The sequence below is a fragment of the Asanoa siamensis genome (genome assembly GCF_016862555.1).
GTDB lineage: Bacteria > Actinomycetota > Actinomycetes > Mycobacteriales > Micromonosporaceae > Asanoa > Asanoa siamensis.
The window spans coordinates 1-55,195 of the sequence record NZ_BONE01000052.1 but is presented as its reverse complement, the minus strand read 5'-3'; the positions used below and the strand labels follow the sequence as shown (position 1 = coordinate 55,195).

General features: G+C 71.9%; 56 protein-coding genes (1 of these 56 cut by a window edge). 34 read left to right on the top strand and 22 right to left on the bottom strand.

What is annotated here, in order from left to right; translation table 11 throughout:
- Both Asi02nite_RS27840 and Asi02nite_RS27835 read left to right on the top strand, forming a co-directional pair.
- Positions 1-9, top strand: the 3' end of a protein-coding gene (locus Asi02nite_RS27840; RefSeq protein WP_203716882.1) for a tRNA (adenine-N1)-methyltransferase. It extends 945 nt beyond the left edge of the window; 9 of the gene's 954 nt are visible here — the last part of the coding sequence; the start codon falls outside the window, past its left edge; its stop codon occupies positions 7-9.
- Positions 6-581, top strand: a complete 576-nt coding sequence (locus tag Asi02nite_RS27835; protein WP_203716881.1) for a hypothetical protein — start codon at positions 6-8, stop codon at positions 579-581. The genes Asi02nite_RS27840 and Asi02nite_RS27835 overlap by 4 nt, the downstream gene beginning before the upstream one ends.
- Positions 582-595: 14 nt before the next feature.
- On the opposite strand, the gene Asi02nite_RS27830 is transcribed toward Asi02nite_RS27835, so the two are convergent.
- Positions 596-895, bottom strand: a complete 300-nt coding sequence (locus Asi02nite_RS27830; RefSeq protein ID WP_203716880.1) for a ferredoxin — start codon at positions 893-895, stop codon at positions 596-598.
- A gap of 192 nt (positions 896-1,087) precedes the next feature.
- Here Asi02nite_RS27830 and arc point away from each other — a divergent pair, with 192 nt between their 5' ends.
- The 7 genes from arc (at position 1,088) to prcA (ending at position 8,461) form a co-directional block, all read left to right on the top strand.
- Positions 1,088-2,869 carry a proteasome ATPase gene (gene arc, locus Asi02nite_RS27825; RefSeq protein ID WP_203716879.1) on the top strand — a complete coding sequence of 594 codons (1,782 nt, stop codon included), beginning with the start codon at positions 1,088-1,090 and terminating at the stop codon, positions 2,867-2,869.
- 107 nt (positions 2,870-2,976) lie between these two features.
- A complete protein-coding gene (locus tag Asi02nite_RS27820; RefSeq protein WP_203716878.1) occupies positions 2,977-3,756 on the top strand; it encodes a hypothetical protein in 780 nt (259 codons plus the stop codon).
- A gap of 219 nt (positions 3,757-3,975) precedes the next feature.
- Positions 3,976-4,551 (top strand): hypothetical protein, encoded by a 576-nt coding sequence (locus Asi02nite_RS27815; protein ID WP_203716877.1) that lies wholly within the window; start codon positions 3,976-3,978, stop codon positions 4,549-4,551.
- 107 nt (positions 4,552-4,658) lie between these two features.
- Positions 4,659-6,176, top strand: coding sequence for a depupylase/deamidase Dop (gene dop, locus Asi02nite_RS27810; RefSeq protein ID WP_373312337.1), 1,518 nt, complete (start codon positions 4,659-4,661; stop codon positions 6,174-6,176).
- 163 nt (positions 6,177-6,339) lie between these two features.
- On the top strand, positions 6,340-6,555 hold the full coding sequence (locus Asi02nite_RS27805; protein ID WP_203716876.1) for a ubiquitin-like protein Pup: 216 nt from the start codon (positions 6,340-6,342) through the stop codon (positions 6,553-6,555).
- A gap of 156 nt (positions 6,556-6,711) precedes the next feature.
- The gene (gene prcB / locus Asi02nite_RS27800) at positions 6,712-7,554 is read left to right on the top strand and encodes a proteasome subunit beta (RefSeq protein WP_203716875.1); all 843 of its coding nucleotides are present in this window, start codon (positions 6,712-6,714) and stop codon (positions 7,552-7,554) included.
- 49 nt (positions 7,555-7,603) lie between these two features.
- The gene (gene prcA / locus Asi02nite_RS27795) at positions 7,604-8,461 is read left to right on the top strand and encodes a proteasome subunit alpha (RefSeq protein WP_203716874.1); all 858 of its coding nucleotides are present in this window, start codon (positions 7,604-7,606) and stop codon (positions 8,459-8,461) included.
- 251 nt (positions 8,462-8,712) lie between these two features.
- Here prcA and Asi02nite_RS27790 read toward each other — a convergent pair whose 3' ends face one another.
- Both Asi02nite_RS27790 and Asi02nite_RS27785 read right to left on the bottom strand, forming a co-directional pair.
- Positions 8,713-8,895 carry a hypothetical protein gene (locus Asi02nite_RS27790; RefSeq protein ID WP_203716873.1) on the bottom strand — a complete coding sequence of 61 codons (183 nt, stop codon included), beginning with the start codon at positions 8,893-8,895 and terminating at the stop codon, positions 8,713-8,715.
- A gap of 5 nt (positions 8,896-8,900) precedes the next feature.
- On the bottom strand, positions 8,901-9,344 hold the full coding sequence (locus tag Asi02nite_RS27785) for a VOC family protein (RefSeq protein ID WP_203716872.1): 444 nt from the start codon (positions 9,342-9,344) through the stop codon (positions 8,901-8,903).
- A 103-nt stretch (positions 9,345-9,447) separates the two neighbouring features.
- Here Asi02nite_RS27785 and Asi02nite_RS27780 point away from each other — a divergent pair, with 103 nt between their 5' ends.
- Positions 9,448-10,026 (top strand): redoxin domain-containing protein, encoded by a 579-nt coding sequence (locus tag Asi02nite_RS27780; protein WP_203716871.1) that lies wholly within the window; start codon positions 9,448-9,450, stop codon positions 10,024-10,026.
- On the opposite strand, the gene Asi02nite_RS27775 is transcribed toward Asi02nite_RS27780, so the two are convergent.
- Genes Asi02nite_RS27775 through rfbB form a run of 3 tightly spaced genes read right to left on the bottom strand, consistent with a single transcriptional unit; the run spans position 10,023 to position 12,503 of the window.
- Complete coding sequence (locus tag Asi02nite_RS27775; protein WP_239127163.1) at positions 10,023-10,676, bottom strand: GNAT family N-acetyltransferase; 654 nt, start codon at positions 10,674-10,676, stop codon at positions 10,023-10,025. The two genes, Asi02nite_RS27780 and Asi02nite_RS27775, sit on opposite strands and share 4 nt — an antisense overlap.
- Positions 10,657-11,520: a dTDP-4-dehydrorhamnose reductase gene (rfbD, locus tag Asi02nite_RS27770; protein WP_203716869.1), complete on the bottom strand. Its 864-nt coding sequence runs from the start codon at positions 11,518-11,520 to the stop codon at positions 10,657-10,659. Before rfbD ends, Asi02nite_RS27775 begins: the two co-directional genes overlap by 20 nt.
- Positions 11,517-12,503, bottom strand: coding sequence for a dTDP-glucose 4,6-dehydratase (gene rfbB / locus Asi02nite_RS27765; RefSeq protein ID WP_203716868.1), 987 nt, complete (start codon positions 12,501-12,503; stop codon positions 11,517-11,519). Before rfbB ends, rfbD begins: the two co-directional genes overlap by 4 nt.
- Before the next feature lie 84 nt (positions 12,504-12,587).
- On the opposite strand from rfbB, the gene rfbA reads away from it, so the two are divergent.
- The 4 genes from rfbA to Asi02nite_RS27745 all read left to right on the top strand — a co-directional run bounded on the left by rfbA (position 12,588) and on the right by Asi02nite_RS27745 (position 15,817).
- Positions 12,588-13,466 carry a glucose-1-phosphate thymidylyltransferase RfbA gene (rfbA, locus tag Asi02nite_RS27760; protein ID WP_203716867.1) on the top strand — a complete coding sequence of 293 codons (879 nt, stop codon included), beginning with the start codon at positions 12,588-12,590 and terminating at the stop codon, positions 13,464-13,466.
- The gene (gene rfbC / locus Asi02nite_RS27755; RefSeq protein ID WP_203716866.1) at positions 13,463-14,053 is read left to right on the top strand and encodes a dTDP-4-dehydrorhamnose 3,5-epimerase; all 591 of its coding nucleotides are present in this window, start codon (positions 13,463-13,465) and stop codon (positions 14,051-14,053) included. Before rfbA ends, rfbC begins: the two co-directional genes overlap by 4 nt.
- Positions 14,054-14,165: 112 nt before the next feature.
- Complete coding sequence (gene pafA / locus Asi02nite_RS27750; protein ID WP_203716865.1) at positions 14,166-15,524, top strand: Pup--protein ligase; 1,359 nt, start codon at positions 14,166-14,168, stop codon at positions 15,522-15,524.
- A 26-nt stretch (positions 15,525-15,550) separates the two neighbouring features.
- The gene (locus tag Asi02nite_RS27745) at positions 15,551-15,817 is read left to right on the top strand and encodes a hypothetical protein (protein ID WP_373312336.1); all 267 of its coding nucleotides are present in this window, start codon (positions 15,551-15,553) and stop codon (positions 15,815-15,817) included.
- Here the strand turns inward: Asi02nite_RS27745 and Asi02nite_RS27740 are convergent.
- Both Asi02nite_RS27740 and Asi02nite_RS27735 read right to left on the bottom strand, forming a co-directional pair.
- Positions 15,764-16,888, bottom strand: coding sequence for a DUF3866 family protein (locus tag Asi02nite_RS27740; protein ID WP_203716864.1), 1,125 nt, complete (start codon positions 16,886-16,888; stop codon positions 15,764-15,766). The genes Asi02nite_RS27745 and Asi02nite_RS27740 overlap by 54 nt on opposite strands.
- 11 nt (positions 16,889-16,899) lie before the next feature.
- Positions 16,900-17,943 (bottom strand): cation diffusion facilitator family transporter, encoded by a 1,044-nt coding sequence (locus Asi02nite_RS27735; RefSeq protein ID WP_239127160.1) that lies wholly within the window; start codon positions 17,941-17,943, stop codon positions 16,900-16,902.
- A gap of 65 nt (positions 17,944-18,008) precedes the next feature.
- On the opposite strand from Asi02nite_RS27735, the gene Asi02nite_RS27730 reads away from it, so the two are divergent.
- The 6 genes from Asi02nite_RS27730 to Asi02nite_RS27705 all read left to right on the top strand — a co-directional run bounded on the left by Asi02nite_RS27730 (position 18,009) and on the right by Asi02nite_RS27705 (position 22,587).
- Positions 18,009-18,998, top strand: coding sequence for a helix-turn-helix transcriptional regulator (locus Asi02nite_RS27730; RefSeq protein WP_203716863.1), 990 nt, complete (start codon positions 18,009-18,011; stop codon positions 18,996-18,998).
- Entirely contained in the window at positions 18,995-19,978 is a 984-nt protein-coding gene (locus Asi02nite_RS27725) for a helix-turn-helix transcriptional regulator (protein WP_203716862.1), read from the top strand. The genes Asi02nite_RS27730 and Asi02nite_RS27725 overlap by 4 nt, the downstream gene beginning before the upstream one ends.
- A gap of 10 nt (positions 19,979-19,988) precedes the next feature.
- A complete protein-coding gene (locus Asi02nite_RS27720; RefSeq protein WP_203716861.1) occupies positions 19,989-20,240 on the top strand; it encodes a hypothetical protein in 252 nt (83 codons plus the stop codon).
- Positions 20,241-20,392: 152 nt separating this feature from the next.
- Positions 20,393-20,677, top strand: a complete 285-nt coding sequence (gene tatA / locus Asi02nite_RS27715; RefSeq protein ID WP_203716860.1) for a Sec-independent protein translocase subunit TatA — start codon at positions 20,393-20,395, stop codon at positions 20,675-20,677.
- A 21-nt stretch (positions 20,678-20,698) separates the two neighbouring features.
- Positions 20,699-21,631 carry a twin-arginine translocase subunit TatC gene (gene tatC / locus Asi02nite_RS27710; RefSeq protein WP_203716859.1) on the top strand — a complete coding sequence of 311 codons (933 nt, stop codon included), beginning with the start codon at positions 20,699-20,701 and terminating at the stop codon, positions 21,629-21,631.
- Between the two features lie 41 nt (positions 21,632-21,672).
- Positions 21,673-22,587: a diacylglycerol kinase gene (locus Asi02nite_RS27705; protein ID WP_203716858.1), complete on the top strand. Its 915-nt coding sequence runs from the start codon at positions 21,673-21,675 to the stop codon at positions 22,585-22,587.
- Between the two features lie 3 nt (positions 22,588-22,590).
- Here the strand turns inward: Asi02nite_RS27705 and Asi02nite_RS27700 are convergent, their stop codons facing one another.
- Positions 22,591-23,343 (bottom strand): HAD family hydrolase, encoded by a 753-nt coding sequence (locus tag Asi02nite_RS27700; protein ID WP_203716888.1) that lies wholly within the window; start codon positions 23,341-23,343, stop codon positions 22,591-22,593.
- Between the two features lie 91 nt (positions 23,344-23,434).
- Between Asi02nite_RS27700 and Asi02nite_RS27695 the strand changes: the two genes are divergently transcribed.
- A complete protein-coding gene (locus Asi02nite_RS27695) occupies positions 23,435-26,209 on the top strand; it encodes a DEAD/DEAH box helicase (RefSeq protein ID WP_203716857.1) in 2,775 nt (924 codons plus the stop codon).
- Between the two features lie 29 nt (positions 26,210-26,238).
- Here the strand turns inward: Asi02nite_RS27695 and Asi02nite_RS27690 are convergent, their stop codons facing one another.
- From Asi02nite_RS27690 to Asi02nite_RS27670, 5 genes are read right to left on the bottom strand one after another with little or no spacing between them, the layout of a single operon-like run.
- Positions 26,239-27,168: a 5'-3' exonuclease gene (locus Asi02nite_RS27690; RefSeq protein WP_203716856.1), complete on the bottom strand. Its 930-nt coding sequence runs from the start codon at positions 27,166-27,168 to the stop codon at positions 26,239-26,241.
- Positions 27,169-27,170: 2 nt separating this feature from the next.
- The gene (locus Asi02nite_RS27685; protein ID WP_203716855.1) at positions 27,171-28,412 is read right to left on the bottom strand and encodes an MFS transporter; all 1,242 of its coding nucleotides are present in this window, start codon (positions 28,410-28,412) and stop codon (positions 27,171-27,173) included.
- A gap of 12 nt (positions 28,413-28,424) precedes the next feature.
- The gene (locus tag Asi02nite_RS27680) at positions 28,425-29,111 is read right to left on the bottom strand and encodes a phosphatase PAP2 family protein (protein ID WP_203716854.1); all 687 of its coding nucleotides are present in this window, start codon (positions 29,109-29,111) and stop codon (positions 28,425-28,427) included.
- A gap of 11 nt (positions 29,112-29,122) precedes the next feature.
- Positions 29,123-30,124: a TolB family protein gene (locus Asi02nite_RS27675; protein WP_203716887.1), complete on the bottom strand. Its 1,002-nt coding sequence runs from the start codon at positions 30,122-30,124 to the stop codon at positions 29,123-29,125.
- A gap of 5 nt (positions 30,125-30,129) precedes the next feature.
- Positions 30,130-31,380, bottom strand: a complete 1,251-nt coding sequence (locus Asi02nite_RS27670; protein ID WP_239127158.1) for an MFS transporter — start codon at positions 31,378-31,380, stop codon at positions 30,130-30,132.
- A gap of 110 nt (positions 31,381-31,490) precedes the next feature.
- Between Asi02nite_RS27670 and Asi02nite_RS27665 the strand changes: the two genes are divergently transcribed.
- The 5 genes from Asi02nite_RS27665 (at position 31,491) to Asi02nite_RS27645 (ending at position 38,469) form a co-directional block, all read left to right on the top strand.
- The gene (locus tag Asi02nite_RS27665) at positions 31,491-32,861 is read left to right on the top strand and encodes a CBM96 family carbohydrate-binding protein (protein WP_203716853.1); all 1,371 of its coding nucleotides are present in this window, start codon (positions 31,491-31,493) and stop codon (positions 32,859-32,861) included.
- Positions 32,862-32,915: 54 nt separating this feature from the next.
- Positions 32,916-33,428 carry a 2Fe-2S iron-sulfur cluster-binding protein gene (locus tag Asi02nite_RS27660; protein ID WP_203716852.1) on the top strand — a complete coding sequence of 171 codons (513 nt, stop codon included), beginning with the start codon at positions 32,916-32,918 and terminating at the stop codon, positions 33,426-33,428.
- A 2-nt stretch (positions 33,429-33,430) separates the two neighbouring features.
- Positions 33,431-34,414 (top strand): FAD binding domain-containing protein, encoded by a 984-nt coding sequence (locus Asi02nite_RS27655; protein ID WP_203716851.1) that lies wholly within the window; start codon positions 33,431-33,433, stop codon positions 34,412-34,414.
- Positions 34,411-36,507 (top strand): xanthine dehydrogenase family protein molybdopterin-binding subunit, encoded by a 2,097-nt coding sequence (locus Asi02nite_RS27650; protein ID WP_203716850.1) that lies wholly within the window; start codon positions 34,411-34,413, stop codon positions 36,505-36,507. Before Asi02nite_RS27655 ends, Asi02nite_RS27650 begins: the two co-directional genes overlap by 4 nt.
- A 72-nt stretch (positions 36,508-36,579) precedes the next feature.
- Positions 36,580-38,469 (top strand): primary-amine oxidase, encoded by a 1,890-nt coding sequence (locus tag Asi02nite_RS27645; protein WP_203716849.1) that lies wholly within the window; start codon positions 36,580-36,582, stop codon positions 38,467-38,469.
- A gap of 65 nt (positions 38,470-38,534) precedes the next feature.
- Here the strand turns inward: Asi02nite_RS27645 and Asi02nite_RS27640 are convergent, their stop codons facing one another.
- Entirely contained in the window at positions 38,535-39,179 is a 645-nt protein-coding gene (locus tag Asi02nite_RS27640; RefSeq protein WP_203716848.1) for a GOLPH3/VPS74 family protein, read from the bottom strand.
- Positions 39,180-39,394: 215 nt separating this feature from the next.
- On the opposite strand from Asi02nite_RS27640, the gene Asi02nite_RS27635 reads away from it, so the two are divergent.
- Complete coding sequence (locus tag Asi02nite_RS27635; protein WP_203716847.1) at positions 39,395-40,888, top strand: APC family permease; 1,494 nt, start codon at positions 39,395-39,397, stop codon at positions 40,886-40,888.
- A 100-nt stretch (positions 40,889-40,988) separates the two neighbouring features.
- Positions 40,989-41,966: an aldo/keto reductase gene (locus tag Asi02nite_RS27630; protein ID WP_203716846.1), complete on the top strand. Its 978-nt coding sequence runs from the start codon at positions 40,989-40,991 to the stop codon at positions 41,964-41,966.
- Here the strand turns inward: Asi02nite_RS27630 and Asi02nite_RS27625 are convergent.
- Positions 41,963-42,970: a beta family protein gene (locus Asi02nite_RS27625; protein WP_203716845.1), complete on the bottom strand. Its 1,008-nt coding sequence runs from the start codon at positions 42,968-42,970 to the stop codon at positions 41,963-41,965. The genes Asi02nite_RS27630 and Asi02nite_RS27625 overlap by 4 nt on opposite strands.
- A 103-nt stretch (positions 42,971-43,073) precedes the next feature.
- Between Asi02nite_RS27625 and Asi02nite_RS27620 the strand changes: the two genes are divergently transcribed.
- From Asi02nite_RS27620 to nhaA, 3 genes are all read left to right on the top strand, one after another.
- Positions 43,074-43,259, top strand: a complete 186-nt coding sequence (locus Asi02nite_RS27620) for a hypothetical protein (RefSeq protein ID WP_203716844.1) — start codon at positions 43,074-43,076, stop codon at positions 43,257-43,259.
- Between the two features lie 264 nt (positions 43,260-43,523).
- The gene (locus Asi02nite_RS27615) at positions 43,524-44,030 is read left to right on the top strand and encodes a DsbA family protein (RefSeq protein ID WP_203716843.1); all 507 of its coding nucleotides are present in this window, start codon (positions 43,524-43,526) and stop codon (positions 44,028-44,030) included.
- Positions 44,031-45,422, top strand: a complete 1,392-nt coding sequence (gene nhaA, locus Asi02nite_RS27610) for a Na+/H+ antiporter NhaA (RefSeq protein ID WP_203716842.1) — start codon at positions 44,031-44,033, stop codon at positions 45,420-45,422. It abuts the gene before it with no gap.
- Between the two features lie 3 nt (positions 45,423-45,425).
- On the opposite strand, the gene Asi02nite_RS27605 is transcribed toward nhaA, so the two are convergent.
- From Asi02nite_RS27605 to Asi02nite_RS27595, 3 genes are all read right to left on the bottom strand, one after another.
- On the bottom strand, positions 45,426-47,462 hold the full coding sequence (locus Asi02nite_RS27605; RefSeq protein ID WP_203716841.1) for a PAS domain-containing protein: 2,037 nt from the start codon (positions 47,460-47,462) through the stop codon (positions 45,426-45,428).
- 93 nt (positions 47,463-47,555) lie between these two features.
- Positions 47,556-48,878 (bottom strand): DUF1254 domain-containing protein, encoded by a 1,323-nt coding sequence (locus Asi02nite_RS27600; RefSeq protein WP_203716840.1) that lies wholly within the window; start codon positions 48,876-48,878, stop codon positions 47,556-47,558.
- Between the two features lie 40 nt (positions 48,879-48,918).
- Entirely contained in the window at positions 48,919-49,647 is a 729-nt protein-coding gene (locus tag Asi02nite_RS27595) for a zf-HC2 domain-containing protein (RefSeq protein WP_373312335.1), read from the bottom strand.
- Between the two features lie 97 nt (positions 49,648-49,744).
- Between Asi02nite_RS27595 and Asi02nite_RS27590 the strand changes: the two genes are divergently transcribed.
- Positions 49,745-50,347 (top strand): sigma-70 family RNA polymerase sigma factor, encoded by a 603-nt coding sequence (locus Asi02nite_RS27590; RefSeq protein ID WP_203716839.1) that lies wholly within the window; start codon positions 49,745-49,747, stop codon positions 50,345-50,347.
- Between the two features lie 131 nt (positions 50,348-50,478).
- On the opposite strand, the gene Asi02nite_RS27585 is transcribed toward Asi02nite_RS27590, so the two are convergent.
- The 3 genes from Asi02nite_RS27585 to Asi02nite_RS27575 all read right to left on the bottom strand — a co-directional run bounded on the left by Asi02nite_RS27585 (position 50,479) and on the right by Asi02nite_RS27575 (position 52,991).
- Positions 50,479-51,306: an NADPH-dependent F420 reductase gene (locus Asi02nite_RS27585; RefSeq protein ID WP_203716838.1), complete on the bottom strand. Its 828-nt coding sequence runs from the start codon at positions 51,304-51,306 to the stop codon at positions 50,479-50,481.
- The gene (locus Asi02nite_RS27580) at positions 51,303-52,298 is read right to left on the bottom strand and encodes an LLM class flavin-dependent oxidoreductase (protein ID WP_203716837.1); all 996 of its coding nucleotides are present in this window, start codon (positions 52,296-52,298) and stop codon (positions 51,303-51,305) included. Before Asi02nite_RS27580 ends, Asi02nite_RS27585 begins: the two co-directional genes overlap by 4 nt.
- 78 nt (positions 52,299-52,376) lie before the next feature.
- On the bottom strand, positions 52,377-52,991 hold the full coding sequence (locus tag Asi02nite_RS27575) for an HAD family hydrolase (protein WP_203716836.1): 615 nt from the start codon (positions 52,989-52,991) through the stop codon (positions 52,377-52,379).
- Positions 52,992-53,265: 274 nt separating this feature from the next.
- Here Asi02nite_RS27575 and Asi02nite_RS27570 point away from each other — a divergent pair, with 274 nt between their 5' ends.
- Positions 53,266-54,432 carry an acyltransferase family protein gene (locus Asi02nite_RS27570; protein ID WP_203716835.1) on the top strand — a complete coding sequence of 389 codons (1,167 nt, stop codon included), beginning with the start codon at positions 53,266-53,268 and terminating at the stop codon, positions 54,430-54,432.
- Complete coding sequence (locus Asi02nite_RS27565) at positions 54,432-54,824, top strand: NUDIX hydrolase (RefSeq protein ID WP_203716834.1); 393 nt, start codon at positions 54,432-54,434, stop codon at positions 54,822-54,824. Before Asi02nite_RS27570 ends, Asi02nite_RS27565 begins: the two co-directional genes overlap by 1 nt.
- The last annotated feature ends 371 nt before the right edge of the window (positions 54,825-55,195 follow it).

Genomic DNA, 55,195 nt, shown 5'->3' with positions numbered 1-55,195 from the left:
CCGAGATGAGCCGGCCCTCGTTCGGCGGCGGCAACGACCTGCCCGCCGTCTTCCCGGACTGGTCGCCCTATCCCGACCTGGACTCCGCCGCCCGGGCCTACCTGCGCGACCCCGACGTCGCGCTGGAGGCCCTGGGCGGTGTCCTGAACGGCGCCACGGTCGTCTGCTTCACGCTGGAGCGCTTCGTCAACGAGGTCAACGGCGTGTGGCAGGAGGTCGTGGTCTGCGACGGCAGCCGGCTGATCCTCTGGCACGGCGAGGACGTCCCACCCACTGACGGGCCGGCCGGCTCGATGACGTCCTCGTTGCGGGTGGTGCCGCTGTCGACGGTCACCGAGGTCGGCTGCCGCCGGCGGCTGTCCCGGTCGCCGAGCGGGCAGGCGCGGACCGACTCGATCGACGTGTACCTGCTGCTCAGCTCCATGGACGAGGCCGGCGCCGCCGAGGAGGGCACCCACGTGCCGCGGCACGACGCGCTGCGCTTCGGCAAGACGCTCGACGACGGGGGAGCGGGGCAGATCGCCCGCCTCGAGGACTTCGCCCGGCTCGTCGCGTCCCTGGTCGGCCGTCCCACTTTGTGAGACGGCGGCCCGATTTATTCGACGGGCGCGGCCGGCCCGGCGACCTCTTCGTCGGAGTCGCCGCGCATCACGTGGATGCACTCGCCGGGGCAGTCCTTGGCCGAGTCCAGCACGTCCAGCCGCAGGTGTTCGGGCACGTCAACCCGGACACCGGGGGACACCTGGAGCTCTCCCGACGCGTCCTTGACGTACGCCAGGCCGTCGATGTCGAACTCGAAGACGTCCGGCGCGTACTGGACGCACAGCCCGTCGCCCGTGCACAGGTCCTGGTCCACCCAGACGCGTAACTGATCAGTCTCGGTCCGAGTCGTCACTGGGCCTCCCACGAGCTACGTTCGTACGTTCATGACCGTACCCGACGAAGCTTTTCCGACCCGTTCGTGAGTGACCAACGCCAAACCGGACGAGATCAAGAGTCGGTGACGAGGGTGTTGCCTGGGTCTAAATCGTCGTCGGACCGGTTAGTGTTATGACAGAACGTTTTTAGCCCCCCGGGGAGGTGGGACGTGGCACGCAGCGACGACGCGGATGCGCGCGCCGCACGGTGGGAGAAGGAGACCCACGATCTCTCCACCCAGGTCGCGTTCCTTCAAGAGGAACTCGCTCTGGTGCGGCGCAGGCTCACGGAGAGCCCCCGACACGTCCGTCAGCTCGAGGAGCGGCTCGCGGCAACGCAGGCGCAGCTGGCCCGAGTGTCCGAAAACAACGAGCGGCTCGTCACGACCCTCAAAGAGGCTCGGGCCCAGATCGTCACACTCAAGGAAGAGATCGACCGCCTGGCACAGCCGCCGAGCGGTTATGGCGTCTTCCTGACCCGCCACGACGACGGCACGGTGGACGTGTTCACCGGCGGTCGCAAGTTGCGCGTGGCCGTGTCTCCCTCGATCGACACCGAAGAGCTCAAGCGCGGCCAGGAGGTCCTGCTCAACGACGCGCTCAACGTGGTCGACGCGTTCGGCTACGAGCGGGTCGGTGAGGTCGTGATGCTCAAGGAGGTGCTCGACAACCCCACCGGTGGGCCGGGCGACCGCGCACTGGTGATCTCGCACGCCGACGAGGAGCGCATCGTGCACCTCGCCGAGGCCCTGATCGGATCGGCGCTGCGCAGCGGCGACTCGCTGATGATCGAGCCCCGGTCGGCGTACGCCTACGAGCGGATCCCCAAGAGCGAGGTCGAGGAGCTCGTCCTCGAGGAGGTCCCCGACGTCGGCTACGAGGACATCGGTGGCCTGCACACCCAGATCGAGGCGATCCGGGACGCGGTGGAGCTGCCGTTCCTGCACGCCGACCTGTTCCGCGAGCACCAGCTGCGGCCGCCGAAGGGCATCCTGCTCTACGGTCCGCCCGGCTGCGGCAAGACCCTGATCGCCAAGGCGGTCGCCAACTCGTTGGCGAAGAAGATCGCCGAGCGGCGTGGCGAGGAGAAGCACACCAGCTACTTCCTCAACATCAAGGGTCCGGAGCTGCTGAACAAATACGTCGGTGAGACCGAGCGGCACATCCGCCTGGTCTTCCAGCGGGCCCGTGAGAAGGCCAGCGAGGGCACGCCCGTCATCGTGTTCTTCGACGAGATGGACTCGGTGTTCCGCACCCGCGGCTCCGGCGTCTCGTCCGACGTCGAGAACACGATCGTCCCGCAGCTGCTGTCGGAGATCGACGGCGTCGAGGGGCTCGAGAACGTCATCGTGATCGGCGCGTCCAACCGCGAGGACATGATCGACCCCGCGATCCTGCGGCCGGGCCGGCTCGACGTGAAGATCAAGATCGAGCGTCCGGACGCCGAGGCGGCCAAGGACATCTTCAGCAAATACATTCTGGCCGGCCTGCCGCTGCACGGCGACGACCTGACCGAGCACGGCGGCGACGCCAACGCCACGGTCGAGGCGATGATCGAGGCGGTCGTGCTCCGGATGTACTCGGAGTCCGAGGAGAACAGGTTCCTCGAGGTCACCTATGCCAACGGTGACAAGGAGGTCCTCTACTTCAAGGACTTCAACTCCGGCGCGATGATCCAGAACATCGTCGACCGGGGCAAGAAGATGGCGATCAAGGAGTTCCTCGCCTCGGGCCGCAAGGGCATGCGCCTGCAGCACCTGCTCGACGCCTGCGTCGACGAGTTCCGCGAGAACGAGGACCTGCCCAACACGACCAACCCCGACGACTGGGCCCGCATCTCCGGCAAGAAGGGCGAGCGGATCGTCTACATCCGCACGCTCGTCTCCGGCGGCAAGGGCACGGAGGCCGGCCGCTCCATCGAGACGGCCAGCAACACCGGTCAGTACCTGTAACAAGATCCATAGATCAGGGGTGGGGCCGGTCGGCCCCACCCCTGATCGCTATGTACCTCTGACCGGCCGGGGCAGCGCGTAAAGATCAACATCGGTAGGGTGTCCGGGTGCGTCGATCCCTTCCTGTTCTCGCCCTGGCGGCCGCCCTGTTCCTCGCCGGCTGCGACACGCCGTCCAACGACCCGGCCGCATCCCCGTCGACGGCGGCCTCGCCGTCGCCGACCGCCGACTCCCGCGACTCCGTGACCGTGGTCAAGGAGTCGTTCGCCCGCGCCTTCGAGGCGAAGACGTTCGCCATGACCGCCACGATCTCGGCGGGCCCGCAGCAGAGCGTCGACATGACCGCGTCGGCCGACCTCGCAGCCGAGAGCATGCGGCTCACGATGGGCGGCCCGGTGGACATGGAGATGGTCAAGCTGGGCAAGGAGCTGTTCATCAAGGCACCGGACCTCGGCTCCAAGCCCTGGGTGCGGCTCGACGTCGACAAGCTCAACTCGACCAGCTCCCTGCGCCAGTCGCTGGACCTGACGCAGCACTCCGGCATCCTCGGCGGGGTCGTCACGGCCGAGAAGCGGGACTCCGCGGCGGGCACGGTCACCTACGAGGGCACCGCCGACCTCAAGAAGGCCGTCGAGGCCGCGCCCGACGGCGCGAAGGCCCAGATGGAGCCGGTGAGCCGGTTGGCCAAGAACGCCACGGCGGTGCCCTACAAGGCGACGATCGACGACCAGGGCCGGCTGACGGAGCTCTCCTACACGGTCGAGCTCGCGCAGGGCGAGATGCTCTCCGAGATCAAGCTGGCCGACCTGGGCAAGCCGGTGACGATCGCCAAGCCCCCGGCGGCCGACGTGGCGGACGCGACGGAGGAGCAGTACGCCTTCTTCTGAGCCACGACCGCCCAACCGCACGGAGCGCTGTGACCGCCATGCTTCGATCCATGTCCGTCCTCGTCCTCGTGGGCTCCCTGTTCGTCGCCGGCTGCGGCGCGTCGGCGGCCGGCCCGCCCGCCCCCGACGGCCTCGCCCTCGCCGACCGCCGACACCCGCGCGTTCGTCGAGGCGGTCAAGGGCTCGTTCCAGCGCAACCACGACGCCGGGACGTTCACGATGACCGTCCGGACCTCGGGTGAACGGCAGCAGTTGACCGTCGACCTCACCGCCTCCGTCGACCTCACCGCCAAGACCGTGCGGGTCGCGATGAAGCAACCGGTGGAGATGGAGGTCGTGCAGGTGGGCAGGGACATGTTCGCCCACATGACCTACCTCAAGGACGAGCCCCTGGTGCGTCTCCAGGTGTCGAAGCTGCGGCCCACGAGCACCCTGCGCGACGCGACGGACGTGGCGCGGCACGTCGGCATCCTCGGTGGGGTGGTGACGGCCGAGCAGCGCGACGCCGGCCGCTACGCGGGTGTCGCCGACCTCGGCCTGGCCGCGCAGAACGCCAGTGGCACGGCGCGGTCCCAGTTGGCGGCGCTGGGCCGGGTGGCCAGGAACGCCTCCGCCATGCCGTACGAGGCGACACTGGACGCCCAGGGCCGGCTGACGGCGCTCTCGTACACGGCAGAGACCGCGACCGGGGCGCTGCGCACCGAGATCGAGCTGACCGGTCTGGGCGAGCCCGTCCGGATCAAGCGGCCGGCGCGCGCCGAGGACGCGACAGACTGGTACTACGAGCGGTTCTGAGCGGCTCTGACCGCCGAACCGGACAAGTTCGCACGCGGCCCGGGGGCCGTCAGGGGTCCGGTCGGACTACGCTTTGACGTCATGGGGCAGCGGAACGAGGTGGCGACGTGACGGTACGGCGAATCATGGGCACCGAAGTCGAATACGGGATCTCGGTGCCGGGCCAGGCCGGAGCCAACCCGATGGTGACGTCGTCGCAGGTCGTCAATGCCTACGGGGCCCGCCCCGAGCTGACCCGCGGTGGCCGGGCGCGCTGGGACTACGAGGAGGAGTCGCCCCTGCGGGACGCCCGCGGCTTCACCTACTCGGGTGCCGCCTACGACCCCGCCGAGGCGCTCGCCGACGAAGATCTCGGGCTGGCCAACGTCATCCTGACCAACGGCGCCCGGTTGTACGTCGACCACGCGCACCCCGAATACTCCACGCCCGAGGTGACCAACCCGATGGACCTCGTCCGTTGGGACAAGGCCGGCGAGCGGGTCATGGCCGAGGCGTCCCGGCGGGCGGCGACGATCCCCGGCACCCACCCGATCCACCTCTACAAGCACAACACCGACAACAAGGGCGCGAGCTACGGCGCCCACGAGAACTACCTGATGAAGCGGCAGACCCCGTTCGCCGACATCGTCGCCTACCTGACCCCGTTCTTCGTGACGCGCCAGGTCTTCACGGGCGCCGGCCGGGTCGGCATCGGCCAGGACGGCTCGCAGCCCGGCTACCAGCTCACCCAGCGCGCCGACTTCTTCGAGGTCGAGGTCGGCCTGGAGACGACGCTGAAGCGGCCGATCATCAACACCCGTGACGAGCCGCACTCCGACGCCGACAAATACCGTCGCCTGCACGTGATCATCGGCGACGCCAACCTGTCGGAGATCTCGACGTTCCTCAAGGTGGGCACCACCTCGCTCGTGCTCACGATGATCGAGGAGAAGGTGCTCACCCCCGACCTCGGCATCGCCGACCCGGTGGCCGAGCTCAAGTCGGTGAGTCACGACACGACGCTGACGCACCGCATGCGGCTGCGCGACGGGCGCCGGCTCACCGCGCTCGACCTGCAGTGGGCCTACTTCGAGCGGGCCAAGGCGTTCGTCGACGACCGCTACGGCACCGACGTCGACGCCGACACCGCGCAGGTGCTCGAGCACTGGGAGCGCATCCTCGACAAGCTCGGGCGCGACCCGATGTCCGCACAGGACGAGCTCGACTGGGTGGCCAAGCTGCGGCTGCTCGAGGGCTACCGCGACCGCGAGAACCTGGCCTGGGCCTCGCCCAAGCTGCAGCTCATCGACCTGCAGTACAGCGACGTCCGCCCCGAGAAGGGCCTCTACCACCGGCTGGTGGCGCGCGGCGCGATGAAGACGCTGCTGACCGACGAGGAGACGCGTACGGCCATGGTGGAGCCGCCCGAGGACACCCGGGCCTACTTCCGCGGCCGGTGCCTCGCGCAGTATCCGTCCGAGGTGGTCGCCGCGTCCTGGGATTCCGTGATCTTCGACGTCGGGCGCGAGTCGCTGGTGCGGGTGCCCATGATGGAGCCGGAGCGCGGCACGAAGAAGCACGTGGGTGCCCTCTTCGACCGCTGCCCGAGCGCCAAGGACCTGCTCGAGGCGATCACCGGCGGCTGATCGCGGCCTGTCGGGCGCGCCGCCGTGCGTACCCCATCGGGGTCTGCCATTGTCCCGCAAGCGTCCGCCGTGCGCGAAACATCGCGCGCGGCGGGCCGGATTGTCGCATCGGCGAGGTAGGTTTTTCGCAGGCACATCTGAGGCCTGTTGAGGGAGGGCACGCATGGCAACTCGGGACAGCGGCGGCCAGTCGCAGTCGGGCAAGGCCCGCCGCGACCAAGAGGTTGAGGACGTCACCACCGAGGCCAACCCCGAGGTGGCCGAACGGCAGCAGGAGATCACCGAAGACGTCGACGACCTGCTTGACGAGATCGACTCGGTGTTGGAAGAGAACGCCGAGGAGTTCGTGAGGGGGTACGTCCAAAAGGGCGGCCAGTAGGCTTTGGTCCGGTTTGGTGCGGCGCGGCGGGTCTGTCCCGCGGCGCCGTACCCGTTGCGGAAGAGGGCCGTGTGGGCGCGCATCGTCGCGAACGCGCCGGTCCCAAGATAGTCTGCTCCAGCGCCGAGACCGGCGCCTACATCTGAAAGGGACCACGTGGCAGCGGGATTCGATCCTTCCGGGCGCCTACCCGACGCGTTCACGAGCTCGGGCACCTCGTCGTTCACGCAGTTCCTGAGCCAGGTGGCCCCGGAGCTCCTGCCCGGCCGCCGGCCCCTTCCGCCCGGAACGGCGGCTGACATGGCACCGCACGCGACCACGATCGTGGCGATCACCGCCGTCGGCGGTGTGGTGATGGCGGGCGACCGCCGGGCGACGATGGGCAACCTGATCGCCAGCCGCGACATCGAGAAGGTCCACCCGGCCGACGAATACTCGCTGGTCGGCATCGCCGGCACCGCCGGCGTCGGCATCGAGCTGATGCGGCTGTTCCAGGTTGAGCTCGAGCACTACGAGAAGATCGAGGGCGCGATGCTCTCGCTCGACGGCAAGGCCAACCGGCTGGCCGCGATGATCCGGGGCAACCTCGGCGCCGCGCTGCAGGGCCTGGCCGTCGTGCCGCTGTTCGCGGGCTACGACCTGTCGGCGACCGACCCCGCCCGGGCCGGCCGCATCTTCAGCTACGACGTCACCGGCGGTCCCTACGAGGAGCGCGCCGGCTACGACTCGATCGGCTCGGGCTCGCTGTTCGCCAACGCCGCGCTCAAGAAGCGGTTCCGCCCCGGCCAGTCCATCGAGGACGCCGCCCGGCTGGCCGTCGAGGCCCTCTACGACGCGGCCGACGACGACACCGCCACCGGCGGGCCCGACCTGACCCGCCGGATCTTCCCGGTCGTGATGACGGCGACCGCCGAGGGCACGCACCGGTTGACCGACGAGGAGACCGCGGCGATCGCCAACGCCGTCGTGTCGGCCCGCATGGAGAATCCGGGCGGCTGAGATGGCAGTTCCGTTGTTGTCCGACCTCGAGCGCTAGGGAGCCGCCGCCGTGGCGATGCAGTTCTACACCAACATCGACCAGATCATGCGGGACCGCTCGGAGCTGGCCCGCAAGGGCATCTCCCGCGGCCGCAGCGCGGTGACCCTGACCTACACCGGCGGCATCCTGTTCGTCGCGGAAAATCTGTCGAGCTCGTTGCACAAGATCAGCGAGATCTACGACCGCATCGGCTTCGCGGCGGTCGGCCGCTACAACGAGTTCGAGAACCTGCGCCGGGCGGGTGTTCGCAAGGCCGACCTCGACGGCCTGAGCTACGACCGCCGCGACGTGACGGGCCTCGCGCTGGCCAACGCCTATGCGCAGACGCTGGGGGCCATCTTCAGCGACCAGCAGAAGCCGTTCGAGGTCGAGATCTGCGTGGCCGAGGTCGGCGCGACGCCGGCCGACGACCAGATCTACCGCCTGGCCTACGACGGCTCGGTCAACGACGAGCCCGGCTTCATGGCGATGGGCGGGTCCGCCGAGGCGATCGCGAGCGTGCTCAAGGGCGCGCACAAGAGCGACATGTCGCTGTCCGACGCGGTCAAGCTGGCGGTCAAGGCCCTGAGCAGCGTGGGCGGCGACGGGGGAGCGGCCCGCACGATCGCCGCGAACCAGCTCGAGGTGGCGATCCTGGACCGCGGCCGGCGCGGTCGTACGTTCCGCCGCCTGACCGGCTCGGTCCTGACCAACCTGCTCAACGGCGACGCGGCCGCCGCCGCACCGTCGGGGTCGGCGTCGGACAAGGCCAACGGCGGCGAGTCCGCTGACGACAAGGCCGCGGAGGGCACCGAGGGCGGCGCCAAGCCCCCGGCGCCGGGCCCGGACAAGCCGACCTCCTCGGCCGGCTCCGCCGACCTGGAGTAGCCCGGACCACACGTCGAAAGGCGCCCTGACCCCAATGCACGGGGACAGGGCGCCTTTCGTGTAGAGCGTCATCCTAGGACGCTTTAGACGGTGTGACCGGTTCGCCGGGACACGCCCGGGATCGTCAGCGCCGGCCATCGGCCGGGCCGGCCGCGCTCGGCGTGGCCGCGAGGGCGCTTTCGCCGGCCATGCCCGCAAGCCGTGCCGCATGGGGTGGGGGCGCCTTCGTCGGCCGTGCCGGGCCGGCTTGGTCAGGCGGGCAGGGTTGCCATGTGGCGGCCGGCTGCCGCCGCGGCGTCCGCCGGCGAGTGGCCGGTCGAGCGGGCCACGATGTAGGCCGCGTACCAGTCCGACCAGTGGTGGGCGGGCGCGGTCGCCTCGTACGCCCCGTGGTGTTCCTCCGCCTCGCGGAGCAGCGCCGTCAGCGCATCCATCGCCGTCACCGCCCCGGGATTCGGGTCGTGATCTCCTGCAGCGTCCACTGGTTGCCGTCCGGGTCCGTGAACGACGCGAACGACGCGTAGCTGCGGCGCTCCGGGTCGGGGCCGTCGACGCGGGCGGCAGTGCCCGCATGGTGGAACACCCCGCCCGCGTCGTGGAAGACCGCGCTGACGTCGACACCGCGCGCGACCAGGTCCGCCCGGGCCGCCTCGACATCGTCGACCACCAGGTGCAAACCCTCCACCGAACCGGGCGCCGCGGCCGAGACGCCCGTGCCGAAGATGACCGATGCGGGGGAGCCGGGCGGGGTCACCTGGATCACCCGCAGCGACGGGTCCCTGCTGAAGTCGGCGTCCAGGCGCCAACCCAACCCCGTGTAGAACTGCTTGGCCTTGTCGACGTCCGAGACGGGTACGACGACCACCTCTAGCTTGAAGTCCATGGGCCGAACTGTCGCACGACCTAACGCCTATCAGACCCAGGGGAAAGCACTGGTCCGGCTCCCCGGCCTGCGTAACCTGGGACGCGGAGAGGGGGGTCCCCACATGCGTGCCGACATCATTCCGGGCGGAACCTTTCCGGATTACGCCCTGCCCGACCACACCGGCACCGTCCGCAAGCTCAGTGAGCTGCAGGGCGACGACCCGATGATCCTCACGCTGGCGCGTGGTCACTACTGCCCCAAGGAGCACCAGCAGCACCAGGAGCTGGCGGCGATGCAGTCGAAGGTCGCGGTCGCCTATACGCGGATGGCGACGATCGCCACCGACGAGCACCACACGCTTCAGGAGTTCCGGGCGTCCGTCGGCGCCAACTGGCCGTTCCTGTCCGACCCCGGGCGGATCGTCCAGCAGGACCTGGACATCCAGGAATACACGGACCCCGAGAACAACCCGATGATCCCGCACACCCTGGTGCTCAAGCCGGGCCTGGTCGTGCACAGCGTCTACAACGGCTACTGGTTCTGGGGCCGGCCGTCCACCGACGACCTCTGGCGCGACCTGCGCGCCGCCACCGCCGAGATCCGCCCCGACTGGGACCTGGCCGCACCCGGCCTACGCGCGGCCTGGGACGCGGGCGACATGTCGAAATTCCACGGGTACGACCGAAAGCCGGGAAGCTAGACAGCGCCGAACAGCGGCAGGCAGGGCGAAAGCCCGGTGACCGAGACCGGCGGCCGGGGGAGGGATTCCCAGCGGGCCCGGGTGAGCCGCAGCCGCTGCGAGACGACCACCTCGCCGTGCAGGAGGTCGCGGGTGATGCCGTCGTCCTCGTAGCCCAGCTTGCGGGAGACCCGCAGCGGCGCGGGGTTGTCGACGAACGACCCCGTCGTCGCGCAGGCGGCCGACAAGCCCGAGAAGGCCAGGTGCAGCACCGCCTGGCGCATCGTGGTGCCCAGGCCGGCGCCCTGGTGCGGCAGGCCGAGCCACGACCAGGTGCGCACCTCGCGCAGCAGGCCGAACGACGTTGCCGACATCCCCTGCATCCCGACCGCGACACCGTCGACGAAGACGCCCAGCCGCAGCGACCAGTCCTCCGGCGTCCAGTCGCCGCGGTCCGTCCACACGCCGCGCACCACGTGCCGGGCCCGCTCGAGCGGCGGCAGGTCCGTCCACGGCGTCAGGAACGTCCGCGTGCCCGGCTCCTGCATGCCCGCGAAGGCCACGTCGGCCAGCGCGGCCAGGTCCGCGTCCGAGGGCGGGCGCAGCTCGACCGCGCCCACCCGCAGCCGCAGGTCGACCAGGGGCCAGTAGTCAGCCAGCACGGACGGCACCGGACGACACCGCGTCGGCCAGCGCCTCCCGCCAGTCGGCCATCGGCGCCAGGCCCGCCGCAGCCCACCGGTCATGACCGAGCACGCTGTACGCGGGCCGCGCCGCCGGGCGCACGAACGCGGCGCTCGTCGTCGGCCGCACCCGCTCCGGGTCCAGCCCGGCGAGCGAGAACACCGCCTGGGCGAACCCGAACCACGTCGTCTCGCCCGCGGCCGTGCCGTGGTAGACGCCCGCCGGCGCCGACGAGGACGCCAGCGCCACGAGCTGCCGGGCCAGCGCCAGCGACCACGTCGGCTGCCCCCGCTGGTCGTCGACGACGTCGACCGTCTCGCGGGAAGCCGCCAGCCGCAGCATCGTCGCCGCGAAGTTGCGCCCGTGCTCGCCGTAGAGCCACGCCGTCCGCACGACGTAGCCCGACGTCGGCAGCAGCGACAGCACCGCCTGCTCGCCGACGAGCTTGCTGCGGCCGTAGGCGTTGATCGGCGCGGTCGGCGCCGACTCCGGATAGGGCGAAGACGCCGACCCGGAGAGCACGTAGTCCGTCGACACGTGCAGGAGCCGCGCGCCGGAAGCGGCGCAGGCCGACGCCAGTGACGCCACCGCACCGCCGTTGAGCAGCGTCGCCGCGTCCTCGGCGGTCTCCGCGCCGTCCACGTCGGTCCAGGCCGCCGCGTTGATCACCACGTCGTGCCCGGGCACCGCCGCCGCCACCGCGGCCGGGTCGGTCAGATCGAGATCCGCACGGCGGGCCGCCGTGACCGTGAACGACGGCGTGGCGGCCAGCACCGCCAGCAGGTCCGACCCCAGCATCCCGCCGGCGCCGGTCACCAGGACCTTGGTCATCGGCCCGCGGCCGCCTTCAGCGGCTCCCACCACGCGCGGTTCTCCTTGTACCAGGCCACGGTCGCGGCGAGCCCGGCCTCGAGGTCGACGCTCGGCGCGTACCCGAGCTCGTTGCTGATCTTGTCAATCGACAGCGAGTAGCGCCGGTCGTGGCCCTTGCGGTCGGTCACCGGCACGACCCGGTCCCACGTGGCGCCGCACGCCTCGAGCAGCCGGCCGGTCAGCTCCTTGTTGGTGAGCTCCGTGCCGCCGCCGATGTGGTAGACCTCGCCGGCCCGGCCCTTGTCCTGCACCAGCGCGATGCCGACGCAGTGGTCGTGCACGTGCAGCCAGTCGCGGATGTTGCCGCCGTCGCCGTAGAGGGGCACCGTGCCGCCGTCGAGCAGGTTGGTCACGAACAGCGGGATGACCTTCTCCGGGAACTGGTAGTGCCCGTAGTTGTTGGAGCAGCGGGTGACCACCACGTCCATGCCGTGGGTGCGGTGGTAGGCCAGCGCCAGCAGGTCGGATCCGGCCTTCGAGGCCGAGTACGGCGAGTTCGGCGCGAGCGGCCAGTCCTCGGTCCAGCTGCCGGATTCGATCGACCCGTACACCTCGTCGGTCGAGACGTGCACGAAGCGCTGGGTGCCGTGCCGCAGCGCGGCGTCGAGCAGCGTCTGGGTGCCGAGCACGTTGGTGGTCACGAAGACGCCGGCGCCGTCGATCGACCGGTCGACGTGCGACTCGGCCGCGAAGTGCACGATCACGTCGTGGTCGCGGACGACCTCGTCGACCAGGGCGGTGTCGCAGATGTCGCCGTGCACGAAGCGCAGCCGCGCGTCGTCGGCGACCGGCGCCAGATTCGCCTGGTTGCCCGAGTAGGTGAGCTTGTCCAGCACCGTCACCGCGCTCGGGGCCAGATCCGGCCCCGCGCCCGGGGTCAGCAGCATGCGGACGTACTCCGAACCGATGAACCCGGCTCCGCCGGTAACAAGGATCCTCACGGGTTCCGGAGTCTAGACGACCGGCGCCGCCCCCGAGGACTGCCGGGCATGCGCCCGAAACCCGGCACCAGTAGGCTGCCCGCCGTGCGAGGGATTCTTCTGGCCGGCGGCACCGGATCGCGGCTCTGGCCGATCACCATGGCCGTTTCGAAGCAGCTCATGCCCATCTTCGACAAGCCGATGATCTACTACCCGCTGTCGACGCTGGTGATGGCCGGCATCGACGAGGTCCTGATCATCACGACGCCCGACGACCAGTCGCAGTTCCAGCGGCTGCTCGGCGACGGCAGCCAGTTCGGCCTCAAGATTCAATATGCCGCACAGCCCCGCCCCGAGGGCATCGCGCAGGCCTTCCTGCTCGGCGAGGAGTTCATCGGCGACGACTCGGTCGCGCTGATCCTCGGCGACAACATCTTCCACGGCGTCGGCCTGGGCCGGCAGCTGCGCGAGACCGCGCCGCTCGTCGGTGGCCGGGTCTTCGCCTACCCGGTGGCCAACCCCCGGGAGTACGGCGTGGTCGAGTTCGACGCCGACGGCAAGGTCCTGTCGATCGAGGAGAAGCCCGTCGAGCCCAAGTCGCGGTACGCCGTGCCGGGCCTCTACTTCTACGACAACCGGGTCGTCGAGATCGCCCGCGGCCTCAAGCCGAGCGACCGCGGCGAGCTCGAGATCACCGCGGTCAACGAGGCCTACCGGGAGTGGGACGAGCTGACCGTCACCGTGCTCGACCGGGGCACCGCCTGGCTCGACACCGGCACGTTCACCTCGATGATGCAGGCCGCCGAATACGTGCGGGTGATCGAGGAACGGCAGGGCTTCAAGATCGGCTGTGTCGAGGAGGTCGCCTGGCGGGCGGGCCTGATCGACGACGCCCGGCTGCGGGAGATCGCCGCGCCACTGACCAAGAGCGGCTACGGTTCCTACCTGCTGGGCCTGCTGGACGAGAAGGCGGAGACGGCATGAAGATCCGTGAGCTGGGCATCGAGGGCGCGTTCGAGGTAACCCCGCAGCAGCACGGCGACCCGCGGGGGCTGTTCCTGGAGTGGTTCAAGGCCGAGACGTTCGAGGCGGCCACCGGCCACCGGTTCACGCTCGCCCAGGCCAACATGTCGGTCTCGGCGCGGGGCGTGGTGCGCGGCGTCCACTTCGCCGACGTGCCGCCCGGTCAGGCCAAGTGGGTCACCTGCGTACGCGGCGCGGTGGTCGACATGGTCGTCGACATCCGGGTCGGCTCGCCCACGTTCGGGCAGTGGGAGGCGGTCCGGCTCGACGACGTCGACCGGCGCGCCGTCTACATCCCGGAGGGGCTCGGGCACGGCTTCTGCGCCCTGACCGACGACGCCACGCTGTCGTACCTCTGCTCGACCGGCTACAACCCGACGGGGGAGCACACCGTGCACCCGCTGGACCCGGATCTGGGCATCGAGTGGCCGGCCGAGACGCCGATCCTGTCGGCCCGCGACGAGGCGGCCCCGTCGCTGGCGGAGGCGAAGGCGTCCGGGCTCCTGCCGGACTACGACGCCTGCCGGGCGTACGTCGCGACGCTCTGAAACCCGACCAAACGGGCGGTGAGCGTACCCCATGAATGTTTTCCGCCAACGTGACGATGACGGCGCGTCGCGGTACTGACCACTGACCGGGTTTCCCGGCTAGTGTCTTGCTATGGAGCGGCGAATCTTCGGGCTCGAGACCGAATACGGGGTCACCTGCACCTATCGGGGGCAACGACGGCTGTCGCCGGACGAGGTCGCCCGTTACCTGTTCCGGCGGGTGGTGTCCTGGGGTCGGTCGAGCAACGTCTTCCTCCGCAACGGCGCGCGGCTCTACCTCGACGTCGGCTCCCACCCGGAATACGCGACCCCCGAGTGCGACAACGTCGCCGACCTGGTGGCGCACGACCGGGCGGGTGAGCGGATCCTCGAGGGGCTGCTCGTCGACGCCGAGAAGCGGCTGCACGACGAGGGCATCGCGGGCGAGATCTATCTCTTCAAGAACAACACCGATTCGGCCGGCAACTCGTACGGGTGCCACGAGAACTACCTGGTCTCCCGGCACGGCGAGTTCGGCCGGCTCGCCGACGTCCTGATCCCGTTCCTGGTCACCCGGCAGCTCATCTGCGGTGCCGGCAAGGTCCTGCAGACGCCCCGGGGCGCCGTCTACTGCCTGAGCCAGCGGGCCGAGCACATCTGGGAGGGCGTCTCGTCGGCGACCACCCGGTCCCGCCCGATCATCAACACGCGCGACGAGCCGCACGCCGACGCCGAGCGCTACCGCCGCCTCCACGTGATCGTCGGCGACAGCAACATGAACGAGGTCACCACGCTGCTCAAGGTCGGCTCGGCCGACATCGTGCTGCGGATGATCGAGGCCGGCGTGGTCATGCGCGACCTGTCGCTGGAGAACCCGATCCGGGCCATCCGCGAGGTGTCGCACGACGTGACCGGGCGCCGCAAGGTCCGCCTCGCCAACAACAAGGAGATCAGCGGCCTCGAGATCCAGCAGGAATACCTGGCCAAGGCGACCGAGTTCGTCGAGCGCCGGGGCGGCGACCAGACCGCCAAGCGGGTCGTCGAGCTGTGGGGCCGGGTCCTGCGGGCGATCGAGACCGGCGACCTGGAGCCCGTGTCCCGCGAGATCGACTGGGTGACCAAGCTCCGGCTGATCGAGCGCTACCAGGACAAGTTCGACCTCCCCCTGTCCCACCCCCGGATCGCGCAGATGGACCTCGCCTACCACGACCTCCGGCGCGGGCGCGGGCTCTACGGGCTCATGGAGAAGCGTGGCCAGGTCGACCGGGTCGCCACCGACCTGGAGATCTTCGAGGCCAAGGAGACCCCGCCGCAGACCACCCGGGCGCGGCTGCGGGGCGAGTTCATCCGGCACGCCCAGGAGAAGCGGCGCGACTTCACCGTCGACTGGGTGCACCTCAAGCTCAACGACCAGGCGCAGCGCACCGTGCTCTGCAAGGACCCGTTCCGCGCGTACGACGAGCGGGTGGAACGCCTGATCGCGAGCATGTGACGCGATTCGGTTAGGCTCGGGGCACCATGACGGTCCCCGAGCAGCGCGACAGCGCCCCGCAGCAGCGTTCGCAGGAGCAGTGGCCCGACGCCACCCGCACCTCGGGGCTGTCCATGCCCGAGACGCGGCCCGAGGTGATCCGCCAGGGCTGGCTCGAGAAGCGGCGCGCCAAGGTGCGCGACGAGCTCGACCGCAACCGCCGCGGCGACTACAAGGTCCCCACCTGGGTGCTGGCGGTCCTACTGGTCGCGCTGCTGACCGGCTGGCTGCTCCTGATCTTCCTGAACGGCTAGCCCTACGGCGTGCCGTCCGGCGGCCGCGGCCGTGAGGAAATAGCCGTGGTCCGCGTCCAGCCCGCGGCCCATCGTCGACAGCGCGACCGGCGAGGCCCGCAGCGCCTCGTCCAGCCCGGCGGAGGGCACGCGGATGATCCGGTGCCGGACCGACAGCTCCGACAGTTGCGCCTCGACCCGCTCGGCCAGCGGCGCCGCCAGGCCGTCGGGCAGCGGCAGGTCGCAAGGGACCAGCGCCACCCGCCCGTAGGCGGTCAGGCTGTGGTGCGAGATGCCGCGGTGCCGGTCGCGCGGGTCCGCGTCGGAGATCCGCAGCGCGCCGACCGCCTGGCCGCCGAGCGCGGCTACCGCGTTGACCGCCTCGCCGACCGCGACGCCCGAGAACGCCCACGGCAGCCCGGCGCCGAGGTTGCCCGGACCCTGCGCGACCACCGCCACGTCGGCGCCGAGGGCATGGCGGGCGGCGAGCAGACCGCTGTGGGTGGTGACCGCCTCCAGGTCGCCGCCGAACGCCTGCCCGACGGTGATCGTGCCGACGAGCCGGTCGCGCAGGCCGTCCAGCGTGCGGGAGAACCACGCAGGCAGGGCGCCGCCGTCGGTCATCACGTACGCGACCCGGGCGTCGGGCCGGTCGGCGTGGATGCCGGCGAGGACGGCCGGCAGTGCGGAGTGCAGGTCGGCGGTGACCACCGGCATCCCGCCGAGCGTGTCGGCGGCGGCGATCGCGGCGTGGTGTGGCGACGACGGCTCCTCGACGCCGCGCACGATCGCCTGCAGCGGCGTGTAGCGGGCCTTGACCACGTGGCCCTCGTCGCGGTCGGTGCCGGCGCCGGGCGGGTCCGGCGGCAGCCGGTCGGGCAGTGCCACGACCAGCGCGTAGCCGCCGGTGCCGAGGCCCATGAGCTGGGCGTTGACGTTGAGCAGGACGCGGTCGCCGGGCTCCGGCTCGCCGACCAGCGCGGGGTAGGCCAGCGCGCGGAACGCCGTGCCGTCCACCGCCACCGTCAGCTCGACGGCGCCCCGCCAGCGGCGCCGCACCTCCGTGACCACTCCGGAGCGCCATCTGACCATGGCAGGAAAGGTTACCGGTCGGGCTCGGCGCGTCCCGCGCGGCCGCGGGTGGGATCCAGGAACACGTACCGGATCGACGGGTAGATGGTGGTCAGCCGGCGCTCGGCGGCGTCGGCGGCGGCCTCGATGTCGGCGCCGGTGGCGTCGTCGGCGAAGTCGACCTTGGCGGCCACCAGCACGTCCTCGGGCCCGAGTTGCATGGTCAGGAGCTGGTCGACCCGGTCGACGGTGGGCACCGCGGAGAGCTCCGCGCGCAGCCGCTGGTGCAGGCGGCGGGGGACCGCCCGCCCGACGAGCAGCGAGACGTTGGCCACCGACAGGGTGGCGGCGACGATCAGGAGCAGCACGCCGATGCCGATCGAGGCGATGCCGTCCCAGACCGGGTCGCCGGTCGCCTCGGTCAGGCCCAACCCGGCCGCGGCCAGCGCGAGGCCGATCAGGGCCGCACTGTCCTCCAGGAAGACGGCCTTGACCGCGGTGTCGGGGGTCGCCCGCAGGAAGCGGAACGGCGAGGTGCGCCAGCGGGTCGCCTCGCCGCGGACCTGGCGCACCGCCCGGATGAACGAGATGCCCTCGAGGATCGCGGAGACGATCAGCACGATGTACGCGACCAGGAAGTCGCCGGCCTCCTCGCCGCGCAGGATCGTGTCGATGCCGCGCTCGATCGAGAACCCGGCGCCGGCGACGAACGTGAACAGCGCGGCGATGAACGCCCAGACGTAGCTCTCCTTGCCGTAGCCGAACGGGTGCCGGTCGTCCGGGTCCTTCGCCCCGCGCCGCAGGGCCGTGTAGAGCAGCACCTCGGTGGTCGTGTCGGCGAACGAGTGGGCCGCCTCGGCGAGGATCGCGGCTGAGCCGGTCAGCAGGCCGGCGACGAGCTTCGCGCCCGCGATCGCCAGGTTGGCCAGGCCGGCGATGATCACGGTGAGGACGGACTCGGACGGGGCGGTGTCGGCGTCCGGAATCGCCGCGTGGCGTACCTCGGGCTCCCCTTCCAGATCGATGTCGTCCATGTCCGACGGCCGCTCCGGGCCGCCCGGGTGTTCCGAGGTCACGATGGCCAGGCTATGCCCCACAAGGGTGTGCGCACACGCGTACCAACACTGCTAGCGTCTTGGGAGTGTCGCGGACCCGCACCGAGCGCCTGGTCAACCTGGTGATCTGCCTGCTCTCGACGCGACGGTTCCTCACCGCCGCGCAGATCGCCGCGACCGTGCCGGGCTACGAGCACGATCCCGAGGATCCCAAGGACCACGAGGCGTTCCAGCGCAAGTTCGAACGCGACAAGTCTGAGCTGCGCGAACTCGGCGTCCCGCTGGAGACCGGCGCCGCGAGCGCGTTCGACACCGAGCCCGGCTACCGCATCGCCCGCCGCGACTACGCCCTGCCCGACATCCCGCTCGCGCCCGACGAGGCCGCCGCCGTAGGCATCGCCGGGCGGCTCTGGCAGCACGCCGGCCTCGCCGCCGCGGCCTCGTCCGGGCTCGCCAAGCTGCGCGCCGCCGGCGTCGACGTCGACCCGCAGGCGACCCTGGGCGTCGAGCCGATCGTCCGGGTCGACCCGACCTTCGCGCCGCTGACGGCGGCCGCCCGCGACCGGCGCACGGTGGCCTTCGACTACCGGGTGGTCGAGCAGGACGCCGCGACCAGCCGCCGGCTCCAGCCGTGGGGCGTGGTGTGCTGGCGGGGCCGGTGGTACGTGGTGGGTCACGACCTCGACCGCGGCGCCCCGCGCTGCTTCCGGCTGTCCCGGGTGGTCGGCGCGGTCCGCGTCACCGGCCGGCCCGGCGGTTACGAGCCACCCCGCGACCTCGACCTGATCAGCTACGTCGCCCGGTTCAGCGGGCCGATCGAGCGCACCGGCCGGGCCACCGTGCTGGTCCGCCGGGGCCGGGCGGCCGGCCTACGGCGCTGGGCACAGGAGACGACCCCGGGAGCGGAGTTCGACCGGGTGGTCCTGCGGTACGCCGACGTCGACTTCATCGCCACCCAACTGGTCGGCTACGGGCCCGACGTGCGGGTGGTCGAGCCGCCCGAGGTGCGCGACGCGGTGATCCAGCGCCTCAAGGAGACGGCGGCCCGCCACGACTCGACGCCGGTGCCGGCATGAGCGCGGCGGGCCTACGACCGAGCGCGGACCGGCTCGGGCGGCTGCTCAACCTGGTGCCCTACCTGCTCGCGCGGCCCGGCATCGAGGTCGCGCAGGCGGCCGCCGACCTGGGCGTCACCCAGCGGCAGCTGCGCGAGGACCTGGAGCTGCTCTGGGTGTGCGGGCTGCCCGGCTACGGCCCCGGCGACCTGATCGACATGGCCTTCGACGGCGACCGGGTGACCATCACCTACGACGCCGGCATCGACCGGCCGCTGCGGCTGACGCCCGACGAGGCGCTGGCGCTCGTCGTGGCGCTGCGGATGCTCGCGGAGACGCCGGGCATGGCCAACCGCGACGCGATCGAGCGGGCGCTGGCCAAGATCGAGCACGCGGCCGGCGACCTGGCCGGCGCGCCGGTCGCGGTGCGGATGCCGGGCAGCGACGACCGGCTGGCCACGCTGCGCGGGGCGGTCGAGCGCGGCCGGGCGCTGCGGATCACCTACTACGCGCAGACCCGCGACGAGACGACGGAGCGGGTCATCGACCCGATGCGGCTGCTGATGGTCGAGGGCCGGGCGTACGTGGAGGCGTGGTGCCGCCGGGCCGAGGCCGTCCGGCTGTTCCGGGCCGACCGGATCGACGCGCTGACCGAGCTCGACGAGCCGGCCGCGCCGCCCTCCGGTGCCGAGCCGCACGACGTCAGCGACGGGGTCTTCGCACCCGGGCCCGAGCTGCCGCTGGTCACGATCAAGGTGGGCCGGGGCGGGCGGTGGATCACCGAATACTATCCGTGCGAGGAGGTACGGCCCGACGGGCGCGACTCCGACGAGTGGGTGGTCTCGTTGCGGGTCACCGACCTCGCCTGGGCGCAGCGGTTCGTGCTGGGCCTCGGTCCCGACGCGACCGCCGTGTCGCCGCCCGAGCTCGTCGAGCGGGTCCGGGACGCGGCGACCGCCGCTCTCGACGCGTACGCGGCGCCGATCCCCGAAAACGCCTAAGCTGTCCGCCGTGGTGCTCTGGATCGTCATCGGCGCGGCCGTCCTCGGCCTGATCGTCCTCGCGCTGGCCGCCCGGCCGGTGCTGGCCCGGCTGCCCGAGCTGGCCCGGGCGCTGCGCCGCCTCCAGGACCGGCAGGCCCGGGCCGAGCAGCTCGGCGCCGAGCTGCTGGTGCTGCAGGAACAGGTCGAGGCGGTCCAGCAACGCGCTGTGGTGGCGCAGGAGCGGATCGCGGTGATCAAGGCCGGTCGCGGTCGGGCCTGACGCCCGAATTGCCGTTCTTGGGCCGCCGGCCCACCAGACTTCACCGGCTATTGAGGTCTCCCGGGCAGTGGCGTCGTCGTTTGTCACCCGTAGGATGGGCTCGTCACCCCGACGAAGCACACCGTCCGACACTGATCGACTTTGGAGTTCCCATGGGCGCCCTCAAGCCGTGGCACATAGCCGTCCTCGTCGTGCTGCTGATCCTGCTCTTCGGCGCGAAGCGGCTTCCGGACGCGGCGCGCTCGCTCGGCCGCTCCCTGCGGATCATCAAGGCCGAGACCAAGGGCCTCGTCGACGACGACAAGGGCGACCTGGCCGAGAAGGCCGACGCGCAGGCCGGCCGCCAGCCGCTGCCGCCCCAGCAGGTGCAGCAGCAGCCGGCGCAGACCCCGCCTCCGGTGGTCGACCCGGTGCAGCGCAGCCGCGACGTGATCTGACGACCGGGACAGCGTCCGGTCATGGCAGTCTCGTTACGGCGTAAGGGGCCGACCGAGTTCCAGCGTGCCGCCGACGGCTCGATGACCCTGATCGAGCACATCCGGGAGCTGCGCAACCGGCTGTTCAAGGCGTCGCTGGCGCTGCTGGTCTGCATCATCATCGGCTACTTCCTGGCGCAACCGGTCTTCGACATCCTCAAGCAGCCCTACTGCGCGCAGTTCCCGGGCAAGTCGTGCGCCGAGGTGGAGTTCCTCCAGCTCGCCGCGACCGACGGCTTCCTGCTCAAGCTCAAGCTGGCGCTCTGGGTGGGCCTGATCCTCGCCTCGCCGGTGTGGCTCTACCAGCTCTGGGCGTTCATCGCGCCGGGGCTGCACCGCCACGAGCGCAAGTACGCGTACTTCTTCGTCGCCCTCGCGGCGCCGCTGTTCGTCGGCGGCGCCGTGCTGGCCTACTTCGTCGTCTCCAAGGGCCTGCACTTCCTCCTGGAGGCGGGCGTTACCGGGGTCGAGCAACAGCTCGAGGTCACGCGCTACATCGGCTTCGTCACCAACATGTTGCTGATCTTCGGCGTGGCGTTCGAGTTCCCGCTCATCGTGCTGATGCTCAACTTCGTCGGCGTGGCCAGCGCCAAGCGGCTGCTGAGCTGGTGGCGGGTCGCGGTCTTCGTGTTCTTCCTGTTCTCGGCGGTGGTCACCCCGACACCCGACCCGTTCGGCATGACGGCGCTGGGCGCCTGCCTGTCCGCGCTCTACTTCGGCGCGGTCGGCATCGCCTTCCTCAACGACCGGCGGCGCGGGCGGGGCAGGGAGATCTACGAAGGCGTCGACGACGACGAGATGTCGGCGCTCGAGGACGACCGCGAGCCGGTCGCCGCGGGCGCGCCGATCGAGCCGATCGCTCCGGTCGCCGCACCGCAGCCGATCGACCGACGGTTCGACGAAGACATCACCTGACCTCTCTGTCGCGGCGGCGCACCCGGGGATAGGGTGCCGCGATGAAGATCGACAGACCGCTCGCGGTGCTGGCCAACCCCGGAGCGGGGCGTGGCCGGCACCGCGGCGTCCTGCCGTTCGTGCTGGCCCACCTCCGCTCCACCGGCCGTGCGGTCGAGACGCTGACCGCGCGTACCGCCGACGAGGCCCGGGCGGCCTGCCACGCCGCGGTCGACGGCGGCGCGGGCGCCCTCGTGGTGGTCGGCGGCGACGGCACCGTCCACCTGGCGCTGCAGGCGCTGGCCGGCACCGGCGTGCCGCTGGGCATCGTGCCGGCGGGCACCGGCAACGACTTCGCCGTGGCGGCGGGCTTCGGCACCGACCCGCACGCCGCGGTCGCGATGGTCACCGGCGCCGTCAACGCCGCCGAGACCGCCGCGCTCGACCTGGCCCGGCTCACCACCACCGACGGCACGGTCCACTGGTTCGGCGGCGTCCTCGCGGCCGGCTTCGACGCGGTCGTCAACGAGCGCGGCAACCGGATGCGCTGGCCGCGCGGCCCGATCCGGTACGACCTGGCGATCCTGGTCGAGCTCGCCCGGCTGCGGGCCCGCCGCTACCGGCTGACGCTCGACGGCGTGGCCCAGGAACGCGACGCGGTGCTGGTCGCGGTGGCCAACGGGCCGAGCTACGGCGGCGGCATGCGGATCTGCCCCGACGCCGACCCGGCCGACGGGCGGCTCGACCTGACCGTGGTGGCGCCGATCAGCCGGGGCACGCTCGTGCGGGTGAAGCCGCGGATCTACGCGGGCACCCACGTGACCCACCCGGCCGTCGCCACCTACCGGGCCACCCGCGTGGAACTGGCCGCCGACGGCATCGTCGGCTACGCCGACGGCGAGCGGATAGCCCCGCTCCCGCTGACGATCGAGTGCGTACCCGGAGCCCTGCGGGTGCTACGCCCGCAGGGGCGGTGATTCTCAGACGCGGGTGAGGGCGACCGCGCCCGCGAGGCCGTTGATCGTGCCAGGTTCACCCGCCGGGAGGACGAGGGCGGCCAGGCCCGCGCGGACCGCGCCCGCGTCGGCCGGTGTGTCGCCGACCATCAGCGCCCGCTCCGGCTCGACGCCGAGCAGGCCGCAGGCCCGCAGGAAGATCGCCGGGTCCGGCTTGCAGCGGCCGATCTCGTACGAGAGCACGAACGCGTCGACGAGGTCGGCGAGCCCCCAGCTCGCGAAGTGCGGCCGGATGTCGAAGCCGATGTTGCTGACCACCGCCACGGGCACCCCGGCCGCCCGCAGCGCCTTGAGCGACTCGGCGGTGTCGGCGTACGGCAACCAGCCCTCGGCGCCGAGCAGCCGGTCGTAGAGGGCGTCGGCGAGTCCCTCGATGTCGGTGTTGACGGTCGCCGCGAGCCCCACGAACGCCGCCCGGTGGGCGTGCGCGTAGAGGTCGCGGTCGGCCCACACCTCGGCCAGGTGCACCGGCACCCGGGCGGGCAGCGGACCACCGGCCCGGCCGGCGGTGACGAGGCGGTCGGCGAGCACGGTCGCCTTCCCCCGGTCGAGGTCGGCACCGCAGGCGACCGCGGCGGCGATCACCCACGCGACCGGATCCTCCACCTGGGCCAGGGTCCCGTGGAAGTCGAAAAGGACGGCCTCGACCGGATAGCGGGCCGGTTGACCCGGTAGGTCCGGCACACGTGGACTGGGCGGCTCCGCGTGGTCTGGCATTGGCACGCCGAGGACCTTACCTACGACCCACCTGGCGGGTCCCGCACGGCCTACCGCGTCGGCGCGGCGCGCACGCCGTAATCTTGGATACATGTCGAGCCCCGCCGAGCGCTACGCAGCGGCGCGCCGCCGGGCCGCCCGGGCCAGCGCGTTCCCGGCCCTGGAGGATTTCGCCCTTGGCCTGGGCTTTGACCTGGACGACTTCCAGCGGGAGGCGTGCGAGGCCCTCGAACGCGGCAGCGGCGTGCTGGTCTGCGCACCCACCGGCGCCGGCAAGACGGTGGTCGGTGAGTTCGCGGTCCACCTCGCGCTGGCGAAGGGCGCCGGTGACGAATCGGACGCGCCGCCCAAGAAGTGCTTCTACACCACGCCGATCAAGGCGCTCTCGAACCAGAAGTTCCACGACCTGGTCGAGCGGCACGGCGCGGCGAACGTCGGCCTGCTGACCGGCGACAACGCGATCAACGGCGACGCGCCCGTGGTGGTCATGACCACCGAGGTGCTGCGCAACATGCTCTACGCCGGCTCCCCGGCGCTGCAGGGCCTGGCGTACGTGGTGATGGACGAGGTCCACTACCTGGCCGACCGGTTCCGCGGCGCGGTCTGGGAAGAGGTGATCATCCACCTCCCGGCGTCAGTGACATTGATCTCACTGTCGGCCACGGTCTCCAACGCCGAGGAGTTCGCCGACTGGCTCGTGACGGTCCGGGGCCACACCGACGTCGTGGTCAGCGAGCACCGGCCGGTCCCGCTCTGGCAGCACATGCTGGTCGGCCGCCGGATGTTCGACCTGTTCCACGACGCCGCCGCGGCCCGCAAGCACGACGTGCACCCCGAGTTGCTGCGCTACTCGCGGGAGATGCTGCGCCGGCTGGAGATGGGCCGCGACGGCTTTTCGGGCGGCGCCGCCCGGGGCGGCCGTGGGCCCCGCTGGAAGGGCCCGCTGCGCGCCGAGATCGTCGAGCGCCTCGACCGGGAAAACCTGCTTCCCGCGATCCTGTTCATCTTCAGCCGCGCCGGCTGTGACGCGGCCGTGCAGCAGTGCCTCGCCGCCGGCCTGCGGCTGACCACGCCCGACGAGCGGGCCGAGATCCGCCGCATCGTCGAGGACCGGATCACCGCCATCCCGGGTGAAGACCTTTCGGTGCTCGGCTACTGGGAGTGGCTCGACGGCCTCGAGCGCGGCCTGGCCGCGCACCACGCCGGCATGCTGCCGGCGTTCAAGGAGGTCGTCGAGGAGCTGTTCGTCCGCGGCCTCGTCAAGGCCGTCTTCGCCACCGAGACGCTGGCGCTGGGCATCAACATGCCGGCCCGGTGCGTGGTGCTGGAGCGCCTGGTCAAGTTCAACGGCGAGGCGCACGTCGACCTGACGCCGGGCGAATACACGCAGCTCACCGGCCGCGCCGGCCGTCGCGGCATCGACGTCGAGGGCCACGCGGTGGTCGTCTGGTCGCCCGAGGTCGACCCACGGCACGTCGCCGGCCTGGCGTCGACCCGGACCTATCCGCTGCGGTCGAGCTTCCGGCCCTCGTACAACATGGCCGTGAACCTGGTCGGGACCGTCGGCGCCGAGCGCTCCCGCGCGCTGCTGGAGGCGTCGTTCGCCCAGTTCCAGGCCGACCGGTCGGTCGTCGGGCTGGCCAAGCAGGTGCAGCGCAACGAGGAGACGATCGCGCAGTACACCGACGAGGTGAAGTGCGACCTCGGCGACTTCGACGAATACTTCGACCTGCGGATGCAGATCGGCGAGCGCGAGCGCGCGCTGGCCCGGCAGGGCCTCTCGCAGCGCCGCGCCCAGGCGGTGTCGTCGCTGGAGCGGCTGCGGGTCGGCGACGTGATCCGCGTGCCGTCCGGCCGGCGGGCGGGCCTCGCGGTGGTGCTGGAGCCGGGCACGGGTGGCTTCGGCGACCCGCGGCCGCTCGTGCTCACCCAGGACCGCTGGGCGGGCCGGGTGACGTCGGCCGACTTCACGTCGCCGGCCGAGGTGCTGGCCCGGGTCCGGGTGCCGAAGAACTTCAACCACCGCAACCCGGCGGCCCGGCGGGACCTGGCGGCCACGGTCACCGGCACGGGCCTCGACCGGCACAGCCGGCGCGGCCGGCGGGCCCGCGGCACCGGCGACGACGCGCACCTGCTGGAGATCCGCGACAAGCTGCGCAAGCACCCGGCCCACGCGTGCCCGGACCGCGAGGAGCACGCCCGCTGGGCCGAGCGGCGCCGGCGGCTGCAGCTCGACACCGACGAGCTGCGCAAGCGGGTGGCGAGCCGGACGGGTTCCCTGGCCCGCACGTTCGACCGGGTGTGCGCGCTGCTGGCTTCCCGGGGCTATCTGTCCGAGACGGGCGAGGTCACCGAGCACGGCCGGATGCTCGCCCGGATCTGGTCCGAGGCCGACCTGCTGGTCGCCGAGTGCCTGCGGCGGGGTGTCTGGGACGCCCTGACGCCCGACGAGCTCGCCGGGGCGGTCTCGGTGGTGCTCTACGAGGCCCGCCGGGAGAGCGACGAACGGGCGTCGGTGCCACGCGGCCCCATCACCGACGCGATCGACGAGACCATGAAGATCTGGGCGGAGCTGGAGGCCGACGAGGCCGACCACGGCGTCGACCGCACCCGCGAGCCCGACCTGGGCTTCGTCTGGCCGATCGTGCGCTGGACCCGCGGCGAGGCCCTGGCCAAGGTCCTGGCGAGCGGCCACAACCTGGACGGCGACATGCCGGCCGGCGACTTCGTCCGGTGGACCCGCCAGGTGGTCGACCTGCTCGGCCAGATCGCCGACGCGGGCGGCGCCTCCCAGACGGTCCGCACCACGGCCCGCCAGGCGATCGGCGCCATCAACCGCGGCGTCCTGGCCTACATCAACACCTGACCGACCCGGGGCGGATGGCGGCGCGTCGTTCAGGCGGTGGCGTTGCTGATCGCGTCGACCAGGCGGCGGCAGGGGCCTGCCAGGTTCCACTTGTCGGCCAGCGTCAGCAGCTTGTCGCCGTCGGCCGGGGCCGTGGGCAGCGTCGTGTCGATCGCCGGGAGCGCGATGTCGCGGGCCACCTTGACCACCTTCGGGGCCACCGCGAGGTAGTCGCGGGCCGCGTCCAGCTTGCCGCGCAGGCCCGGCGCGAAGCCCGCCTTCGGGTCGTCCAGGGCCGCCAGCATCGCCTCGACGCTGCCGTAGCGGGTGATCAGGCGGGCGGCCGTCTTGTCGCCCACGCCGGGGACGCCCGGCAGGCCGTCGCTGGGGTCACCGCGCAGCGCCGCGAAGTCGGCGTAGCCCGACGCCGGGACGCCGTACTTCGCCTGGACCGCGGCGTCGTCGCTGTCCTCCAGCTTGGCCACACCGCGGCCGCAGTAGAGCAGGCGGACCGGCTTCGCGTCGTCGACGAGCTGGTAGAGGTCGCGGTCGCCGGAGGCCACCTCGACCGGGCCCGGCTGCGTGGTGGCCAGCGTGCCGAGCACGTCGTCGGCCTCATAGCCCTTCGCGCCGATCGCCGGGATGCCGACCGCGGCCAGGACCTCCAGGATCAGCGGCACCTGGGCCTCGAGGTTGTCGGGCACGACCTCTGTGGACGGTCCGCCCCCGGGCGCCAGGCGGTGTGCCTTGTAGGACGGGATCAGCTCGACCCGCCACGCCGGGCGCCAGTCGTGGTCCAGGGCGCAGACCAGGCGGTCCGGCCGGCGCGTGCGGATCAGCTGCGCGACCATGTCGAGGAAACCGCGGACCGCGTTGACCGGAGTGCCGTCGGGCGCCATGGCCGCCGACTCGGGGATGCCGAAGTAGGCCCGGAAGTAGAGGCTCGCGGAGTCCACGAGCAGCAGCGGTCGTCGGGTCATCGTCACACTCTGCCACGCCCTAGATCGTCGTGGGCAAGGGCCCCGGCCGGCGCGGGCCGCGGGGGCGGCACGGGTGACGGGCCCGACGAGCCGTGCCGGCGCATGTCCCGCAGCGCCACGCCCAGCGCGGCCAGCATGATCAGGCCGCCGACCAGCATGAGCGAGCGCAGGCCGGTCACGGGCAGCAGCACGCCGCCGAGCAGCGACCCGCTCGCGATGCCCGCGTTGAACGCGGAGCCCGAGGCGGCCGACGCCAGGTCAGTGTTGCCGGGCGCGAGTTGCAGCGTGCGGCCCTGCACGGTCGCCGCGAACGCGCTGAACGCGAGCCCGAACAGCGCCAGCAGCGCGACGGTGACGGGCTGGACGGTGCCGAACGCGTACAACAGCACCAGACCGCCGCCGACGAGCGCGAGCGGCACCGCCAGCGCCGCCACCGGCCGGCTGTCGATGAACCGGCCGACGAGGATCGTGCCGACCACGCCGGCGACGCCGGAGACGAGCAGCAGCAACGAGAGCGAGGCGTCGGGGAAGCGGCTGACCTCCAGCAGGAACGGCGTGATGTAGGTCTGCGCGACGAAGTTGCCGGTGATGCCGACCGCGGTGATCACCAGCAGCGCCCGGAACCGCCCCCGGTGCGGCATGGTGCCGCGGGCGGCGCCCCCGTCGGCCGGCCGGAACGACGGCAGCAGCGCGGTGACGACGGCGCCGGCCACCAGGCCGAGCACGGCCAGCACGGCGAACGCGGCGCGCCACCCGGCCTGCTGGCCGATCCAGGTGGCGAGCGGCAACCCGAGCACCGGCGCCAGCGACGGGCCGACCGCGAACCGCGCCACGATGCGGCCGCGGACCTCGGCCGGGAACAACCCGGTCACGGTGGGCCCGACGACAGTCCAGAACATCGCCTGGGTGGCGGCGGTGGCGAGGCGCGCGCCGGCGAGCATCCAGTAGCTGGTGGCCAGCGCCGACACCGCGGTGGCGACGGTGAACACCGCGAACGTCACCGCGAGCAGCCGGCGGCGCGGGATCCGCCTGGTCAGGTGGGCCAACGGCAGCGAGGCGAAGACGACCACGAACGCGTACCCGGTGACGAGCAGCCCGACCTCGGACTGCGACCGGTGCAGGTCGGGCGCCATCACCGTGAGCAGGCCGACCGGCACCAGTTCCGTGGTCACGTAGGCGAACGCCGCCAGGGAGAGCGCCGTCAGGGCGGCCGTGGCCCGGCCGGGGGAGATCGGTGGCGGCATGGGGACATGGTGTCAGCGGGCGCGGGACAGCGACACCGACTTCCGTTCGTCGGTGGGCCGCGGCGGTGGCGCGCCACGCCAGCGCAGCACCGCGTGGTACATGATCGTCAGGCACAGGCCCGCGTTGACGAACGAGCCGACCACGTCGCTCGGGTGGTGCATCCCCCGGTACATCCGGGTCAACGCCACTCCGATCGGAATCAGCACGAAGACGGTCCAGACCAGCGCCTCCCAGCGTCCGCTGGTCGACCGCAGGGCGAACAGCAGCGCGAGTCCGCAGTAGAGTGCGGTCGCGGCCGAGGTGTGGCCCGACGGGAAGCTCGACGTCGGAGGCGAGACGTCCATGTGCTCGACCGCCGGCCGGTGCCGGTCGACCGCCAGCGTCGTGAGCAGGAAGATCAGCGCCTGGGCGGCGACCGCGCCGGCCAGGAACAGCGGCTCGCGCCACGGGCGGTGGGTGACCAGCAGGATCACCACCGCGAACGCGCACACCGCGATCACCGACCAGGTGTCGGCGATCGTGCTGAACACCAGCGACGCCGCGGTCAGCGGCCCGGACCGGGCCTCCTCCAGCGCCTTGTTGACCTGGTCCTCGCCGGCGGCGGGCCACCAGGACGCGGTCACGACCTGACCGAGCAGCAGCATCAGCCCGTAGAGGGCCACGAGCGGCAACACGAGCCGCAGCAGAACCTGACGCATGGCAAACGTCCTTACCCGTTCGTGCGCGCGGTTACGCCGTCCAGTGCCGCCGGCGACTCCGCACCGGGCACGAGCAGCCGCGGCGCGCCCCCGCCGGAGGCGGGCACCGACCACACGTCGGGGCGGCCGTCACCCTGGCGCAGCGTGTAGCCGATCGTGTCGCCGGAGAGCCAGGCCGGCTGGTCGTCGACGCTCGCGGTCTCGGCCAGCGGCGTCACCGCGAGCGTGCCGAGGTCGAGCACGGACAGTCGCCAGCCGCGCGTCGGGTCGCCGTCGATCGCGTGCTTGAACGCGATCCGCGTGCCGTCCGGCGACAGCGACGGGCACTCCACGTTGTCGGCCACGGTGTGCAGCGACCGGGCGGCCAGGTCGCCCTTCATCAGGTAGCGGTGTCCACCGGTGGACATCGTGGCGTAGAACGTGTTGTCGTCGGCCGCGAAGGTCACGCCCCAGAAGTTGCGGTCCGCCGCCTTCACCACCACGCCGTCGCGCGACGCGGTGAACTCCTCGAGCGAGGCGACCATCGTGCCGTCCCGGGTGTCCAGGATCCCGGTGCGGGTCGAGAAACCGCCGCTGTTGTACGAGTCGCCACCCACGAACGTCGTCCACGCCACGAGCCGCCCGGAGGCCGACACCCGGGCGCGGTTGGGCAGCCCCGGGATGTCCGCGGAGCGCACGGGCGTGAGCGTCCGGTCCAGGACCACCATCCGGTACGTCCACGGGGTGGCCGGCTGCAGGCAGATCCCGGTGCCCCCGGCCGCGTAGGCCCGCACGCACTCGACGCCCGAGACCGTCCGCGGCCCGGACGGGTCCGAAGTGGACACCGTCGCGACGTGCCGGTCGGTCACGGTCAGCAGCACGGGCGCGGCGTCCAGCGTCACCGGCCCGGCGGCCGCTGCGGCACCGTCCGACGAGGGCGTCCGCGCCGCCGCACCCTGGATGTAGAGCGTGGCGACGACCGCCAGCACCACCGCCACGCCCAGCACCGCGAGCACCCGCACCCGTACGCTCATGCCGTTCACGCCGTTCGTCCTTTGTGGAAGAGCAAGCCGGCGGTGGTCCCACCGGCGACGATCGCGACCCCCGCCGCGGCGAGTACGGCCGCGCCCGGCCCCCACGCCGACCAGGCCAGCCCGAACAGCACCGACGACGCCAGATAGGCCAGCGCCTGCCCGGTCTGGACCAGCGCGAGCCCGGTCGCCCGCAGGCCGTCCGGCAGCAGCGGCCCGGCCAGCGCCATCAGCACCCCGTCGGTCGCGGCGTAGTAGAGCCCGTACGCCGCCAGTGCCGGCACGAGCAGCGCCCACCCACCGACGGGCGCGCCGAGCAACAGGTAGGTGACCGCGAGCGCGGCGTACCCGGCGAGCAGCACGAGCCGCCGCCCGATGCGGTCCGCGAGCACACCCAGCGGCGCGGCCAGCAACAGGAAGGCCAGGCTCGTGCCGACGGCCAGCAGCGGGAACCAGAGCAGCCCGATCTCGGTGCGCCGCTGCAGCATGAGATAGACGAACCCGTCGCCGATCGTCGCGACCCCGAGCAGCACCGCGGCCAGCAGCAGCCGCCGCAGGTCACCCGAGCGCAGCAGCGCGACGGCGTCCCGCACCGACGGCCGCGGGGGAGCGGCGACCGACGCCGACGGTGGCCGTTCGCGCACGAAGAGCACCAGCACCGCGACCCCGAGCAGCGCCACGCAGAAACTGGTCACGAAGACCGCGTCGTACGACTGCCCCGACCCGGCCAGCACGGCCAGCGCGACGAGCGGACCGAGGAAGGCACCGACCGCGTCCATCGTCCGGTGCACGCCGAACGCGCGCCCCAACGCGTCCGGTGGCGTCGACAACGTGATCAGCGCGTCCCGGGGCGCGGTGCGCAGCCCCTTGCCCATCCGGTCGACCGCGACCACGAACCCGATGCCCGCCAGCGACCGCCCGGCGGCCAGCAGCCCGAGCTTGGCGACCGCCGACAGGGCGTAGCCGGCACCGGCCAGCACCTTGTGCCCGCGCACCCGGTCGGCCACGTAGCCGCCGACGATCCGCAGCAGCGCGGTCGCGCCGGTGTAGACCCCGTCGACCACGCCGTACGCGAGCGGGCTCAGGTGCAGGCCGAGCACCAGGTAGAGCGGCAGGACGGCCGTGACCATCTCGGCGGAGACGTCGGTGACCAGGCTGACGGTGCCGAGCGCGACGACGTTGCCACCGACGAGGGCCGCACCGCGCCGTCCCTTGCCGGCGGCGGGCCGGTCGATCGTGGACAGGTACACGCGGATCACCCTGTATCCCGTGCCGGATCGTGACAACACCCGCCGGATGAACAGATCGCTGTCCGCCGTTCACCCGTACGACGCGATCATGTTCATTCATCGACGTAGATTCCGAGGTCATGCGCATCCGTATCCTGGCCGGCGCCACCACGGCGACCGTCCTGGCCGGCGGCATCATCGCCGCCGTGCTGAGCAACACCACACCCGCAGCAGCCGCGACCACGACGTTCCGGCCGTCCGCGGACACCTACGTGCAGCAGGACACCGCTTCGACGAACTACGGCACGTCGACCCAGGTCACGGTCGACAACAGCCCGGTCCGCCGGCTGTTCCTGCGGTTCTCGGTGAGCGGCGTCAGCGGCACCGTCTCCTCCGCCAAGCTCCGGCTCCGGACGATCTCCGGCAACGACGGCAGCAACAACGGCGGCGCGTTCCGGGCGATGTCCAACACGACGTGGTCGGAGACCGGCACCACCTGGAACAACCAGCCCGCCGTCGACGGCGCGTCGGTCGGCTCGATCGGCAGCGTCACCGCCGACGGCTGGTACGAGCTCGACGTCACGAGCGTCGTCAAGGGCAACGGCACCTTCAGCTTCGGCGCCTCGTCCAGCAGCACCGACGGCGCCTACTACGACTCGCGGGAGAGCGGCACCGACGCGCCGCAGCTCGTGGTCACGACCGGCACCACGACGCCGCCGCCCAGCGGCGACCCGGTGCTGGTCGGTGCCGGCGACATCGCGACGTCCGGCTCCGGTGACAGCGCCACGGCGGCGCTGGTCAACGGGATCTCCGGCACGGTGTTCACCACCGGCGACAACGTCTACACCAATGGCACGGCCAACGAGTTCAACAGCTACTACCAGCCGACCTGGGGCGCCTTCAAGTCGCGGACCCGGCCCGCGCCGGGCAACCACGACTACAACACCTCGGGTGCCACCGGCTACTACAACTACTTCGGCTCGCAGGCCGGTCCGTCCGGCCAGGGCTACTACTCCTACAACCTCGGCAACTGGCACATCGTCTCGCTCAACTCCAACATCAGCATGTCGGCCACCTCGGCCCAGGTGACCTGGCTCAAGAACGACCTGGCCGCCAACACCCGGCCGTGCACGCTGGCCTACTGGCACCACCCGCTCTACACCTCGGGCGCCAACCACGCCCCGTCCACCTCGACCCGCCCGCTCTACCAGGCGCTCTACGACGCGAACGCGGACGTGGTCGTCTGGGGGCACAACCACCAGTACGAGCGGTTCGCGCCGATGAACGCGAACGGCGGCCTGGACAACGCGCGCGGCCTGCGGTCCTTCGTGGCCGGCATGGGCGGTGCCGACCACTACGGCTTCGGCACGATCCAGCCCAACAGCCAGGCCCGCAACAGCGACACGTTCGGCGTCCTCACGTTCACCCTGCACGCCACCTCGTACGACTGGCAGTTCGTGCCGCAGTCGGGCAGGACCTACAACGACAGCGGCACCGGAACCTGCCACTGAGACACCGCTGAGTGCCCGCCGCGCAACCAGCGCGGCGGGTACGGTCGAGGAGTCATGGCCGGTCCCGAGCTCGCCAGCACCGTGCGCCTCATGCTCAACGGGGCGCCCGTCGAGCTCGTCGTCGACAACCGCACCACGCTGCTCGACCTGCTCCGCGACCGGCTCGACCTGACGGGCACCAAGAAGGGCTGCGACCACGGTCAGTGCGGCGCGTGCACCGTGCTGCTCGACGGCCGCCGGGTCAACTCCTGCCTGCAGCTCGCGGTGGCCGTGGCCGGCCGCGAGGTGACCACCGTCGAGGGCCTGGCCGACGACGAGCCGCACCCGATGCAGGCCGCCTTCGTCGCGCACGACGCGTTCCAGTGCGGCTACTGCACGCCGGGCCAGATCTGCTCCGCGATCGGCATGCTCGACGAGCTCGCCGCCAGCTGGCCGAGCGCGGTCAGCACCGGCCCGGTGCGCCTCGACGACGCGGAGATCCGCGAGCGGATGGCCGGCAACATCTGCCGCTGCGGCGCGTACCCGCACATCGTGGCCGCCATCCGCGAGGTCGCCGGGGGCGACTGACGATGCGCGAGTTCGCCTACGCCCGGGCCCGCAGCGTCGACGCCGCGGTCGCGCTGGTCGCCGACAACCCGGAGGCCCGCTACCTGGGCGGCGGCACCAACCTCGTCGACCTGATGGAGCTCGGCGTCGAGCGCCCGGAGCTGCTGGTCGACGTGACGGGCCTGCCGCTGGACGACGTGACCGAGGACGGCGCCGCGCTGCGGGTCGGCGCCCTGGTCCGCAACAGCGACCTCGCCGCCCACCCGCTGGTCCGGGAGCGGTATCCGGTGCTCAGCCAGGCGCTGCTGGCCGGCGCCTCGGGGCAGCTGCGCAACGCGGCCACCACCGGCGGCAACCTGGTGCAGCGCACCCGCTGTGTCTACTTCACCGACGCGACCAAGCCGTGCAACAAGCGGATGCCCGGGTCCGGCTGCCCGGCCATCGAGGGCGAGCACCACAATCTGGCGATCCTCGGCGCGTCCGACCACTGTGTCGCGACCCACCCGTCGGACCTGGCGGTCGCGCTCGCGGCCCTCGACGCCCGGGTGGACCTGCAGGACCTGGCCGGGCCGCACGAGATCCCACTGGTCGACTTCTACCGCCCCGTCGGCGACCGCCCCGACCTGGAGCTGACGGTCCAGGACGGCGCGCTGGTCACCGGCGTCGCGCTGCCCCCGCTGCCGGCCGGCGCACGGTCCGCCTACCGCAAGGTCCGGGAGCGGGCGTCGTACGCGTTCGCGATCGCCTCGGTCGCCGCCGTGCTCGTGGTCGAGGACGGCCTGGTCAGCGACGTGCGGATCGGGCTCGGCGCGGTCGCGTCCCACCCCTGGCGGGCCCGGGTCGCGGAACGCGCGCTGCTCGGCGGCCCGGCCACGGAGGCGGCGTTCGAGGCGGCCGCGGAGGCGGAGCTGGACAGCGCCACGCCTCTGCGGGACAACGCGTACAAGGTGCCGCTGGTCCGTGACCTGGTCGTCGCGGTGCTGGCGGGGCTGGCGGGGGAGCGATGACCCGGTTCTGGCAGGCCGCGCCGTCGGTGGGCCACCCGCTGACCCGGATCGAGGGCCTCGACAAGGTCACCGGCCGGGCCCGGTACGCCGGCGACGTCGCGGTGCCCGGCCTGGCCTACGGCGCCGTGGTGCCGGCGACGATCCCGCGCGGCCGGGTGCTCAACCTGGACGTCGAGGCGACGCTGGCCATGCCGGGCGTGCTCGCCGTGGTGCACCGGGACAACGCGCCGCGGCTGACGGACATCGGTGAGGGCACGCTGTTTCTCTTCCAGGGCGACCGGGTGGCGCACTGGGGCGCGCCGGTCGCGCTGGTCGTCGCCGACACCCCCGAGCGGGCGCGGGAGGCCGCCGAGCGGATGCGGGTCGACTATTTCCCCGAGCCGCCCGACACCGTGTTCCGCGCCGACCATCCGGGTCTCTACGAGCCGGAGTACGTCAACCCGCGCAACCCGACGGTGACCGGGAAGGGTGACGTGGACGCCGCTCTGGCCGGCGCCGCCGTCGTGGTCGACGCCGAGTACCGCACGCCCGCGCAGCACAACAACGCGATGGAGCCCCACTCGGCCACGGCCGTCCGGTCCGACGGGCGGATCACCCTGCACACCTCGACGCAGTACGCGTACGGGGTGGTGCCGACGCTGTCCAAGCTGTTCGGTTTCGCGCCCGGGACGCTGCGGGTGCTCTCCGAGCACGTCGGAGGGGGCTTCGGCAACAAGGGCATGCCGCCGCGGCCCGACACCGTGCTCGCGGTGATGGCCGCCACGCTGGTCGGCCGCCCGGTCCGCGTCACCCTGACCCGGCCGCAGCTCTGGCCGCTGACCGGCTACCGCACGCCCACCGCGCAGCGGATCCGGCTCGGCGCCGACCAGGACGGCCGGCTGGTCGCGCTCGAGCACCGGGCGGCCCTGCAGACCTCCCGGCTGCACGAGTTCACCGAGCAGGCCGCGGTCTACTCCCGACCGATGTACGGGGCCGAGAACATGCGTACCAGCCACCGGGTGGTGGCGCTGGACGTGCCGACGCCACGCTGGATGCGGGCGCCGGGGGAGGCGCCGGGCTCCTTCGCGCTGGAGTCCGCGATGGACGAGCTCGCCGAGGCGTGCGGGGTCGACCCCGTCGAGCTGCGGCTGCGCAACGAGCCGGCCGTCGACCCCACCACCGGACAGGCGTTCAGCAGCCGGCGGCTGGCGGACTGCCTGCGGGTCGGCGCGTCGCGCTTCGGCTGGGCCGGTCGGGATCCGCGGCCGGCGGTGCGCCGGGACGGCCGCTGGTGGCGGGGCACCGGCGTGGCCGGCGCGCACTACCCGGCCCGGGCCGCGCCGACGACGGCGCACGCCACGGCGCTGCCCGACGGCTCGTTCGTGGTGCGGGTGGCGGCGAGCGACATCGGCACCGGCGCCCGGACGGTGCTGACCCAGCTCGCGGCGGACGCCCTCGAGGTGCCGGTCGACCAGGTGCGGGTGCTGATCGGCGACAGCGGGTTCGGGCCGGCGATGGGCGCGGGCGGGTCGATGGGCACGGCCTCGTGGAGCTGGCCGGTGGTCACCGCGTGCCGGGAGCTGGCCGGCCGGCTGGCGGCCGGTGAGCCGCTGCCCCCGGACGGGCTGACCAGCACGTTCGACTCCACGGCGGCGATCGGGGCGCGGGCCGACTACGCCCGGTACGCGTTCGGCGCGCACTTCGCCGAGGTCGCGGTCGACGTCACCACCGGCGAGGTCCGGGTGCCCCGGCTGACCGGCGTCTACGCGGTCGGCCGGGTGGTCAACCCGCTCACCGCCCGGTCGCAGTCGATCGGCGGCATGACGATGGGCCTGTCCACGGCCCTGCTGGAGGAGTCCAGCATGGACGGCCGGTTCGGCGACTGGGTCAACCACAACCTGGCCGACTACCACGTGGCGACCAACGCCGACGTCGGCGAGATCGACGTGACCTACGTCGACGACCCCGACGACGAGCTCAACCCGTCCGGTGTGAAGGGACTCGGCGAGATCGGCATCGTCGGCGTGGCGGCCGCGATCGCCAACGCGGCCTGGCACGCCACCGGGGTCCGGCAACGGGAACTGCCCATCACGCCGGCCCGCGCGGCGCGGTAGACCATGGACAGTCGATCTCATCAGGATTAGCTTGTCGATCGTCGTAACCCCTTTCGACGACGAGGTGATCCGATGACGGCCGGTCATCCCCTGGAGCGGCTCAGCGCCGCCGAGATCGACGCCGCACGCACGCTGTTCCAGAAGAACGACCTGCTCACACCCACCACCCGATTCGCCGTGCTGGGCCTGGAGGAGCCGGCGAAGGACGCGGTGATCGCCTGGTCGCCGGGCGAGCCGGTGGACCGGCGCGTCCACGCCACCCTGCTCGACGTGGCCACCGGCCGGGTCCGCCGCGTGGTCGCCTCGGTGACCCGCGAGGAGATCGACGAGGCGGTCGAGGTCGACCCGGCCGTCGACGGCCAGCCGCCGATCCTGCTCGACGAGTTCATCGCGGTCGACGAGATCGTCAAGGGCGACCCCGGCTGGCGCGCCGCCGTCGAGCGTCGCGGCATCACCGAGTTCGACCTGGTCCGGCCGTGTCCGCTGTCGGCGGGCCACTACGACCTGCCGGGCGAGCGCGGCCGGCGGCTGCTGCGGGTGCTCTCCTTCGTGGCCAACCGCCCCGAGGACCACTGCTGGGCCCACCCGATCGACGGTCTCGTCGCGTACGTCGACCTGATCGAGAAGCGGGTCGTCGAGCTGATCGACGCCGCGCTGCTGCCCGTCCCGGCCGAGGAGGGCAACTACGACGACCCGGCGTTCACCGGGCCGCCGCGGGAGACGCTCAAGGCGCTGGAGATCACCCAGCCGGACGGCCCGAGCTTCCAGGTCGACGGCGACGAGGTGACCTGGGAGGGCTGGCGGTTCCGGGTCGGCTTCGACCCGCGCGAGGGCCTGGTCCTGCACCAACTGTCCATCCAGGACCGCCCGCTGATCTACCGCGCGTCCATCGCCGAGATGGTCGTGCCGTACGCCGACCCGAGCCCGGTGCGGTTCTGGCAGAACTACTTCGACGCCGGCGAGTACCTGCTGGGGCAGCAGGCCAACTCGCTCGTGCTCGGCTGCGACTGCCTGGGTGAGATCCGCTACTTCGACGCGGTGCTGGCCGACGGCGACGGCAACCCGCGCACCGTGGCCAACGCGATCTGCCTGCACGAAGAGGACTTCGGCGTGCTGTGGAAGCACAGCGACCTGTTCACCGAGGCGGCCGAGACGCGGCGGCAGCGCCGGCTGGTCATCTCCTACTGGGCCACGGTCGGCAACTACGACTACGGCTTCTTCTGGTACCTCTACCTCGACGGGACGGTCGAGATGGAGGTCAAGGCGACGGGTGTGGTGTTCACCTCCGCCTTCGTCGAGGGCACCGAGTTCGCCACCGAGATCGCGCCGGGGCTCGGTGCGCCGTACCACCAGCACCTGTTCAGCGCCCGGCTCGACATGACGGTCGACGGTGTCGCCAACGCGGTCGACGAGCTCGACGTGCGGCGGCTGCCGGTCGGCGAGGCGAACCCCTACGGCAACGCGTTCACCCGCACCGCGACCCGGCTGACGACGGAGTCGCAGGGCGTCCGCAGCGCCGACAACAGCGTCGGCCGGGTGTGGCGGATCTCCAACCCGGACAGCACGAACCGGCTCGGGCAGCCGGTGGCGTACGTGCTGCGCCCCGAGGGTCAGCCGGCGCTGCTGGCCGACGAGAGCGCGTCGATCTCGGCCCGGGCCGCGTTCGCCCGCAACCACCTGTGGGTCACCCGCTACGCCGCGGACGAGCGCTACCCCGCCGGTGAGTACGTCAACCAGCACCCGGGCGGTGCGGGCCTGCCCGCGTTCGTCGCCGACGACGAGTCGATCGACGGCGCGGACATCGTGGTCTGGCACACATTCGGCAGCACGCATTTCCCGCGGGTCGAGGACTGGCCCGTGATGCCCGTCGACCGGTGCGGATTCTCCTTGCGCCCGGCCGGATTCTTCGATCGGAACCCCACGTTGGACGTTCCGGCCAGTACGGCTAAACACTGCCATTGAGAAACATTTGGGGGTACGCCCGGCGTCGGGCGTACCCCCAAATGCATTTCCTTGCCTTTATGAATTTAACGGCGAGTGATGACCGCCATGGCGGCGACCGTCCCCTCGACGCCCTGGATGACCTCACGCAGGGGTGCCGGGAGGCGCACGGTGATCGCCGTGATGCTGTCGGCGACCTCCTGCCGCGTCCACTCCAGCATGATGCGTTGTTCGAGGCCAACGCTCTTGACGAGGGCCGCGAGCGTGGCCGTCTGCGCGTCGATCTGGTCCGGCCGCTGCAGGTAGTACGACATCCGCACGAGCGGTCGTGTCGCCGTCAGCGCGTTGACGGCGGGGTAACGCACAGTAAGCTTCCGGGACAGCCCAGAACGCTGCTCGTCGCGGCGGGCAACCCCCGCGGCGACGACGCGCTGGGCAACCACCTCGAAGACGTTGCCGCGCAGGTGCTCGACCCAGGCGCGCGGGACGAACTCGCTGCCTCTGCTGTGGATCTCGCGTAGGACGACATCGGTCACGGGGTCGCCCCACGGACGGGGGTCGTCGACGGCCACCTTGCTGGCCACGACGCTGATGCGTCTCTGCAGGATCAGCTCACAGAGCGCCGCGCCGGCCAGGCCGGCGTCGAGCATCTCCTGGTTGATCGCAGTCTTGCCCGTGTATTCGTTGTGTCCGACAGTGAAAAGTTCGTCGGCAAGCCCTAAGTCGCTCATAACCTCAGGCGGGAGTAGAGGAGTCGATGAGATCACCGGCGGTGGGATGGGGGCGCCGATTTTGAACGGCCAAACTGTACGCCGATCTTGACCGCCATTCAACCGTTGTGATCCTTCGATAAGGGACCCTCCACAGTCTTGAGTGCGAAACCCTGTGGCCGTACGATCGGGCGTCGCGAAACCGATCAAACACCTCTGAATCGAGGAACCCCTCCGTGTCCGAACAGCTCGCAGGAACTCTCGCCAGGCGTCGGCTTGGCGTAGTACACCTGTTCTTCTTTGTCGTGGCGGCGTCCGCACCGCTGACCGTCCTCGGTGGCGGTGTCACCACCACGTTCGCCGTGACCGGGTCCACGGGCGTGCCGCTGTCCTTCCTGGTGCTGGCCCTGATCCTGGGCATCTTCGCCGTCGGCTACGCCGCGATGAGCCGGCACGTCGCCAACGCCGGCGCCTTCTACTCCTACATCGCGCAGGGCATCGGCCGGCCCGCCGGCGTCGGTGGCTCGTTCGTGGCGCTGACCGCCTACAACGCGATCCAGGTCGGCCTCTACGGTCTGTTCGGCTTCATCTTCGCCGACTTCATGAACACCAAGTTCAGCGTCGACATGAAGTGGTGGGTCTGGTCGCTGCTGGCCTGGGCCCTGATCGGCATCCTGGGCATGCTCCGCGTCGACCTCAACGCGACCGTCCTCGCCGTGCTGCTCATCCTCGAGATCCTGGCGACGGCGCTGTTCGACATCATCGGCCTGACCAACCCGGCCGGTGGCAGCGTCTCCATGGCGGGCTGGGACTTCGGCAACCTCTTCGCGAGCGGCGTCGGCGCGGTGTTCGCACTGGGCATCGCGGCGTTCACCGGCTTCGAGTCCGGCGCCATCTACAGCGAGGAGGTCAAGGACCCCCGCCACACGGTCGCCCGCGCGACGTTCTTCGCGGTGCTGTTCACCGGCCTCTTCTACGCCATCTCGGCGTGGGCGATGACCGTCGTGGTCGGCCCCGACAACGTGCAGCAGGCCGCCACGGAGGCCGGCCCCGGCGTGGTCTTCGGCACCCTGGCCGAGCACACCAACGCCACCATCGCCGACATCGCGGTCGTGCTCTTCTTCACCAGCGTGTTCGCCGCCCTGCTCTCCTTCCACAATGGAGTCGCGCGGTACCTGTTCGCGCTGGGCCGGGAGCGGGTGCTGCCGCAGTTCCTCGGCCGCACGAGCCGCCGCACCATGGCTCCGGTCGCCGGCTCCGTGACCCAGTCGATCATCGCGATCATCGTGCTGGCCGGCTTCATCGCCGCAGGCAAGGACCCGGTGCTCGACCTGTTCACCTGGCTGTCGGGCGTCTCCGCCGTCGGCGTCGTGCTGCTGATGGCCGCCACCTCGGCCGCGGTCGTCGGCTATTTCCGCGTGCGCCGCGGCGACGAGTCGACCTGGCAGGGCACGGTCGCTCCGGCCGTGGCCACGATCCTGCTGACCGCGCTGCTGATCACGCTGGTCGTCAACTTCAACAGCCTGCTGGCGCCGACCAACCCGGCGTACCTGCGCTGGCTGCTGCCCGGCCTGATCGGTGCGGCCGCCGTCATCGGCATCATCTGGGGCCTGGTGCTCAAGTCGTCGCGTCCCGACGTCTACGAGGGCATCGGGCGCACGGTCGGCCAGCCGCTGACCGCCGACGAGTCCGGTTCCGGCTCCAACTCGGACTACGTGCCGGTGCACTGAGTCCTGCCGGACGCCCGCACGGTCCTTCGGGGCCGTGCGGGCGTTCGTCGTGTCCGGCGGTAGCCTTCGCACCATCCCCCTCGGTGAACGGAGTGCCGCCATGGAATACACCCGGCTCGGCTCGTCCGGCCTCACGGTCTCCAGGATCGTCGCCGGTTGCATGGGCTTCGGCGACCCGGACCGCGGCCACCACGCCTGGAGCCTGCGCCTCGACGAGTCCCGGCCGCTGATCCGGCAGGCGCTCGAGGCCGGCGTGACCACGTTCGACACCGCCAACGTGTACGCCTTCGGCTCCAGCGAGGAGATCGTCGGCCAGGTCCTCGGTGAGCTGGCCCGCCGCGACGAGGTCGTCATCGCGACCAAGGTGCACGGCCGGATGGGCGACGGCCCCAACGGCGCGGGCCTGTCCCGCGGCGCCATCATGACGCAGGTCGACGCGAGCCTGCGCCGGCTGCGCACCGACTACATCGACCTCTACCAGATCCACCGTTTCGACCCGCACACGCCGGTCGAGGAGACGATGGAGGCGCTGCACGACCTGGTCCGGGCGGGCAAGGTGCGCTACCTGGGCGCGTCGTCGATGTGGACGTGGCAGTTCGCGGCCATGCAGCACGCCGCGGACCTGGGCGGCTGGACCCGCTTCGTGGCGATGCAGAACCACTACAACCTGCTGATGCGCGAGGAGGAACGGGAGATGCTCCCGTACTGCCTCGACCAGGGCGTCGGCGTGATCCCCTGGAGCCCGCTGGCCCGCGGCAAGCTGGCCCGCGACTGGTCGGCCACGACGTCCCGCAGCGGCAGCGACCGCTTCGGCGCGACTCTCTACCAGCAGTCCCGCGACACGGACCGCCGCGTGGTGGAAGCGGTGGGCACGGTCGCGGACAAGCGCGGCACCTCCCGCGCGGCGGTGGCACTGGCCTGGGTGCTGGCGAAGTCGCCGGTAACGGCCCCGATCGTCGGCATCACGAAGAACCACCACATCCCCGACGCGGTGGCGGCCCTGGACGTCGAGCTGTCGGACGACGAGATCGCCCTGCTGGAGGAGCACTACGCCCCACGCCTCCCAGAGGGCTTCTAGCTGGTCAGCCCGGCGACCACGTGGGCTATGTGATGTGAGGTTCCCCAGGCGCGCCAGTACGTGGCGTTCCCCGGACCGTCCGCGCGCCGCGAACGTCGATCGAGTTCCATGTCACCCCAACAATGGTCGGCCCCCGCCCAGTGGGTTGAGGTCACCAGCGCTGCGCATATGTGGTAGAAGCCCGCGTTACCTTCCGCCTCCGCCCGCTGCCGGCGGTAGACCCACCATTCGTCGTGACTGGTGTAGCGGAGGTTGGGTGGGGGCGACCAACCAGGACCGAGGCGGGGATACGCGATGCCGTAGTCGCCGAACCGGACGTCCAGGTCCGAGAGCCGGTCGCGGAGCGCCTTGTCCCATCTGCGGACCGGCGCCGGCGACCGGACGCAACGCCTGCGAAGTCGGTCCGGGTCGGGCATCGCACCCGCGGCGACGGTGATCGAACGCCAGGGCCGACGGAGCGCCCACGCGACCGACTTGCGCGCCATCGGCTCGGCACGGCTCAGGCCGGCTTCCGACGAGACGGCGAACATGTCCATCACCAGGTCGCATTGCTCGATCGGGACATGAGCGTACGAGTCGAGTCGTTGGGTCAGATCGTCGTCGGCTTCGAGGTGGTCGACTCTCACCCGCACGATCGCGCGGCCCTCGTGGCGTCGAGCGGCTTGTCCATGGTCGCGGAGCCGATCCGGCGGATCGTCGAGCCGTATCACCGGCAGGACCGGAATGCCGAACGCGCCGAGGTCCTCGGAGATGTCGGTGATCGGGCGACGCCACCCCGACGTCGGGTCCTCCAGATGGACCACGTCCACGCCGACAGGAGTAGCCGGGAGCCGTTCCCGGGTGCTCTCGGAGAAGCGGAGTGCGTCCTTGATGGGATCACCACTGCGCGGCACCACTTCGAGGATGGGCAGGATCAGCCGTCGATGAGCCGTGGGTACGTTGTCGAGCGCGAGTAACTCGCCCGCGCGACCCTTGAGGATCGGTACGTAGAGCAGGACGGCCACCTCGATCCACGACCGATGCCGACGTACTCATGGTAATCAATTATTCACTTTGGGTATGCGCGGCTTACTCAGATGGTGAAGGCTGCCCAAGCCGGATCGTCAGGTGAGTCGTGCGTCAGGGCCGGAGCGCCGTGCAGCCGTAGGCGAGCGAGCGGGACGCGGCGGCCACGCGGCCCATCAGGCCCGTCGGGCCCGCGCGCTGGCGGAGGCCAGCGCGGTCACGTTCAGCACCGCGAACGAGGCGCTCGTCGTGACCACCACCGTGCTCGCGGCCAGCGGTCCGGCGTGAGGACCAGCCGGGCCGGCATGCCGGCCGCGTTGGCCAGCGACCAGGCCAGCACCCTGCGGTCGTGAAGCGGGCGATCAGCCGGTCGGTCAGTGCCGACGCCAGCAGGGGGAACGCCGCGATCCGGATGCCGCCGAGCTTGGCCGGCGCCGACGCGTTCCAGAACCGCCAGAAGGCGTCGCCGGGAGGGGCCGCCGTCGGGCGACCGTACCGGGAGGATTTCCGATCTCCGCACCTCGTGGCAATTCGGGTGGCACGATCGAACGGGTGAGTGACGCCATCGACCTCGACCGCCACGTGTACGGCGAACCCGGCGCGGCGATCACGGTCGTGGAGTACGGCGACTTCGAGTGCCCGTACTGCGGCGCCGCGTTTCCCGTGCTGCGCAAGCTGATCGACGGCTCGGACGGGCGGGTCCGGCTGATCTACCGGCACTTCCCGGTCTTCACCAAGCACCCGTACGCGCTGACCGCCGCCCTCGCCGCCGAAGCCGCCGGCGACCGGTTCTGGCCCATGCACGACCAGCTCTTCAAGCACCAGGCGCGGCTGACGGACCCGGACCTCGCGGCGTACGCGGCCGAGGCGGGTGTGCCCGACCCGCAGTCGGTGATCGGCGAGGAGGCGCAGCGGTTCCGCCCGGCCGTCGAGCGCGACTACACGAGCGGTGTGTCCGGCGGCGTACGCGGCACGCCCACGCTCTTCGTCGACGGTCGCCTCTACTCGGGCCGGGTGGAGCTCGGCGCGCTGCGCGGCACGCTCGGACTCGGCCGTTAGGTGAGCACGGCGTCGTTGCCGCCGCGGCCGGGGCCGCGGACCCGGCTCTCGGCGCTGCCACTGGTGCCCCAACCGGTCACCCGCTTCCTCGTCACCGAGGCCGGCAGTGGCTTCCTGCTGCTGGCCGCGGCGATCGCGGCGCTGGTCTGGGCCAACATCCCGGGCGGCCACTACGAGTGGGTCTGGGAGACCGTCGCCTCGATCCGGCTCGGTGACTGGGGGATCACCCTCGACCTGCGCCACTGGATCAACGACGCCGCCATGGCGATCTTCTTCCTGACCGTGGGCCTGGAGATCAACCGCGAGGTCACGGTCGGGGAGCTGCGCCGCGGGCGGTACGTGCTGGCGCCCATCTTCGGCGCCGCGGGCGGCGTGATCGTGCCGGCGCTGGTGTACTACGCGTTCAACGCGGGCACGCCGGCCGAGCACGGCTGGGGCATCCCCATCTCGACCGACACCGCGTTCCTGCTCGGCATCCTGGCTCTGTTCGGCCCGCGCTGCCCCGACCAGCTCCGCCTGTTCTTCCTGACCCTCGCGATCGTCGACGACATCGTCGCCATCGTCGTGCTGGCCATCTTCTACACTCCCGAGCTGTCGATGGTGCCGTTGTTCGTCGCGATCGGGCTGGTGGCGGTCCTGGTCGGCCTGCGCTGGCTCGGCGTCTGGCAGCTTCGCTGGTACGCCTTCGTCGGCATCGCGCTCTGGGTGGCGGTCTACGAGTCGGGCCTGCACGGCACCCTGGCCGGCGTGATCCTGGGCCTGCTGGTGCCGGCCACGCCGACCGACCCGCGCCTGCTCGAGTTCATGCGGTACTACGGTCGCGGGCTGATCGAGCGGGCGACCGCCGAGCGGGCCCGGCTGACGGTGCAGGCCGCGCGGGCCACCATCCCGGCCAACGACCGGATGCAGGACGTGCTCCACCCGTTCAGCGCGTACGTCATCGTGCCGATCTTCGCCCTGGCGAACGCGGGTGTGCTGATCAACCAGGAGAGCCTCGCCCGGGCGGCGCAGTCGCCGGTCACGATCGGCGTGCTCGTCGGCCTCGTGGCGGGCAAGACGGTCGGCATCTCGCTCGGCACCGCGATCGCCATCTGGACGAAGCTGGGCGAGCTGCCCGGCCGGGTCCGCTACGGCCACCTCATCGGCGGCTCCGCGCTGGCCGGCATCGGCTTCACCATCGGCCTGTTCATCACCGACCTCGCGTTCGACGATCCCGTGCTGACCGCCGACGCCAAGCTCGGGGTGCTCGCCGCGTCGCTGGTCTCCGCGGTGGTCGGCTCCCTGGCCCTGCGTTATCTGGGCGAGCGGCTGCCGCTGTGCATGGTGGAGGAGGACGAGGAGGTGCCGGCCCTGCCGACCGGGCCGTGGCGCGACCCGACGCACCCGCCCTGATGCTCAGCCGAAGCGGCGCCAGACGCTGCGGCGGTTGCGGCCCGGCGCCGAGCGGTCGAGCCGGCGCAGGGTGGACGGCAGGTCGACGCGGCGGTCCGGGGTCACGTCGTGCAGCGTCAGCACGAGGCCCTGGACCGCCGGGTGGTTGCGCAGGTCGCGGCAGTTGACCTCGACCTGGATCCAGGAGCCGTCGGAGCGCCGCAGGGTCCACTCGGTGTTGACGCCGCTGCCGTCGAGGGCCGCACGGGCCCGGTCGAGCGTGTTCTCGACCTGGCCGTGGTCGTCGCGGTGGATGATGTCGCGCCAGGTCGACAGGATGGGCACCGAGACGTTGAGCAGGTCGGCCATGGACGGGCTGGCGTACCGGATCCACTCGTCGGCGTCGAGGAGGATCACGACGTCGGCGGTGCGCTCGCTGACCGCGCTCAGGTAGGCGTCGCGCTCCCGGCGGCTCGTCTCCACGGTGTGCCCGACCCGGCGCAGTGCCAGGGCCGCCTGGCTGGCCAGCACCTCGAGGGTGTCCTGCAGGCCCGTCAGCACCGAGTGGTCACCGCCGATCGCGACCGCGCCGACGGGTGAGCGGTGCCGGCCCGGTTGCTCGGCGGCGAGCGAGGCGACCAGCGTGGCCGGCAGGCCGGCCAGCGGTGCCCGCAGGTCGGGGTGGAGCAGGCGGGTCGCCAGCAGCCGGCTGCGCCGGCCGCCGGCCGTGGCGGGTGGCTGGTGGTCGAGCAGCACCAGCGGGCGCCAGGCGACCGCGTCGGCCGCGTCGACCCGGCCGAGCACCGGGCCGCCGACCGTCGCCGTGCCCTTGGCCCGGAGCCGGCCGGCGTCCAGGCGCCGGTCGACGGCCGGCCGCAGGTCGGCGGTCTCCTCGCTGGCCTTGAGCCGGCGCTCCCGGTCGCCCGGCCCGGCGACGGCGGCCACGCCGGACAGGGGCAGCGTGTCGTCCTCGTCGACCGGCGCGGCGGTCGAGACGAAGATGACCTTGTGCGGGTGGCCCTTCGGCAGCAGCCGGTCGATGCCGGCGACCAGCGTCGCGGCGACCGCGCCGGCGTCGGCGGCGGCCACGAGCTCGCCGCACGCGTGCCGCAGGAGCCGCTCCCGCTCGACGGCGCGCCGCTGGGCCGTGAGGGCGTCGTTGAGCCGCGTCGCGACCAGCACGATCATCAGCGCCGAGCCGATCGCCACGACGGTGACGACGCCGACGTCGTCGCGGACGTCGCCGACCAGCAGCAGCGCGGGGCCGGTGAGCGCGATCAGCAGCACGGGCAGCACGCCGAGCCCGCGCCCGGAGTCGATCCGCGGCTCGACCGGCAGGGTCAGCCGCGCCATCGACGCCGGCAGCGCCGCGGCGCCCCAGGCGGCGTAGCAGACGAGGTAGCCCAGCTCCCAGGTGCGGCCGCCGGGGACGCCGCCGCCCATCTCGGCGAGCGCGTCCAGCGCGTCGGCGACCAGCAGGCCGGCCGCGCCGACCGCGAGCAGCACGGCGGAGACGTTGCGGGCCCGGGTGGCCACCACGAGCGCGGTGGTCACGACGACGACCACGATGGAGCCGAGCACGTGGGCGGCGGCCAGCGACCGCTCGTAGACGGGCCAGCTCGACGAGGCGACCGCGAACGGCCCGGTCACTGTCCAGGCGACCAGGGCAGCGGCCACGACGAGGGAGAGCAGGTCGACCACCGTGGACCGGTCGCGCAGCGCGGCGCTCGTCCTGGTCAGGCCCAGCAGCGCGTACGCCAGCAGCGGGAACAGCGTCAGGTAGCAGACCTCGGCGACCACCAGCCAGGCGCCGTCGTGGTCGCTGCCGCCGCTGGCCTCGTACGCGATGTCGCCGATCCCGAGCGCGGCGGCCGCGGCGGCCAGCAGGACCCACGGGGCGCGCCGGGCCGGCTGGTGGGTGCGGATGCCGAACAGGATGCCGGCGGTGGCGAGCGCGCCGGCGAGGCCCCAGAGCACGCCCGCGGCGGCCGGGAAGACGATGATCGCGACACCGAGAGCCGCGGTGACGGCGCCGGCGAGCACCGGCCAGCGTCTCGCCATGGCGGCTCCCATCCGGGGCGGCGTCTCTGGTGGACACACGGACACACCATCTTGACCTGTGGGTCGGCTGTGCGAAAGGGGCCGTCCGGGGAGCTAGCCGACCCTGATCAGCGGCGGGAGGTCGTACGCGCCATGCAGTATTTCGGATCGTGGCTGGTAGAGGCGCATGAGCGGACGGAACGCGCCGGGCGGAGCGGGCAGCCAGTTGGCGGTGTCGCCGTCGGCCGGCGGCGAATGACTCACCCGGAGAGTGAATGATCCGTCGGGTTCGCGACGCAGTCCGGGGGTGCGGTCGCCGATCGAATAGCGGTCGATCGGGTTGGGCACAAGGTAGTAGTCCGGCATGTCGTACATCGTCAGCGACCAGAACGCGTCGACCGGGGGAGTGCGGGAGAACCTGATGTCGTACGCGTGTACGCCGGACAGGGGCGCGCCGTCCGCGTCCGTGTAGACCGGGGCGTACACCGCCTCGTAGCCGTGGTTGCCCCAGAGCCCGACCCGCGCCGCCACGGCCCGCGCCAGATACCCCTTGACCCGGTCGGCCATCTTCCACTGTGGAGAATCCAGCGTGCCGGGGCCGAGGAAGTCCACGTTGTAGTCGAACGCGTGCGGCGCGAGATGCCAGCCGTGCACGGTGGCGCGGGCGTCGTCGCGCGCGGCGTGCTCGATCCGCTCGCGGCCGCGAGCGGCACCCTCGGCCAGCGCGTCCGCCAGGTCGGCGGGCGGGTCCGCGTACGAGGGAGCGTCGTCCAGCAGGCCGATCGGGCGGAACCGCTCCTGGTAGGCCCGGTCCGGGACGGCGGGCGGGAAGGCCTTCAGCCAGGATCGCAGGTGCTCGAAGAAGAGCAGGTCCTCGGGTACGCCGGCCGCGGCGACCGACGGCAGCGGCGCGCTGGCCGACGGGGCCTGAGCCGCCAGGCGCAGCCCTTTCTGGAGGCGTTCGACCCGGGGCAGGTCGGTGGGGCCGGCGCAGCCCAGGCGGCCGACCAGCGTGACCACGGAGGTCGAGGCCGGCAGCAGGGTGGTGTCGTCGGGCACCGGGCCGGGATAGCCGCGCGGCACGATCAGGAACGAGCCGGCGGCGGTGCCGGTCGCGCGGCGACCGACGTACGCGATGTTGTTGGTCCAGGCGTCGACGACCTGCACCACGTAGTAGGCGCCGGCGGTGTCGGGCACCGACAGCCGCACCGGGCCGCCGCCGACGTCGACCTGGGCGACGGAATAGACGGTGTCGTTGTTGACGCTGGCGAACGTGTCGCCCGGCCCGGCCAGCCGGTGCGCGTGGCCGAACATGTTGAACGGCGCGGCCGGGACCGGGCCGAGGCCCTCCCGGGTGAACCGGCAGACCTCGGTCAGGCTGGCCACCAGGGGGTAGCCGTAGACGTAGGCCTCGGCGGCCAGCCCGGCGCGGTCCATACTGCGAGGCTAGTGCCGGGCCGGTCCCGGTTAGCCGGCTTTAGGCCGCTTCCTTGTGCCGGACCCGGGCGGTGGCGGCGCCGCCGTCGACCAGCCGCAGGCGGGGCGGGCCGGCGGGGGGCTCGGTGTCGAACGTCGCCGTCCAGCGGCGACCGGTGCCGCGGGCCGGGGGCTCGCCCGGGTCGAGGGCCGGGCGGGACAGGGCCAGGGTGATCAGCCAGCCGGCGACCAGGAAGGCGTGGCTGGCCAGCCGGCCGGGCTCGACCCGGCCGGCGATGGTGTCGTTGGCGGAGAGCAGGGTGAGGACGCCGACGAAGGCGGTCAGGGTGGGCAGCAGACCGGTGGGGCGGGTGCGGCGCAGGGCGACGAACGCGAAGCCGGCGCCGATCGCCAGGTTCCAGGCGGCGGACTCGTGCCAGAGGTGGCCCGAGCCCAGGGCGGCGTCGTGGGCGTGGTCGTCGCGGCCCAGGCCGGCGACCTGGGCGGCGCCGAGGAGGAACTGGACGAGGCCGATCGCCGCGAGGCCGACCCGCAGACCGATGGCGAGGCGCCTCCTGCGCGGCGGGCCGGCCTGCGCCGGTAGGTCGATCGGCCGCGCGGGTGGCACGGGCGCGGTCCGCGCCAGCCGGGTCACCGCGGCCGCCGCGTCGTACCAGGCGGCGCAGCGCGTACACCCGGCGATGTGTCGTTCGGTCAGCTCACGCTCGCCCGGCGCGTCCTCGCCGTCGAGCCGCGCCGACAGCATTTCCCGAATCCGCTCGCACTCCACAACCACATAGTCGCCCGAAAGGCGCGATCAGTTCCCATGGGATTTTCCGCTGCCCGCGCGGTCAGGGCCGCGAACCGGACAAGCTAGCCTTGCCGGCATGCGTCTCCCCGGACCGTTCTCCCAGCCTGCCGAAGACCTGGACGAGGTCACCGGCTGGGCGCTGGCAGCGAAGGCGGGCGACCGGGCCGCGGCGCACGCGTTCGTGGAGGCGACCCAGCACCAGCTCCGGCGGTTCGTGACGCACCTGGTCGGCCCGGGGGAGGCCGACGACCTGACCCAGGAGATCTACCTGCGGGCGATGCGGGCCCTGCCGGCGTTCGACGCCCGGTCGACGGCCCGCACGTGGCTGCTGGCGATCGCCCGGCGGGCCTGCGCGGACCACATCAGGTACGTGTCGCGCCGCCCACGCCTGGCGGCCCTCGACGACTGGCAGCCGGTAGCGGAGGCGGAGCTGGCCCGCGATCATGGTGGGGCGGGGTTCGAGGCGGGGTTCGCGCTGACGGAGCTGGTCCGCGGGCTGGACCCGGAGCGGCGCGAGGCGTTCGTGGCGACGCAGATCGCGGGTCTGAGCTACGCCGAGGCGGCGGAGGTGTGCGGGTGCCCGGTGGGCACGATCCGCTCCCGGGTGGCCCGGGCGCGCGACGACCTGGTGGCGGCGATGGCCGACCGCGACTTCCGCCGCCTCCGCCCGACTAGCTAGGGGCTGAGGGCGGCGGACGGCTAGGCCGCGCGCAGCGCGGAAGCCTGCGCCCGGGTCGTTGCGGCGCTGCGGAAGGCTGGCCCGCGCGGCGCCGAAGCGGGCGCCCGGGTGTTGCGGCGGCGCGCGGACGGCTAGGTGTTCGCCGGGGCGACGCTTTCCAGGGTGGCGAGCAGCTCCGCGCGGGTCAGGTTGGCGCCGAAGATGTCCGACGAGCCCGGCTGCAGGACGTGGCCCGCGCCCAGCGGGTGCAGGGGGACCGGGTCGAAGCCCATCGCGTCGACCAGCTCCGCCACCACCCCGACCGTCGCCGGGTCGTCGCCGGCCAACGCCAGGGCGCGGCGGTCCGGGTCGCCGGCCGGGCGGGTCCAGGCGTCCAGCTCGTGGTAGCCCATGTGGTTGAACGACTTCACCACGTCGACCCCGAGGACGTCGCGGACGATCTCGCTGCTCGACCGGGTGGCGTTCTCCCACTGCGAGAGCACGCCGTCAACGGGCGGCCAGTAGTTCATCACGTCGACCACGATCCTGCCCCGCAGCGCCGCGGCCGGGACGGTCTCGAGGCGGGCGAGCGGCACGGCGACGATGACGATGTCGGCCTGGGCGGCGGCGTCCGCGGCCCACATCGGGGTCGCGCCGGGCGCCAGCACGTCGACGATCAGACCGAGCGCGGTCGGGTCACCGGACCCGGCGATGGCGGTCGGCCGTCCGGCCGCGACGGCCAGCCGCGCCAGCACGGTGCCAACCTTGCCGGCCCCGAGCACCGCGACCCTGGGACCGTCGCCGGAGCCAGCGGTCCGGGGACCGTCGGCGAGCGCGGCCGGCCGCGGACCGTCCCCGAGCGCGGCCGGCCGCGGACCGTCGCCGAGCGCGGACGCCTGCGGCCCCTCGCCGGGGACGGCGGTCCGGGGGCCCTCGCCGGGCGCCGCGGCCCGCGTACCGCTGTCGGGTGTGCGCGTCATGACGTCTCCTTGCGGACCACCGGGGCCACCTCCGTGGCGAACAGCTCCAGGCTCTTGTCGATCATGCCTGAGGGCATGCCGCCCACGTCGAACTGGCCCACGTACCGGCTGATGCCGAGCTGATCCCGATGGTTCATGATCTTGTCGATGACCTCCTGCGGGCTGCCGACCAGCAGGCCGGCCCGGATCCACTGGTCGTAGACCTCGCGTGGCATTCCCCCGGGAAACTGTGGAAGGCGCCCCAGGTATTCCGCGTAGTACGGGTAGAACGCGTCACGCGCCCCCTGCGACGTGGTGCCCACGTACATGTGGCCGCCGCTGGCCACCCGCAGGCCCGCCGCGTCGTGGCCCGCGGCGGCCGCCGCGCGCCGGTAGAGCTCGACCAGGCTGCGGGCCGGCGCCGGGTCGGTGAAGATCGCCACGAACATCGGCGCCCCGAACCGACCCGCCCGCACGGCCGACTGCGGTGTGCCGCCCACGCCCACCCAGACCGGCAGCGGGTCCTGCACCGCCCGCGGTGTGACCAGCGCGTCCTCCAGCGGGGGGCGGGTGCGGCCCGCCCAGGTCACCCGCTCCTCCCTGGTGAGCCGCAGCAACAGGTCGAGCCTCTCCTCGAAGAGCAGGTCGTACGCCCGCAGGTCGAAGCCGAACAGCCCGAACGACTCGGTGAAGCTGCCCCGCCCCGCGATGATCTCGGCACGGCCGCCGGAGACCTGGTCCAGCGTGGCGAACTGCTCGTAGACCCGCACCGGGTCGGCCGTCGACAGCACCGTCACACCGGTGCTGAGCCGGATCCGCTCGGTCACCGAGGCCATCGCGGCCAGCACCACCTCGGGCGCCGACAGCGTGAAGTCGGGGCGGTGGTGCTCCCCGAGCGCGATCACGTCCAGGCCGGCCTCGTCGGCGTACCGGGCCTGCGCGATCAAATCGGCGATGCGCTGCCCGGTGGGGACGGTGCCGCTGTCGCCGAACGAGTAGATACCGAGTTCCATGACCAGCCCCTGCGTGTACGTCGGTGGAAACGGAGCTTCTTCCTCCGCTTGCCGACCGTAACACGCAACCGGAGGTCGCTATTCCGCTTGTCGGTCCAGCAGCGCGTCGAGCTCGGCGATCACCTGCGCGGTGGTCTCGAACAGCACGGCCCCCATCCCGTACGCGCGGGCGGCGGTCACCGACAGCGGCAGGTCGTCGACGAACACGACCTCCTGCGGTGCCACGTCCAGGCGCCGGCAGGTCAGCTCCCACAGCGCCGGGTCCGGCTTGCTGAGACCGACCTCGTGCGAGTAGACGCAGTCGTCGACCAGGTCGGTCAGCCCGTACGCGGCCTGCTCCCGCTCGCGCGCGCCGACGAAGCTGTTGCTCAGGATCCCGGTGCGAAATCGCGGTCGCAGCGCCCGGGCGTACGCGATGAGGTCGGTGTTCGGTTTACCGAGATACTGCTTCCACATGTCGGCCATCACGGCCTCGACCTGATCGACGGTGAGGCCGAGCCGGTCCCGCATCGCCGCGTGCACCTGCGCCTCGGTCACCGTGCCGATCTCCCCGGCGGCCCACACGTCGGCCATCGTCGCCCCGATCGCACCGTCGCCGAGCCCGAGCGTCTCCTCCCACCGCCGATCGAAGTCCATCGGCTCCGTGAACTCCAGCACGCCACCGACATCGAAGACCACCGCGCGTATCACCATGATCGTCACGGTACGGAGCGGCGGGGCGGTCGCTCCATACGCAAGTTGTCCTACGGCAAAGCGCGGATGGCCGGTGGACATCCGTCAGCTGAGCGTTCATCCATCGAACATCGCGACAAAACGGCGTCATCGCGACCGAACGTATCGGGATAAACGGTGTAACCGGTTGCTGCCTTGGAGTGAGGAACGGCACCCTGACCCTTCGGGTGTCCCCGATGACGGGTGCCCGGTGGCAATCTTGAATGTGCGCCATTAATACGGAGAGGGGGTCCGGATGGCCACGACGGCTTCGCCTACCCAGGTTCAACGGCTTCCGCACGTCGACAACCTGCGGGCCGTGATGGTCGCGTGGATCATCGGCGGACACGCACTGCTGGGCTACTCGGCCATCGGGGGTTGGCCGTACGACGAGGTCCAGGAGACCACGTTCCATCCCAGATCCGAGCTAGCCATGGCCGTCGTCGTCGGACCGACGGCCCTTTTCGTGATCGGCACCTTCTTCTTCATCGCCGGCCTGTTCGCACCGGCCGCGATGGCGCGCAAGGGCCCCGCCCGGTTCGCCAGCGAGCGGGTGGTCCGGCTCGGCGTACCCTTCCTGCTCTTCGCCCTGCTGGTCTGGCCCCTGTTCATGTGGTTCGCCTACCTGGCGGCGGGTCACCGGGTCTCGTTCTGGTGGGAGTTCACCCACCGGCACCCGTTCCTTGACTCCGGGCCGCTGTGGTTCGCGGAGATCCTGCTCTACGTCTCGCTCGCGTACGCCGCCCTCGTCTGGGCAAAGGACCGCGCCCGCAGCGACGGCGAGCCGGCTGAGGAAGGCCCGACCACACTCGGCGGCCGCCAACTCGTGACGCTGATCGGCCTGGTCGCGATCGCCTCGTTCATGGTCCGGCTGTGGTTCCCGGCGCAGAGCAAGCAGGTGCTCGACCTGCACGTCTGGCAGTGGCCGCAGTGCGTGGCCATGTTCGGCCTCGGCGTGGCGGCGGCCCGCTTCGGCTGGGCCAACCGGGTCCCGGAACGTCTACGCCGGGGCTGCGGCGTCGCGGTGATCGTCACGGTGCTGGCGCTGCCGGTCTACGCGTGGACGGTCGGCCTGTCCAACCTCGCCGACGACGCGGCCCCGTATCAGGGCGGTTGGCACTGGCAGGCGCTGCTGCTGGCGACGGTCGAGGCGATCCTGGTCGTAGCCGGCTCGGTCTGGGTGCTCGGCCTGGCGCAGGACCGCCTGCAAGGTCACAGCCGCCTCTGGCAGCGCTGCGCCCGTGGTTCGTTCGCCGCGTTCATCCTCCAGGCGCCGGTCCTGCTCACCCTGTCGATCACGCTGCGCCCCTTCGACCTCCCGGCCGAGGCCAAGGCGATCGCGGTAGCCGGCATCGGGATCCCGGTCTGCTTCTGGCTGGGTTGGAAACTCATCGAACGCACCCCGGTGGGCCGCTACCTGTGATGATCGACAAGGTCGCCTGGATCCACGTGGCGTCGGGCGCGATCCTCAGCTCCCGCAACCACGGCCGCGACGTGTTCTATCTGCCGGGCGGCAAACGCGAGCCGGGGGAGAGCGACCTGGAGACGCTGGTCCGCGAGATCCGCGAGGAACTCAGCGTGACGATCGTCGAGGGCAGCGAGCGGCACGTGGGCACATTCGAAGCGGAGGCCCACGGTCGTCCGCCCGGCACGCGGGTGACGATGACCTGCTACACGGCCGATTTCCTGGGGTCGCTGCGGCCGGACAACGAGATCGCGGAGCTGGTGTGGCTGGGGTACGCCGATCGCTCCCGCGTCTCCGCCGTCGACCAGCTGGTTTTCGATCATCTGCGGGGGCAGGGGCGGTTGCTCTGATCATTTGCTCGGCTCCGTCGGGGGCGCGACCGTGCTCCCGCCAGACACCGCTCGCTCCGCTTAGCTGCCAGGTCCGTGGGCGCTTTCCGATAACCGGTGGTCCCGCACGGACATCAAGCAACCACTTCGCGGTCAGCCGCGTCCCACGCCGCTAGGGGGCGCGGTTTGTGGTAAACCGCGGGCTCGTCCTGTCGTGGGGACGTTTTGTGGTCAGCGGCGGGCCGGTCCTGTGATGCGGACGTTTTGTGGTCAACGGCGGGCCGGTCCTGTGATGGGGACGTTGTGTGGTCAACGGCGGGGGGTCCTGTCACGCCGACGGTTTGTGGTCAACCGCGGGCTCGTCCTGTCGTGGGGACGTTTTGCGGTCAAGT

What these genes read in the sequence shown, in the direction of transcription:
- Asi02nite_RS27835 (WP_203716881.1), top strand. Translation starts at nt 6, where the DNA reads ATGAGCCGGCCCTCGTTCGGCGGCGGCAACGACCTGCCCGCCGTCTTC.
- Asi02nite_RS27815 (WP_203716877.1), top strand. Translation starts at nt 3,976, where the DNA reads ATGACCGTCCGGACCTCGGGTGAACGGCAGCAGTTGACCGTCGACCTC.
- Asi02nite_RS27805 (WP_203716876.1), top strand. Translation starts at nt 6,340, where the DNA reads ATGGCAACTCGGGACAGCGGCGGCCAGTCGCAGTCGGGCAAGGCCCGC.
- Asi02nite_RS27790 (WP_203716873.1), bottom strand. Translation starts at nt 8,895, where the DNA reads ATGGATGCGCTGACGGCGCTGCTCCGCGAGGCGGAGGAACACCACGGG.
- Asi02nite_RS27785 (WP_203716872.1), bottom strand. Translation starts at nt 9,344, where the DNA reads ATGGACTTCAAGCTAGAGGTGGTCGTCGTACCCGTCTCGGACGTCGAC.
- Asi02nite_RS27780 (WP_203716871.1), top strand. Translation starts at nt 9,448, where the DNA reads ATGCGTGCCGACATCATTCCGGGCGGAACCTTTCCGGATTACGCCCTG.
- rfbD (WP_203716869.1), bottom strand. Translation starts at nt 11,520, where the DNA reads ATGACCAAGGTCCTGGTGACCGGCGCCGGCGGGATGCTGGGGTCGGAC.
- rfbC (WP_203716866.1), top strand. Translation starts at nt 13,463, where the DNA reads ATGAAGATCCGTGAGCTGGGCATCGAGGGCGCGTTCGAGGTAACCCCG.
- pafA (WP_203716865.1), top strand. Translation starts at nt 14,166, where the DNA reads ATGGAGCGGCGAATCTTCGGGCTCGAGACCGAATACGGGGTCACCTGC.
- Asi02nite_RS27745 (WP_373312336.1), top strand. Translation starts at nt 15,551, where the DNA reads ATGACGGTCCCCGAGCAGCGCGACAGCGCCCCGCAGCAGCGTTCGCAG.
- Asi02nite_RS27740 (WP_203716864.1), bottom strand. Translation starts at nt 16,888, where the DNA reads ATGGTCAGATGGCGCTCCGGAGTGGTCACGGAGGTGCGGCGCCGCTGG.
- Asi02nite_RS27725 (WP_203716862.1), top strand. Translation starts at nt 18,995, where the DNA reads ATGAGCGCGGCGGGCCTACGACCGAGCGCGGACCGGCTCGGGCGGCTG.
- tatA (WP_203716860.1), top strand. Translation starts at nt 20,393, where the DNA reads ATGGGCGCCCTCAAGCCGTGGCACATAGCCGTCCTCGTCGTGCTGCTG.
- tatC (WP_203716859.1), top strand. Translation starts at nt 20,699, where the DNA reads ATGGCAGTCTCGTTACGGCGTAAGGGGCCGACCGAGTTCCAGCGTGCC.
- Asi02nite_RS27705 (WP_203716858.1), top strand. Translation starts at nt 21,673, where the DNA reads ATGAAGATCGACAGACCGCTCGCGGTGCTGGCCAACCCCGGAGCGGGG.
- Asi02nite_RS27700 (WP_203716888.1), bottom strand. Translation starts at nt 23,343, where the DNA reads ATGCCAGACCACGCGGAGCCGCCCAGTCCACGTGTGCCGGACCTACCG.
- Asi02nite_RS27695 (WP_203716857.1), top strand. Translation starts at nt 23,435, where the DNA reads ATGTCGAGCCCCGCCGAGCGCTACGCAGCGGCGCGCCGCCGGGCCGCC.
- Asi02nite_RS27690 (WP_203716856.1), bottom strand. Translation starts at nt 27,168, where the DNA reads ATGACCCGACGACCGCTGCTGCTCGTGGACTCCGCGAGCCTCTACTTC.
- Asi02nite_RS27685 (WP_203716855.1), bottom strand. Translation starts at nt 28,412, where the DNA reads ATGCCGCCACCGATCTCCCCCGGCCGGGCCACGGCCGCCCTGACGGCG.
- Asi02nite_RS27680 (WP_203716854.1), bottom strand. Translation starts at nt 29,111, where the DNA reads ATGCGTCAGGTTCTGCTGCGGCTCGTGTTGCCGCTCGTGGCCCTCTAC.
- Asi02nite_RS27675 (WP_203716887.1), bottom strand. Translation starts at nt 30,124, where the DNA reads ATGAGCGTACGGGTGCGGGTGCTCGCGGTGCTGGGCGTGGCGGTGGTG.
- Asi02nite_RS27665 (WP_203716853.1), top strand. Translation starts at nt 31,491, where the DNA reads ATGCGCATCCGTATCCTGGCCGGCGCCACCACGGCGACCGTCCTGGCC.
- Asi02nite_RS27660 (WP_203716852.1), top strand. Translation starts at nt 32,916, where the DNA reads ATGGCCGGTCCCGAGCTCGCCAGCACCGTGCGCCTCATGCTCAACGGG.
- Asi02nite_RS27655 (WP_203716851.1), top strand. Translation starts at nt 33,431, where the DNA reads ATGCGCGAGTTCGCCTACGCCCGGGCCCGCAGCGTCGACGCCGCGGTC.
- Asi02nite_RS27650 (WP_203716850.1), top strand. Translation starts at nt 34,411, where the DNA reads ATGACCCGGTTCTGGCAGGCCGCGCCGTCGGTGGGCCACCCGCTGACC.
- Asi02nite_RS27645 (WP_203716849.1), top strand. Translation starts at nt 36,580, where the DNA reads ATGACGGCCGGTCATCCCCTGGAGCGGCTCAGCGCCGCCGAGATCGAC.
- Asi02nite_RS27640 (WP_203716848.1), bottom strand. Translation starts at nt 39,179, where the DNA reads ATGAGCGACTTAGGGCTTGCCGACGAACTTTTCACTGTCGGACACAAC.
- Asi02nite_RS27630 (WP_203716846.1), top strand. Translation starts at nt 40,989, where the DNA reads ATGGAATACACCCGGCTCGGCTCGTCCGGCCTCACGGTCTCCAGGATC.
- Asi02nite_RS27605 (WP_203716841.1), bottom strand. Translation starts at nt 47,462, where the DNA reads ATGGCGAGACGCTGGCCGGTGCTCGCCGGCGCCGTCACCGCGGCTCTC.
- Asi02nite_RS27600 (WP_203716840.1), bottom strand. Translation starts at nt 48,878, where the DNA reads ATGGACCGCGCCGGGCTGGCCGCCGAGGCCTACGTCTACGGCTACCCC.
- Asi02nite_RS27590 (WP_203716839.1), top strand. Translation starts at nt 49,745, where the DNA reads ATGCGTCTCCCCGGACCGTTCTCCCAGCCTGCCGAAGACCTGGACGAG.
- Asi02nite_RS27585 (WP_203716838.1), bottom strand. Translation starts at nt 51,306, where the DNA reads ATGACGCGCACACCCGACAGCGGTACGCGGGCCGCGGCGCCCGGCGAG.
- Asi02nite_RS27580 (WP_203716837.1), bottom strand. Translation starts at nt 52,298, where the DNA reads ATGGAACTCGGTATCTACTCGTTCGGCGACAGCGGCACCGTCCCCACC.
- Asi02nite_RS27575 (WP_203716836.1), bottom strand. Translation starts at nt 52,991, where the DNA reads ATGGTGATACGCGCGGTGGTCTTCGATGTCGGTGGCGTGCTGGAGTTC.
- Asi02nite_RS27570 (WP_203716835.1), top strand. Translation starts at nt 53,266, where the DNA reads ATGGCCACGACGGCTTCGCCTACCCAGGTTCAACGGCTTCCGCACGTC.
- Asi02nite_RS27565 (WP_203716834.1), top strand. Translation starts at nt 54,432, where the DNA reads ATGATCGACAAGGTCGCCTGGATCCACGTGGCGTCGGGCGCGATCCTC.